We start from the raw sequence: 57198 nt of genomic DNA, 5'->3' as shown, positions 1-57198 counted from the left end.
GTGTGTCCGAGGCGCCGGTGCTGCCGCCCCTGCCCCCCCCCGCCTCGTCCGCCGCGCCCGTGCAGCCCGCGGCCGCACCTGCGCCGCTGGCGCCGCTCGCACCCCAGCCGCCCGCGCGCACCACCACGCCGCCCAGCATGGGCCAGTCGCCCTACAGCCCGCAGTAAGGGGCCCGCCGCATGCGCCACCCCCTGCCCTACGCATTTGCGCGCAGCAGCCAGCTGCTGCTGGAAGACGACGGCCAGCAGCTCGTGCTGTGGCACGGCCCGCAGCCGGACGCCGGCGCGCTGTCCGAAGTGCTGCGCAAGCATGCCGTACACCAGTTCATGCCGCTGGACGCCCCCACGCTGGCGCAGCGCATCAGCGCGGCGTATTCGCAAAGCGAGTCCAGCGCGGCCACGGTGGTGAGCGAGGTGGAAGAAGGCGCCGACCTCTCGCGCATGATGCAGGAGCTGCCCGCGGTGGAAGACCTGCTGGAGTCCGCGGGCGACGCGCCCATCATCCGCATGCTCAACGCCCTGCTCACGCAGGCCGTGCGCGACGGCGCGAGCGACATCCACATCGAGCCCTACGAGCGCCACTCCAGCGTGCGCTTTCGCGTGGACGGCACGCTGCGCGAGGTGGTGCAGCCCAACCGCGCGCTGCACGCCGCGCTGATCAGCCGCCTGAAGATCATGGCGGACCTGGACATCTCCGAAAAGCGCCTGCCGCAGGACGGACGCATCAGCCTGCGCCTGGGCACCCGCGCCGTCGACGTGCGCGTATCCACGCTGCCCAACGCCCATGGCGAGCGCGCCGTGCTGCGCCTCTTGGACAAGAGCGAGAGCAAGCTGAACCTGGAGGCCGTGGGCATGCAGGGCGAGGTGCTGGCGCGGCTCGCGCACCTGATCCAGCAGCCGCACGGCATCATCCTCGTGACCGGCCCCACGGGCTCGGGCAAGACCACCACGCTGTACGCTGCGCTGGCGCGGCTGGACGCCGCGCGCAGCAACATCATGACGGTGGAAGACCCCATCGAGTACGAGCTGCCCGGGGTGGGCCAGACGCAGGTCAACGCCAAGATCGACCTGACGTTTGCCAAGGCCCTGCGCGCCATCCTGCGCCAGGACCCCGATGTGATCATGATCGGCGAGATCCGCGACTTCGAGACCGCGCAGATCGCCATCCAGGCCTCGCTCACCGGCCACCTGGTGCTGGCCACGCTGCACACCAATGACGCGGCCAGCGCCATCACGCGCCTGACCGACATGGGAGTGGAGCCGTTCCTGCTGTCCTCGTCGCTGCTGGGGGTGCTGGCGCAGCGCCTGGTGCGCAAATATTGCGGCGAGTGCCACGGCGCAGGCTGCGACCACTGCGGCCATACCGGCTACGCGGGGCGCACCGGCGTGTTCGAGCTGCTGGTAGTGGACGACGCCATCCGCGCGCAGATCCACAACCAGGCCCCGGAGGCCGAGGTGCGCACCCAGGCCCTGGCCGGCGGCATGACGCTGATGCGCGACGATGGCGAGCGGCTGATCCACGCCGGCATCACCAGCCGCGAAGAAGTGCTGCGTGTGACGCGCGACTGAGCGGACAGGCCGCAGCGGTGCCTTTCAAAAACAGGAGCGCGACACGCTTACCAAGACTGGGTTTTCAATACAAATTGCATTGAAAACCATTACAGACAAGCGCCAATAGCTCCTATATCAATAGCGTATTTCAGCGTTCACCTGCGGCCATCGGCTGGGGAGGACGCTTCCCGTGGTCCAGCCCGCGCTGCAGCTCCTTGAGCAGCAGCACCACCTGGCGCGACGCATGCTGGCAGCTCTTGAACGCCTGCTCGGCCCGCAATTGATCGCCCTGCGCCAGATGCGTCAGCAGCACAGCCGCCTGGTGGTGAAAGTACTGGTGGCGGCGCATCAGCATGTCGAAAGCAGGAAAGTGCCCCAGCGCCACGCGCCCGCTGCCGTGCAGCCAGCGGCCCAGCTCGGAACAGGTGTCGTCCACCACCGTTTCGGGGCGCAGCTGTTCGTCGCGCGCGCCCGCCAGCGCTTGGGCCAGCCAGGGCAACCAGCGCTCGTGCATGACGATGGCAGCCTCGATGTCGAACGCCGCCAGGAGCCGCGAAGCCTCTTCGTCGTACAGCACCAGCGCGCTGGCCTCGCTCGCAGGCAGCGAAGTCCAGTCCTCAGGCGCGGCCAGGCCGTCGGCACGCGGCTGAAACAAACGGCTGAAGAACCCCATAGACACCCCCCGCACGCCCCGTGCATCACTTCCTGGCAGCGTCGCACAGGACGCCAAAAGTGACAATATGTTTCGTGTGTTGATTTAAAACAAATTCAGTATATCAATAGCAAAACGCTATGCACCATGCGGGAACCTCTGCACCGCCATACCCACGGCGCAGCACGGATTTCACCCGCTGCCCACAATCGGTGCCATGACCGCACATTCCCTGCCTTTACTTTCCATGCTTGATCTCGTGGCCGTGCGCGAGGGCGGCACCGTGGCCCAGGCACTGCAAGTCGCCGTCCAGACGGCACAGCATGTGGAGGCGCTGGGCTTCAAGCGCTACTGGCTGGCCGAGCACCACAACATGCCGGGCATCGCCAGCTCCGCCACGGCCGTGCTGGTCGGCCACGTGGCCGGGGCCACGCGGTCCATCCGCGTGGGCTCGGGCGGCATCATGCTGCCCAACCATGCGCCGCTGGTGGTGGCCGAGGCCTTCGGCACGCTGGCCGAGCTCTACCCCGGCCGCATCGACCTGGGGCTGGGCCGCGCACCCGGCACCGACGGCGCCACCATGCGCGCCCTGCGCCGCGACCGCGTGGAGACCGAGGCCGACTTCCCCCGCGACGTGGCCGAGCTGCAGCAGCTCTTGGCGCCCGCGCAGCCGGGCCAGCGCATCACCGCCGTGCCGGGCGCCGGCACGCAGGTGCCCCTCTGGCTGCTGGGCTCCAGCCTGTTCTCGGCGCAACTGGCGGCGCAGATGGGCCTGCCCTACGCCTTCGCCTCGCACTTTGCGCCGCGCATGCTGCACGCGGCCATCGACATCTACCGCCGGCTGTTCCGCCCCTCGCCGGCCTGCGCCAAGCCCTACGTGGTGATCGGCGTACCCGTCATCGCCGCACCCACCGATGACGAGGCGCAGTACCTGGCCAGCAGCACCTACCAGCGCGTGCTGGGCATCCTCACCGGCCAGCGCGGACTGCTGCAGCCGCCCGTAGAGGGTTATCTGCAGAGCCTCGCGCCCCAGGAGCGCGCCGCCGTGGCCGACTTCCTCGCGGTCGGCGTGGTCGGTGGCCCGCAGACCGTGCGCGAGGGCCTGCAGGCGCTGCTGGCCGCCACGCAGGCCGACGAATTCATGCTGGTGAGCGACGTGTACGACCCGGCGCTGCGCCTGCGCTCGCTGGAGATCACCGCCCAGGCGCACGCGGCACTGTCACCCGCAGCAGCTACCATGGCGGGCTGAACGGGTCGACTGCGGCCCGCCCAGTTTGCCCCTGCTCGCCCACCGCCGCTGACTTTCCCGCATGCCCGCCTATTCCTTCGAAGCCCTGGACGCCCAAGGCCATGTGCGCCGCGGCACCCTGGAGGCCGACAGCCCCAAGGCCGCCCGCAGCCTGCTGCGCGCCCAGGCCCTGGTGCCCTTGGATGTGGAGGCGCTGGCCGCTGGCGTCGCCCCCGGAACACCTCCCACGCTGGCGCAGCGGCTGTTCACGCGGCCGGTGTTCAACGCCACGGGGCTGGGCGTGTGGACGCGGCAGCTCGCCGGGCTGGTGGGCTCGGGCCTGCCGCTGGAGCGTGCGCTGACCGCGCTCGCCGAAGAGGCGGACGATGAGCGCCAGCGCCACCTGCTGGCCACGCTGCGCGCCGAGGTCAACGCCGGCTCCACCTTCGCGCGCGCGCTGGCGCAGCACCCGCGCGAGTTCTCCGACATCTACTGCGCCGTGATCGGCGCGGGCGAGTCCAGCGGCGGTCTGGCCGAGGTGCTGGACAGCCTGGCGGACGATCTGGAGCAGCGCCAGGCCTTGCGCGCCAAGCTCATCGGCGCTGCGCTGTACCCGGCCATCGTCACCGTGATCGCGATCGTCATCGTGCTGTTCCTGGTGGGTTATGTGGTGCCGCAGGTGGCCAGCGTATTCGCGGGCACCAAGCGCGCCCTGCCCTTCCTCACGGTGGCCATGCTGGCCTTGAGCGACGTGGTGCGCAACTACGGCTGGGCGTTGCTGGGCGGGCTGGTCCTGCTGGCTTTCGGCGCCCGCGCCGCGCTGGCCCAGCCGCGGCTGCGCGAGAAATTCGACGCCGCCTGGTTGCGCCTGCCGCTCGTCGGCAAGCTGGCGCGCGGCTACAACGCGGCGCGTTTCGCCGGCACATTGGCCATGCTGGCAGGCGCGGGCGTGCCCATCCTCAAGGCGCTGCAGGCCGCGGCCGAGACGCTGAACAACCGCGCCCTGCGCGCGGACGCACTCGACGCGCTGGTGCTGGTGCGTGAGGGCGCGCCGCTGGCCTCGGCCCTGGCGCAGAAAAAGCGGTTCCCCGGCCTGGTGGCCATGTTCGCGCGGCTGGGCGAACAGACGGGCCAGTTGCCCACCATGCTGCAGCGCGCCGCCACGCAATTGGGCACCGAGGTGCAGCGCCGCGCCATGCAACTGGCCACGGTGCTGGAGCCGCTGCTCATCGTGGCCATGGGCGGCATCGTGATGCTGATCGTGCTGGCGGTGCTCATGCCAATCATCCAGCTCAACCAGTTCGTCAAATGAGTGCCACCCTGCAGGACAAGCTCGTCGTCGCGATCTCCTCGCGCGCGCTGTTCGACTTCGAGGAAGAAAATCGCCTGTTCGAGGCCGGCGACGAGCAAGCCTACATGCGCCGCCAGCTGGAGCTGGTGCATGAGCCCGCGCGCCCCGGCATTGCCTTCCCTCTGGTGAGAAAGCTCCTGGCGTTCAACACGCCCGATGCCGCGCGCGTCGAGGTGGTCATGTTGTCGCGCAACGACCCTGCCAGCGGCATGCGCGTGTTCGCCTCGGCCAAGGCAGCGGGCATGCGTATCGAGCGCGGCGTGTTCACGCGCGGGCGCAACCCGTTTTCCTATCTGCGGCCGTTGGGCGCGCACCTCTTCCTTTCAGCCAACGAGACGGATGTGCGTGAGGCGCTGTCCATCGGCTTTCCCGCCGCACGGGTGATGATCGACTCCACGCCCGCGGGCGACCGCTATCCGCGCGAAGTGCGCATCGCCTTCGACGGCGACGCGGTGCTGTTCTCCGACGAGGCCGAGCGTGTGTACCAGCAGGGCGGCCTGCCGGCCTTTCTGCAGCACGAGGTGTCCCATGCCGCCACGCCGCTGGCCGAAGGGCCGTTCAAGCCACTGCTGGCCGCGCTGCACCGGCTGCAGCAGCAGGCGGACGCCTCGCAGATGCGCATCCGCACCGCGCTGGTCACCGCGCGCAGCGCGCCGGCGCACGAGCGCGCGATCCGCACGCTGCTCGACTGGGGCATCACCGTGGACGAGGCCATGTTCCTCGGCGGGCTGGAAAAAGGCCCCTTCCTGCGCGAGTTCGAGCCCGACTTCTTCTTCGATGACCAGACGGGCCACGTGGCGTCCGCCGCACGCCATGTTCCGGCGGGGCATGTCAGCAGCGGCATCGCCAACACAGCGGCTGCGCTACAGGGTGATACAGCCCGCCCCCCGCGGCGTTGAACCTGTGGCGGCGCGCCGGCTCTACTCCTGAATGTTGCCTTCACGCTCCTTCCGCCCCTTTACACGCCTGCTGACGGCCCCGGCAGCCTGCGCGTGGCTCATGGCCTGCGCGCTGGCGGCTCCGCTGGCCGCTCAGGCGCAGGGCGTGGCCCATGCCACCGCGCCCCGGCACAGCGCCAGTGCGCCCCTGACCAAGGGCGAGATCAAGGCGATCCGCCAGTTCGAGATGCTGGATTTCAACGGCGACGGCAAGCTCAGCCGTGCTGAAGTGGCCATCGTGCCCAAGGTGGCTACGGCGTTCGATGATGCGGACACCAACCGCGACAACTACGTGACGCTGGACGAGGTGCGCGCCTTCGCCATCAAGTACCGCGCCGAGCGGGACCGCGCCCGCGCGGCGGCGCGCTGAGAGCGCCAGCGGACCCAAAAATACCAGTCCAATTGGCCTCCAGCGCTTTACCAATAAGCGCTAACAGCTACTTAACTGATAGCAAACGCCGGAGCAAAACTCACAAACCACCCGTGCGCTTGACCTTGGGATCGGAGTACGTGAGCGACTGACGGTCCTGCACCTGCTGGGCCAGTCGCTCCTGGAGGGTGTTCTTGTTGATGTCTTGCGCCAGCTCCACCGCACTGCCGCTGGCACGCCACATCGACTGGATGAATTCCAGCAGTTGCTTGTAGATGGGCTCCTTGGGCGGCTCGTCAGGCTCCTTCGGGGCTTCCTTCTTGGCCTCGGCCAGGGTCCAGTCGCGGTTGTTTTCGTCGGACGCCGAGGGCTTGGTGGGCTCGCGCAGGCTGGCCCCCTCGCCCAGGCGGTCCGTGGACTCGACAGGATTGGCAGCGTTCACGGGCCGCACCGCCACGGCCCCCGAGGCGCCCGTGGAATACAAGTCAGCGCCCGTGGTACGCCACTGGGCGGGCGATCGGTCTACAGGTGGCAGTTGCATGGCATGGGTCCCCTCGTGAATGCGGCCGGCGGCAGTCGCAACTACCACCTCGTCGTACATTCATTACGGCAAACAAAAGGGGAAATTGAGGCCTTATTAGCCTTTTGTCACAAATTCATGCGACCAACATGTCTGATTGACGTGGGCTATGACAGGGACAAACGGGCACAGGCCGCGCCAGGCAAGCGCCAGGCGCTATAAAAAACGCTCCAGCAGCTTGCGCGATGCACGGTCCAGCGCCGTGACATCCGGCACATGGAACTGCAGCCCGTCGCTGGCGGCGATGAGCAGCTTGGTGCGCCCCTCCAGCCGGCGGATGTCTTCCTCGCCCTTGAGCACCAACTGCGTAGCGCCCCGGTCGGTGTCCACCTCCCAGGTACTGGGGGTGGAAAAGCTCGACACGGAGCGGATGCGCGTGATGGTGGGCACAAACTCACGCGCAGCCAGTTCCTCCTCGACCAGCGCACGCATGGCAGGCGCCAGTTGTTCCAGGCGGGGCACCCAGGCCAGTTCATGGCCGTCCGGCCCGACCAGCGACAGGCCTTCGCCGGGAGCGGCAATGGGAAAGGCGCGCACGGGCGTCACGCCCACATGCGCGGTGCCGTCGGCCGCGCGCAGCACCAGCCGGCCATGGGGATTACGGTGCAGGTCCCAGCCTGCCGCGAGTGCCGAAGCGGTGAAGAGGGATGTGTGAAGGGTCATCGCGTGTCTTTCTCGCTCAGGGGTTGCCCGCGGGGTGAGCGGAGTGCTCGCGCACTTCGATGCGCACGCCCGCGGCCTGGGCGTCTTCCTCGGCACGGCGCGCCTGCGCCTCGTATAGGCGCCAGTAGGCACCCTGCTTCTCCATCAGTTCGTCGTGCGGCCCCACTTCGACGACCTCGCCCCGGTCCATGACCACCAGGCGGTCGGCCTTGCGCAGCGTGGACAGGCGGTGGGCGATGGCGATGGTCGTGCGGCCCTGCACCAGGTTGTCCAGCGCCTTCTGGATTTCCTTTTCGGTTTCGGTGTCCACGGCGGAGGTCGCCTCGTCCAGGATCAAGATGCGCGGGTCGATGAGCAGCGCGCGCGCAATGGAGATGCGCTGGCGCTCGCCGCCCGACAGGCCCTGGCCGCGCTCGCCCACCAGGCTGTCGTAGCCATGCGGCAGGCGCAGGATGAACTCGTGCGCATGCGCGGCGCGCGCGGCGGCGACGATTTCCTCGCGCGTGGCGTCGGGCTTGCCGTAGGCGATGTTCTCGGCAATGGTGCCGAAGAACAGGAAAGGCTCCTGCAGCACCAGGCCGATGTGGCGGCGAAAGTCCGCCACCGCCATGCGGCGGATGTCCACATCGTCCACGAGGATGGCGCCGTCGCTCACGTCGTAGAAGCGGCTGATGAGGTTGACCAGGGTGCTCTTGCCAGAGCCGCTGTGGCCCACCAGGCCGATCATCTCGCCGGGGCGGATGGTGAGCGACAGGTTCTTGATGACCGTGCGGCTGCCGTAGCGAAAGCCCACGTCGCGCATCTCGATGGCGCCCTGCACGCGGTCCACCTTCACCGGGTTGACGGGGTCGGGCACGTTGCTCACATGGTCCAGGATGTCGAAGATGCGCTTGGCGCCGGCTGCCGCCTTTTGCGTGACGGAAACGATGCGGCTCATCGAATCCAGCCGTATGTAGAAGCGCCCGATGTAGGCGATGAAGGCCGCCAGCACGCCCACGGTGATCTGGTTGCGCGCCACCAGCCAGATGCCGAAGCCCCAGACCACCAGCAGCCCCACCTCCGTCATCAGCGAGACGGTGGGCGAGAACAGGCTCCAGGTCTTGTTGAGCTTGTCGTTCACCTCCAGGTTGTGCTGGTTGGCGGCACGGAAGCGGTCCGCCTCGCGCTTTTCCTGGGCGAAGGCCTTCACCACGCGGATGCCGGGGATGGTGTCGGCCAGCACGTTGGTCACCTCAGACCACACGCGGTCGATCTTCTCGAAGCCGGTGCGCAGCTTGTCGCGCACGGTGTGGATCAGCCAGGCGATGAAGGGCAGCGGCACCAGCGTGACCAGCGCCAGCCACGGGTTGATGGAGAACAGGATCGCCGCCGTCATCACGATCATCAGCACGTCGGTGGCGAAATCCAGCGCGTTGAGCGACAGAAAGACGTTGATGCGGTCGGTCTCGGAGCCGATGCGCGCCATGAGGTCGCCGGTCCGCTTGCTGCCGAAGTAGTCGAGCGACAGGCGCATCAGGTGTTCGTAGGTGGTGGTGCGCAGGTCGGCGCCGATACGCTCGGACACCAGCGCCAGGATGTAAGTGCGCGCCCACCCCAGCGCCCAGGCCAGCAGCGCCGCCAACAGCAACCCCCCCAGGTAGAGCAGCACCATGCCGGTGGGGATCTGCTGGCCGCTCTGGTAGGGAATGAGGATATCGTCCATGAGCGGGATGGTCATGTACGGCGGCACCAGCGAGGCGGCGGTGGAGGCCAGCGTGAGCGCGAAGCCCGCGGCCAGCTGCTTTTTGTAAGGCCTGGCGAAACGCCACAGGCGCAACAACACCCAGGTGGAGGTCTGCGGCGCCTGCTGGCGCGCACAGGCCGTGCACTCGTCGCTGTCGGGCGGCAGCGGCGTGCCGCACACGGCGCAGCGCGGCACGTCTTGCGCTTCGGGCGCGATGGCGCCTTGCAGGCTGTCCAGGCGCTGCACCTGGGCGTCCAGCCGCTGCTGCAGGTGCAGCGCCTGGGGATGGCGCCCCAACGTGAAGCGCCACAGCGCCAGGCGCCGGTCGGCATCGTGCAGCTCCACCGTGCCCACGCCGCCATGGTCCAGCAGTCGCAGCGCCATGCCGGGCGCCAGGGGCCATTCCTGCGCTGGCGCGTCACCGGCGCGCGCCAGCAGGCGCCGCTCGGTCAGCACCAGCAGGCCAGGGGCAAAGCGCAGGTCGGGCGTCAGGTCAACCTCGAAGGCGGCCTGCACGTTTTCGTCAGGAGCGAGCACTGCCCGCATCTCGGCCCCCCAGGGGCCAGACAAGACACCCGAGGCGTCCACAGAATGGTGATGTTGCATTTGGTTTTGTATGTCCACCCCCGCACGGACGGGGCGTTGGCGGGCCAGTCCGGGCCCATGGGGGGCATTGTCGGCCACCGGGCCCCAGGCCCTTGCGCCGCCGCGGTATCCCCTCGTAACGCACATCATCAGCCCGCGGCTGACACCCGCCAGTGCTGAGCTGCGCCAGTATCGGCGCACAATCTCAGCCCATGGGCATCGCCACATCCGCCGCAACCCGGCAGATATCCGAATCTTCCACGCTGCACTTCATGGCCAAATTCAACGATATCCAACTCCTGCGCACCACCTATCTGCGCGGCCCCAGTGTCTGGACCTACCGCCCGGTCCTCGAAGTCTGGCTGGACCTGGGGGAGCTGGAAGACTACCCCTCCAACAAGATTCCCGGCCTCAACGAGCGCCTGACCACCTGGCTGCCGGATCTGGTAGAGCACCACTGCGGCGTGGGTGAGCGCGGCGGCTTCCTGCTGCGCCTGAAGGAAGGCACCTGGATGGGGCACGTGCTGGAGCACGTGGTCATCGAGCTGCTCAACCTCTCGGGCATGCCGGCCGAGTTCGGCCAGACGCGCGAAATCTCCCGGCGCGGCGTGTACCGCATGGTGTTCCGCTGCCCCGAAGAGGCCGTGGCCCGCGTGGCGCTGGAGCATGGCCACCGCCTGCTGATGGCCGCCATCAATGACGAGGCATTCGACCTCAAGGCCGCCATCCACGCCATCAAGACCGCCATCAACGACCGCTACCTGGGCCCCAGCACCGGCTGCATCGTGGACGCCGCCAGCGCCCGGCGCATTCCGCACATCCGCCTGAACGACGGCAACCTGGTGCAGCTGGGCTACGGCGCCGCGCAGCGCCGCATCTGGACCGCCGAGAGCGACCAGACCAGCGCCATCGCCGAGGGCATTGCCCAGGACAAGGATTTCACCAAGCGGCTGCTCGCCTCCTGCGGCGTGCCCGTGCCGGAGGGCCAGATCGTCCGTAACGCCGATGAGGCCTGGGAAGTGGCGCAGGAGATCGGCTTCCCCGTTACGGTGAAGCCCTCGGACGGCAACCACGCGCGCGGCGTGACGCTGGAGCTCTCGCGCGAGGCCGATATCAAGGCCGCCTTCGCGCTGGCCGAGCCCGAGGGCTCGGATGTCATCGTCGAGAAGTTCATCGACGGCGTGGAGCACCGCCTGCTGGTGGTCGGCGGCAAGGTGGTCGCCGCCACCAAGGGCGAGACGGTCAGCGTGCACGGCAATGGCCAGTCCACGCTGCGCGAGCTGGTGGCCGCGCTCAACGAAGACCCGCGCCGCGGCCCCGAGCAGGAGTACCCGCTGGACTGGATCGACGTGGAAAAAGGCGCCGTGCAGCTGGAACTCAAGCGCCAAGGCGTGACGCCCGACACCGTGGTGCCGTCGGGCCAGGCCATCTTGCTGCAGCGCAACGGCAACATGGCCATCGACTGCACCGACGACGTGCACCCCGACGTGGCCTACTACGCCCAGTTGGCCGCGAAAATCGTGGGCCTGGACATCGCCGGCATGGACATGATCCTGCAGGATGTCTCCAAGCCCATGAAGGAACAGGGCGGCGCCATCCTCGAGGTGAACGCCGGCCCCGGCCTGCTGATGCACCTCAAGCCCACCAGCGGTGCGCCCCGCCCCGTGGGCCAGGCCATCGTGGAACACCTGTTCCCGGTCACCGACGAAGGCACGGGCGCGGGCCGCATTCCCATCGTGGGCATTGCGGGCACGCGCCACAACGCGTTCACCGCGCGCTTCGTGGGCTGGCTGCTGCAGCTGTCGGGCAAGCTCACGGGCGTGGCCAGCAGCGAAGGCATGTTCCTCAACAACCGCCGCACACAAAAGAGCGCCACCGCCCACTGGGCCGGCGCGCACCGCCTGCTGACCAACCGACTGGCACAGGCCGCCGTGATCCAGACCACTGCCCGCTCCATCCTGGAGGAAGGCCTGGCCTACGACCGCTGCCTGGTCGGCGTGGTGACCGACATGGACGGTTTCGAGACCCTGGCCGACCATGACGTGCTGGAGCAGGCCCAGATGACGCGCGTGCTGCGCACCCAGATCGACGTGGTGCTGGACGAGGGCGCAGGCGTGCTCAATGCCGACATCGAGCAGGTGGCCGACCTGGCGCGCCTGTGTGATGGCGAGGTCCTTCTGTATTCCCTGTCGCCAGACAACCCCTTCGTCGCCGCGCATCGGGCCGAGGGCGAAGGCCGCGCCGTGTTCGTGCGCGGCGAGCAGGTGGTGCTGGCCACGGGCGCCAGCGAACGCGTGCTGGGCACGCTGGACGCCCTGAGCCTGCCCGGCGGCCACCGCCCCGACACGGCCGCGATGCTGGCCGCAATTGCCGCAGCCTGGTCCATGGACATCGGGCCGGACCTGATCGCCGCGGGCATCAAGACCTTCGACTATGCCGCGTGACGCCGCAACTGCTTTCAAAAGCATAGCTGCCACCGCTCACCCCACAAGCGCTACAGGCCAATTTGACTGAAAAAATCGGGCTGAAAGAAAACACCATGCAGATCACCCGCATCCGCGCCCTGCGCGGCCCCAACCTCTGGAGCCGCAACACCGCCATCGAAGCCGTTGTGCACTGCGAGCCCCAAGAGTGTGGCTACGCAGACATCGCGGGTTTTGAAGACCGCCTGCGCGCGCGCTTTCCCAAGATCGGCGCCCTGCAGCCCCACGGCGCCGAGCAGCGCCTGTCGCTGGCCCACGTGCTCGAAGTGGCCGCCCTGTCGCTGCAGGCGCAGGCCGGGTGCCCCGTGACCTTCAGCCGCACCCACGCCACGCTGGAAGAAGGCACCTACCAGGTGGTGGTGGAGTACACCGAGGAGGCCGTGGGCCGCCTGGCCATGGAGCACGCCGGCGCCCTGCTGCAGTCCGCGCTGGCCGATACCCCCTTCGACGCCGATGCCGTGGTCGCCGAGCTGCGCGAGCTGGACGAGGACGAGCGCATCGGCCCGTCCACCGGCTCCATCGTCGACGCCGCCGTGGCGCGCGGTATCCCGTTCCGGCGCCTGACCAGCGGTTCGCTGGTACAGCTGGGCTGGGGCTCCAAGGCGCGCCGCATCCAGGCCGCCGAGCTGGACACCACCAGCGCCGTGGCCGAATCCATCGCCCAGGACAAGGACCTGACCAAGCGCCTGCTGCACGCCGCCGGCGTGCCCGTGCCGCTGGGGCGCCCGGTGGCCGACGTGGAGGACGCCTGGGTGGTGGCCCAGGAAGTGGGCCTGCCCGTGGTCGTGAAGCCCCAGGACGGCAACCAGGGCAAGGGCGTGGTGGTCAACATCACCACCCGCGAGGGGCTGGAGGCCGCCTACAAGACCGCCCGCGAATTCGGCGACGAGATCATGGTCGAACGCTTCCTGCCCGGCCACGACTTCCGCCTGCTGGTGGTGGGCCACCAGCTCGTGGCCGCCGCGCGCCGGGAGCCGCCCCAGGTGCTGGGCGACGGCCAGCACACCATTCGCGAGCTGGTGGACATCGTCAACCAGGACCCGCGCCGCGGCTCGGGCCACGGCACGGCGCTGACCAAGGTGCGCCTGGACGACATCGCCATCGCGCGCATCGCCTCCGAGGGCCTCACGCCCGACTCCGTGCCCGTGCAGGGCCAGCGCGTGGTGCTGCGCAACAACGCCAACCTGTCCACCGGCGGCAGTGCCACCGATGTGACCGACGACGTGCACCCCGAGATCGCCGCGCGCGCCATCGAGGCCGCGCAGACCATCGGCCTGCACATCTGCGGCGTGGACGTGGTCTGCGAAACCATGCTCAAGCCCCTGGAAGAGCAGAACGGCGGCATCGTCGAGGTGAACGCCGCGCCGGGCCTGCGCATGCACCTGGCCCCGTCGTTCGGCAAGCCGCGCAACGTGGGCGTGCCGATGGTGGACGAGCTGTTCGCGCCCGGCCAGGACGGGCGCATCCCACTGGTGGCCGTCACTGGCACCAATGGCAAGACCACCACCACGCGCCTGATCGGCCAGCTGTTCGCCGCGCACGGGCTGCGCGTGGGCATGACCAACACCGACGGCGTGTACGTGAACGGCCGCCAGATCGACAGCGGCGACTGCTCGGGCCCCAAGAGCGCGCGCAACGTGCTGTTCCACCCCGAGGTGGACGCGGCCGTGCTCGAATGCGCGCGCGGCGGCATCCTGCGCGAAGGCCTGGGCTTTGACCGCTGCCAGGTGGCCGTGGTCACCAACGTCGGCGCGGGCGACCACCTGGGGCTGAACTTCATCACCACCGTGGAAGACGTGGCGGTGCTCAAGCGCGTGATCGTGCAGAACGTGGCCGCCGACGGCTACGGCGTGCTCAACGCCGCCGACCCGCACGTGGCCGCCATGGCCAGCGTATGCCCGGGCAAGGTGATCTTCTTCGCAGTCGACCGCCACCACCCCGTCATGGCCACGCACCGCGCCCAAGGCAACCGAGTGGTCTACGTGGATGCGGACTCCATCGTGGCGGCCGAGGGCTCGTGGCGCGAGACCATCCCCCTGCGCGAAATCCCGATCACCCGCGGAGGCACCATCGGCTTCCAGGTCGAAAACGTCATGGCCGCGATCGGCGCGGCCTGGGGCGTGGGCCTGCCCTGGCAGACCATCCGCCGCGGCCTGGCCGGCTTCATGAACGACAGCGACAACGCGCCCGGCCGCTTCAACGTGATGGACTACCGCGGCGCCACCGTGATTGCCGACTATGGCCACAACCCCGACGCCATGCGCGCGCTGGTGCAGGCCGTGCAGGCCATGCCGGCCCAGCAACGCAGCGTGGTGATCAGCGGCGCGGGCGACCGGCGCGACCAGGACATCGTCGAGCAGACCCAGATCCTGGGCCAGGCCTTTGACGACGTGGTGCTGTACCAGGACGCCTGCCAGCGCGGCCGTGCCGACGGCGAGGTGCTGGCGCTGCTGCGCCAGGGCCTGCAGGGCGCGCCGCGCACGCGCTACGTGACCGAGATCCACGGCGAGTTCCTCGCCATCGACCATGCGCTGGAGCGCCTGCAACCGGGCGACCTGTGCCTGGTGCTGGTGGACCAGGTGGAGGAAGCCCTGGCCCACTTGGCGCAGCGCTGCAGCGAAGCCTCGGCGGTTGCGCCATGAATGCGCGCGGCGGCCTGCGCGCAGGCATGGCAAGCCTGGCGCTGCTGGCCTGCACCCTGGGCTTGGCTGCCGGGCCGGCCGCGGCCCAGGCCGAGAAGATCGGCACCGTGGACACCGCCTTCCAGTGGATCGGCCGCGACCACGACATCATCGTGGAGGCCTATGACGACCCCGCCGTGCAGGGAGTGACCTGCTATGTGTCGCGTGCGCGCACCGGCGGCATCAAAGGCACGCTGGGCCTGGCCGAGGACCGCGCCGAAGCCTCCATCGCCTGCCGCCAGGTCGGGCCCATCACCTTCGTGCAGCCGCTCAAGGCGCAGCAGGAAGTGTTCAGCGAACGCATGTCCATCCTGTTCAAGCGCCTGCGCGTGGTGCGCATGGTGGACGCCAAGCGCAACACGCTGGTGTACCTGACCTACTCCGAAAAGCTCATCGACGGCTCGCCACAAAACAGCGTGACGGCCGTGCCCGTGGACCGGGCCACGCCGATCCCGCTGCGCTGACAGGTTTCAAGCAAAAACAGGCTGTAGCGCTTGATGGGCAAGCGCCACCAGCTATCAATAAAAGAGCATCAAGCCTGCTGCGCGATCTGCCGCAGCGCCTGCTCGAACACCTCGACCGGCTGGCCGCCCTGGATCAGGTGGCGGTCGTTGATGATCACCGCCGGCACCGAATGGATGCCGTGGCCCTGGTAGAAGGCCTCGCGCTCGCGCACCGCCTCGGCATATTCCTGGGACGCCAGCACGGCGCGGGCGCGCGCCTCGTCCAGCCCCAGTTGCGCCACCAGACGCAGCAGCACGCCGTGGTCGCCAGGGTTCTCGCCCTGCGTGAAATACGCGGTGAACAGCGCGTGCTTGAGCGCGCCCTGCTGCTCCGGCGTGCCCTCTTCCTCCAGCCAGTGCAGCAGGCGGTGCGCATCGAAAGTGTTGTAGATGCGGCCGCGCTGGTCCATGTTGAAGGTAAAGCCCAGCTGCGCGCCGCGCGCGGCGATGGCCTCGCGGTTTTGCTGTGATTGCTCCGGCGTGGCGCCGTACTTTTGCTGCAGGTGTTCGCCGATGTCCTGGCCCTCGGGGCCCATCTGCGGGTTCAGCTCGAAGGGCTGAAAGTGCAGATCCAGCGCCACCTCGCCGTCCAGCCGCTTCGCGGCCTGCTCCAGCGCGTGCAGGCCGATGGCGCACCAGGGGCAGGACACGTCGGAGACGAAGTCGATCTTGAGGGAGACGGGTTGGTTCATGGCAGGGGCTCCAGCCGGGGCAAAGCGCCCATGGTAGGGGCGGCGCAATGTCCGCGCCGCTCCCGGGTTTGTTACGCCCCGCTCCCCGCCCCTTCGGCCTGCAGCCATGCGCGCAGCTCGGTCTTGAGCACCTTGCCATAGCTGTTCTTGGGCAGTGCGGGCACCCAGCGGTAGGCCTTGGGGCGCTTGAAGCGCGCGATGTGGTCCAGGCACAAAGCGTCAAGTTCCGCGTCGAGTTCCGCATGCAGCGCGGCATCGTCCACGGCGCCGCCCTCGCCCGCCACCAGGAAGGCCACCACCACCTCGCCCCAGTCGGCATCGTGCTGGCCCACCACGGCCACCTCGCTCACGCGCGGGTGCAGCAGCAGCACCTCCTCCACCTCGCGCGGGTAGATGTTGGAGCCGCCCGAGATGATCACGTCCTTGCTGCGGTCGCGCAGGGTCAGGAACCCGTGCGCGTCCAGGCTGCCGACATCGCCCGTGTGCAGCCAGCCGCCGCGCAGCGTCTGCGCCGTCGCCTCGGGATTGCGCCAGTAGCCGGCCATCACGGTGTCGCCACGCACCACCACTTCGCCCAGTTCGCCCGTGGGCACGGGTCGGTCCTCGTCATCCACCACCCGCACCTGCACGCACGCATGCGCCACACCTACCGAGGCGATGCGCTCGGCCCAGCGCGGGTGCGCCGTGTCGGCCAGATGCTCGCGCGCCAGCGCGGTGATGGTCATGGGGCTTTCGCCCTGGCCATAGATCTGCACGAACTTCTGGCCCATGGTGTCGATGGCGCGGCGCAGGTCGTCCACATACATGGGACCGCCGCCATAGACGATGGTCTTGAAGCCGTCCACATTGGCGCCCGTGCGGCGCACATGCTCCACCAGCCGGTGCACCATGGTGGGCGCCGCAAACAGCGACAGGCGGCCCACGTCCGCGGCCAATTGCACCAGCTCGGCCGGATCGAACCCGCCGGACGCGGGCACCACATGGCGCGCGCCGCGCAGCATGTAGGCGTAGTTGTACAAGCCCGCACCATGCGACATGGGCGCGGCATAGACCATGGCGTCGCCGGGCTGCACATCGTCCACGTCGGTGAAGTAGGCCATGGTCATGGCCAGCAGGTTGCGGTGCGTCTGCATCACGCCCTTGGGCCGCCCGGTGGTGCCCGAGGTGTAGAACAGCGATGCCACGTCGTCGGGGGCGCGCTCCTGCAGCGCCAGCGGCGCGCCCTGCGCCGCCTGCTCCCAGGCGGATGCCCCCAACACCTGCACCGCCGCGGCGTCGGCGCCCGCAGCCAGCGCCGCATCGTGCAGCGCCGCAGACACGCACACCACGCGCGCGCCGCTGTCGGCCAGCACATAGGCCAGCTCGCGCGCGTGCAGCTTGTAGTTGACGGGCACCGAGATGGCGCCGCACCAGTGGATGGCGTGCAACGCCTCCAGGTACTGTGGACCATTGGCCGAGAAGATGGCCACGCATTCGCCCGGCTGCACGCCGCAATGCGCGCGCAGGTGTGCGGCCAGCGCGGCCACGCGCGCGGCAAGGGTACGGTAGTCGTGCAGCAGGCATGTGCCAGCCAGCAGCGCGGGCCGCTCGCCATGCACCAGCGCGCTGCGCTGCAACAGGTGGGCAATGTTCATGGGGTTGTCGCGTTGTCTCCTGGTGCGACTATAGGCAAGCGCCGGCAGCGCGCACAGTCGCAGAAATACACAAGGGAAATCCCTGGCGGGGATGAGCGCCGACCAACCGATTGCTCCTCTATCAGTAGCACGTTGCGCTGGATGGTTAAGCGCTGGAGTCCTTTTTGGCTCACACTACGGGCATGCCATCTGCGCCCTCCGACGACCTGTTTGCCGACGATCCCGCGGAGCCATCCACGCTGGCGCTGGGCATGCAGGCCGTGCTGCTGCGCGGCTTCGCACGGGCACAGGCACCCCAGTTGCTGGAAGAAGTGCGACAGGTGGTGCGCCAAGCGCCGTGGCGCCACATGCAGACCCCTGGAGGCAAGGCGATGTCGGTAGCCACCACAGGCTGTGGGCCGTTGTCGTGGGTGAGCGACCGGCGCGGTTACCGCTACGCTGCGCTGGACCCGCTGACCGGCAAGCCCTGGCCCGCCCTGCCCGCGGACTTCGCGCAGCTGGCACATGCCGCGGCGCAGGAGGCCGGCTTTGCCGCTTTCGTGCCCGACGCCTGCCTGATCAACCGCTACGCCCCCGGCACGCGCCTGTCGCTGCACCAGGACCGCGACGAGCAGGACCTGGCAGCGCCCATCGTGTCCATCTCGCTGGGTCTGCCCGCCACCTTCTTGTGGGGTGGCGCCACACGTGGCGAGCGCGCCTTGCGCGTGCCGCTGCGCCATGGCGACGCGGTGGTATGGGGCGGGGTGGACCGGCTGCGCTTTCACGGCGTGCTGCCGGTGGCGCCGGGCCAGCACCCGGCAACGGGCGAATGCCGCATCAACCTCACGCTGCGCAAGGCCACCTGACGCTACATGTTTGATAGCTGCTTGCGATTACTGGATGGCTCTTGTAGCCATTTTTAACGATAATTTCGCAGAACGGCACATTGTCTTACACCGGCGTAAGACGTTCCCCGCACAATGCCCTTTTGCCCTGCGGCAGAGCCCGCTTCCCAAGGACCTTACTTGCGCATCCTCTACGTCGAAGACAACTGCGAACTGCGAGACACCATCGGCCTGCTGATGGAGGGAGAAGGCCGCACTGTCGTCACCTGCGCCACGGCCGAGGAGGCCTTGCAGCGCGATGCGGCCCAGCCGCACGACGTGGTGGTTTCCGACGTGAGCCTGCCCGGCATGAGCGGGCTGGATCTGTGCCGCCACCTGCTGGCAAGCAACCCCCAGCGCTGGGTGGTGCTGTGCTCGGGCTATCCGCTGCAGCACGGGGTGGGCACGCTGGGCCCGCATGTGCGGTCCCTGCTCAAGCCGTTCGAGCTGGAAGAGCTGGAGGAGTTGCTGGACGTGATCGCCAGCCACCTGCAAAGCGCCAGCCCCGCCTGAGGCGGCACGTGCCCGGCTGCTGAAGGCCCGGCATCCCCCCGCCCCCGTCCTGTCAAGCCGCCACCGCGCGCCGCGGCAGCGTCACCGTGAAACAGGTGCGCCCCGCCTGCGAGGCGGCGTCGATCGTCCCGCCATGGGCCTGCACGATCTGGTGCACGATGAACAACCCCAGCCCCAATCCCTGGTGTTGACCGGCCCGGTTGCGCCGGCCCATAAATGGCGCGAACAGCCGGGGCAGCAGTTCGGCGTCAATCCCGCCGCCATTGCTCACGCGCAGCACCACGATATCGGCGGCGGCGCCGTCCAGTGACAACTCCACCGGCTGGTCGGGCGTGCCGTGGTGCATGGCGTTGCCCAGCAGGTTCGCCAGCATCTGGCCCAGGCGCTCTTCGTCCCACTCGCCGCGCAGATCCCCTTGCTGCTCAAGCCGCAGGTGGCGCTCGGGGTGGCCGGCACGGACTTCCTGCACCACGCGCTGCGCCTGCGGCCCCAGGTCCATGGGTGCAGGCTCGATGGCCAGCCCGCCATGCTGGCGGGCGCGCGTCACATCCAACAGGTCCTCGATCATGCGGCCCATGCGTCGCCCGGCCTGCTGCACGTTGCACGCCAGAGCCTGCACCTTGGCGGGCTCGGGAGCGCGCTGCAGCACACTGGCCACGGCCATGATGGCGCTGAGCGGGCTGCGCAGATCGTGGCTGAGCACGGCCATGAACATCTCGTTGATGTACAACGCCTCGGTGCGCTCCTGCAGCTCGCGTGCCAGCGCATGCCGCTGGCGCTGCAGGTCGAAGAACACCCGGGCCTTGTTGACCAGCATGTGGGGGTCGACGGGTTTGTAGAGGAAGTCCACCGCACCTTTTTCGTAGCCGCGGAACTGCCAGCCCTGGTCCCGCGAGCCGGCGGTGATGAAGATCAGCGGGATGTGCCGCGTGCGCTCGCTGCCGCGGATCAACTCCGCCAGTTCGAAACCGTTCATCTCGGGCATTTGCACGTCCAGCAGCGCCAGCGCCACGTCGTTGTGGGCCAGCAGCAGTTCCAGCGCCTGGGCGCCGGAGCCGGCCATGAGAATCTCTACGTCCTCATCCTTCAACAGCGCCTGCAATGCGACAAGGTTTTCAGGAACGTCATCCACGATCAGGCATTTCACGCACGCGCCGGTTCGATGACTCGCGGCCTGTGCAGCCGGTGGGGCAAAAATCACGAAAGTCCCTCCTTATGCAAGGTGGTCAACAGCGCGGCGATGCGTGCCGGGGGCAGCACCTGATCGGGTTGGATCAGGGCCAGCGCCGCCTGCGGCATAGCCATGGACGAAGCGCTGTCGGGCGACTGCACCACCGTGGCGCCGCCAGCGGCCTGCACTGCGCGCAAGCCCCGCGCTCCGTCACTGTTCGCGCCCGACAGGAGCACGGCCATGAGCCGCGGCCCATATTCATCGGCGGCGGATTCGAACAACACGTCGATCGACGGGCGCGAAAAATTCAGCGGCGCATCCACGGACAGGCACAGCCTCGGCCCCGAATCCACCAGCAAATGATAGTCAGGCGGCGCGAAATACACCGTGCCCGGCTCCACGGGCTCCTTGTCCTGGGCCTCGCGTACCGGCAGGGCGCAGCGCTGGCGGAAGATGTTGCACAGCAGGCTGGGCCGCTCGCGCGGCAGGTGCAGCACGACCAGCAGGGCCGCATGGAAACCCGCAGGCAGCGCGGGCAGCACCGCGCCCAGCGCTTCGATGCTGCCGGCCGACCCGCCAATGGCAATGGCGTCCAGGCGCACGCGTGGCGAAGCCACCTGCCTCATGCGTCACCTCTCTTCTGAAAGATACGCTCGGGCGCCACGAAGTCCTCGAATGCCGGCGCGTGCGAGGAAAAGCGCAGAGATTCCTTGGCCCCCAGGCCCAGGAATCCACGCCGGCACAGGGCCTCGCGGAACAGGCCCAGGGCGCGGTCCTGCAGCGTACGGTCGAAGTAGATCAGCACGTTGCGGCAGGAGATGAGGTGCACCTCGGCAAATACACTGTCGGTCGCGAGACTGTGGTCGGAGAAAACGATATGCCGGCGCAGGCTCTTATCGAACACCACGCGGCCATAGGCGGCGCTGTAGTGGTCGGACAGCGAGGAACGCCCGCCCGAGCGCGCATGGTTTTCGGTGAAGCCGGGCACGCGCTCAATGTCGTATACGCCCGCCTCGGCACGCTGCAGTGCCGTGCTGTTGATGTCGGTGGCGTAAATCAACGAGCGTTCCAGCAACCCCTCTTCACGCAGCAGGATGGCGAGCGAATACGCCTCCTCTCCCGTGCTGCAGCCCGCGACCCAGATCTTGAGCGACGGGTAGGTACGCAACAGCGGCACCACCTTTTCGCGCAGCGCGCGAAAGTACTCCGGGTCGCGGAACACATCGCTGACCTGCACGGTGAGGTAGTCCAGCAGCGCGGGAAACACCCCGCGCTCGTGCAGCAGCCGATGCTGCAGTTGGGACAGCGTCTCGCAGTCGAAGCGCGTGAGCGCGGCCTGGAGCCGGCGCTTGAGCGACGACTGCGCATACCCGCGGAAGTCGTAGTGGTAGCGCAGGTAAATGGCCTCGATCAGCAGCTGCTGCTCGATCTCTGCGGTCTTGCGTTGGTGCGGCAAGTGTTGGCTCCGATATCGTGGGTCCTCGCGCTGGCGCACGCTCACTTGGGCATCCACACCCTCATCAGCGACAGGAGTTTCTCCACGTCCAGCGGCTTGGCGATGTAATCGTTGGCGCCGGCGGCCAGGCATTTCTCCTGATCGTCCTTCATGGCCTTGGCGGTCAGGGCGATGATGGGCAGACGGCGCCACTCGGGGCGCCGGCGGATTTCCGCCATGGCGGTAAAGCCGTCCATCTCGGGCATCATGATGTCCATCAGCACCAGGTCCACAGTGCTCTCGCCGGCGGCGTTGGCACGTTCCAGCGCCTCCAGGGCCTCGCGTCCGTTGCGCGCGATCTCCACGCGCGCCCCCGTGGGCTCCAGCACGCTGGACAGCGCGAACACGTTGCGCACGTCGTCCTCCACCACCAGGATGGTGCGCCCTTCAAAAGTGGACTCACGGTCGCGCGCCAGCTGCAGCATGCGGCGCCGGTCGTCCGGCAAGGTGGACTCCACCTGGTGCAGGAACAGCGTGACCTCGTCCAGCAGGCGCTCGGGCGAGCGTGCGTCCTTGATGATGATGGACTTGGAGAAGCGGCGCAGCTGCTGTTCTTCGTCGCGCGACAAGTTGCGCCCGGTATAGACGATGACGGGCGGAAAGGACACCTCTTCCTGCTCGGCCATCTGCTGCAGCAGCTCGTACCCGTTCAGGTCGGGCAGGTGCAGGTCCATCACCATGCAATCGAACGTGCTGCCCTTGAGCAGGTCCAATGCCTGCCGCGCGGTGGCGGCGCCCACGATCTCCACGCCGTCGGTTGCCAGCAGGTGGCGCACGCTCTCGCGCTGGCGCGCGTCGTCCTCCACCACCAGCACGCGGCGCATGCTCTGGGTGAATTTGGCCTGCATGTGGAGCAGCGCCTGCTCCAGCTCCTCACGCTTGACGGGCTTGAGCGCATAGCCGATGGCGCCGCGCTCCATGGCCTCCTGCATGTAGTCGGCCACCGAGACCACGTGCACGGGAATATGGCGCGTGGCGGGGTTGCGCTTGAGCTGGTCCAACACGCCCAGGCCGGAGAAATCCGGCAGGTTCATGTCCAGCACCACCGCGCTGGGGCCGTATTCCAGCGCAGCCGCCAGGCCGTCGCTGCCCGTCGAGGCGATGACGCACTGAAAACCCATCTCATGCGCGAGGTCGCAAAGGATGCGCGCAAACCGCGGGTCGTCCTCGATGACCAGGATGGTGTAACGCCCCTGTTCCAACTGCTCCCGGTCATCCGGAACGACGTGCACGGGGGCGCATGGTTTTGCCGCCGGGGCCTCTGGCTGGCTCGCATGCGGTGGTTCGGCAGCGCGTCCGGCAGGCGTCGGCGCCACTGGCATCTTTGCCTGGCGCTCGCCTGCATCGCTGACAAGGGGCGCCGTGACGGGCAGGGTCAGCGTGAAGACGCTACCTTCGCCCGGCGCACTCTGCACCGCGATGCTGCCGCCGAGCAACTGCGCCAGATCCCGGGAGATCGACAGGCCCAAGCCCGTGCCGCCGTATTTGCGATGGGTACTGCCATCGGCCTGGTGGAAGGCATCGAAGATGCGCTCTTGCTGGTCGGGCGCGATGCCGATGCCCGTATCCCGCACAGCAAAGCACAGCGTGTCGTTGTCTCCTGCGAAGACGCGCATGGTCACTTCGCCGCGCGCGGTGAACTTGAGCGCATTGGAAAGCAGGTTTTTGAGAATCTGCGCCAGGCGCTGCGCGTCGGAGGTTATGAATGCCGGCACGCCCGGCTCCACCACCGCGTTGAATTGCAGGCCTTTGTCCTGCGCCTGGGCCCGCAGCGGCTCCATCACGCCCGCCACCACTTTGGCCACCGTCACCGGGCCAATCTCAACCGAGGTCTGCCCCGCCTCGATCTTTGCCAGATCGAGGATGTCGTTGATGAGGTTCAGCAGATCGGTGCCAGCGTTGTGGATGGTCTGCGCGTAGCGGACCTGTTCCGCCGTCAGGTTCTGCTGCTTGTTGTCGGCCAGCAGCTTGGCCAGGATCAGGCTGGAATTCAGCGGTGTGCGCAATTCATGGCTCATGTTGGCCAGAAACTCACTCTTGTACTGACTGGCCTGCGCCAAATCGCGCGCCTTGGCCTCCAGGGCGTCCTGTGCAGTCAGCAGGCGCTGCTTTTGGTACTGCAGCTGCTCGGTCTGCGCTTCCAGCTGGGCGTTGCTGTGCTCCAACTCCGCCTGCTGCGCCTGCATCAGGTTTTGGGACTCCTGCAGCATGCGGCTTTGCTGCTCCAGTTCCTCGTTGTTGACGCGCAGCTCTTCCTGCTGCGCCTGCAACTCCTCCGCCTGGCGCTGCGTCTCGTCCAGCAGACTCTCCAGGCGCGAGCGATCCAATGCGCCCCGAACAGCCTGGGCCAGCTGCTCCCCGGCGCGCACAAGGAAGTCAACCTCGTGCGGAGCGACCGTGCGGAACCACCCCATCTCGACCACCGCGAGCGCTACGCCATTGAGCACGATGGGCATCATCACCAATTCGGCGGGCGTGGCCTGGCCCGTGCCGGAGGTCACGGGCAGATAGCCGCTGGGCACGTGGCGCACATGCTGAAGAGTGCGGCTCTGCAGCGCCTGGCCCAGCAGGCCCTCTCCCGCCCGCACGGCCGCCGGGCCGGTGTCGGGCGCCAGTGCATAGCCGCCCATGCGCTCGAAGACGCCGTGGCCTTGCGTCACGTAGATGGCCCCCACCCTGGCATCCAACTCCGTCGCCAGATAGCCGATGACAGCACCCGCCATGTCATGGATGCGCTGCTCACCTTGCAGCCGCGTGCCCAGCCTTACGAGGTTGCCTTTGATCCAGTTCTCGACCTCGCGGCTGCGGTACTCCGCCATGGTCATCACCGCGGACGCACAGGTCAGCAGCAATAGCACGGCGGCACTGCCCCACGTCAGGTAGGCCGAGATGCCAAACGCTCCTTCCCACACCTCCCGCTGGGCCTGCAGTTGCTGCTGTTCGGTGTTGAGCATCTCGCGCACCAGCGTGCGGGTGGTTTCCATGGTGGCTTGACCGTCGCCGCGCATGGCCTCCAGGGCCTCTTCGCGCCGGCCCTCGCGCTGTAGCGCAACGATGTGCGCAAGTTCGGTCATGCGCTTGGTGGCCAACCCCTGCAATTGGTCGAAGCGCTGCTGCTCCAAGAGACTCCCGCGCGTCATCCCGCGCAGCTTTTCCAGGGCCACCGGCACGGCGGCCTGGGCTACGGTGAACAAGCCCAGCGTCTGCTCCTGCCCCGACAGCAGGTAGCCCCGCTTGGCGGATTCAGCGTCCTTCAGATGCGACCAGACCATCTGGATCTGCGTGATCCGTTCGACCGTCGCGTTGAGATTGTCCACGGCTTTCGCGCGCTCGTCGTTGGACCGGTAGGTGAGCACGGCGATCAACAGGGCGGCAAATGCCGCCAAAGCAAATCCCACCATCAGGCGGACGGGCATGCCCCCTCGGATGGCCGCACGGGGCCGAGCATCGGAACTGGAGACAGTCATGTGTGACGTGGAGTAAACATTGCCGCGCGATGATAGGAGCAACGGGTCCCTTGCTCCTGTAGGGCAACGTCTTCACCGCAGCGTATCCCTCTAGCGATCTTATGTCGCACCTGCCAGCAGGGCCAATCTACCACTGGTCAGCAAGGGTTAGGTAATCGTCCTAAACTCCCATCCTTTCCCGCGTTACGCGCGCCCGGGGAAGCAGATCCCCGCAGCGGCAAGCGCCGGCTTCCTACCCCTTCCCTCGGTGATCCGCCGCACTGTGCGTTCTGCAGCGCGCATACGGCCCTTCATTTCACTGCCGCAGGTGGCAACGCGCCAGCGCAGCAAAAGACGGGCAATACCTCGTCTATCGCGCCGGACGGCCGGCGCGTTCCGCAGCCTGTGCTCTCACAGGCCCCCAGGCAAGGGCATGCCCATGCTGGCTCTTGCCGTCGATCTCAAAGGAGTTCCGTGTCCAATAAAGAGCAGTTGATTGAAATGCAAGGCAAGGTAGACGAAGTGCTGCCGGATTCCCGTTTTCGCGTAGTTCTCGAGAACGGACACACCCTCATCGCCTATTCGGGCGGAAAGATGCGCAAGCACCGCATTCGAGTGCTTGCGGGCGACACCGTGTCGCTGGAGATGTCCCCCTACGACCTCACCAAGGGCCGTATCACCTTCCGTCACCTGGAGCCGCGTGCCGGCGGCGCGCCGCGCCGCCCCTCGCCCCATCGCCGCTAGGCCCCGGCCGATTCGGCCAGCGTGGCGATGTCGATGACGAAGCGGTATTGCACGTCGCCCTTCAACATGCGTTCATAGGCGGTATTGATCTCATCGGCGCGGATCAACTCGATATCCGCCACGATGCCATGCTCCGCGCAGAAATCGAGCATCTCCTGGGTCTCGGGAATGCCGCCGATCAAGGAGCCAGCCAGCGTGCGCCGCTTCATGATGAGGTTGAACACATTGGGCGACGGATGGGGCGACGCCGGCGCACCCACCAGCGTCATCGCACCGTCGCGCCGCAGCAGGCGAAGGAAGGCATCCAGGTCGTGCGGCGCCGCCACCGTGTTGAGTATGAAGTCGAGACTGTTGGCATGCGCGGCCATCTCCTGCGGATGACGGGAAACCACCACTTCGTGCGCACCTAACGAGAGCGCCGCAGCGCGCTTGGATTCAGAGGTGGTGAATGCCACCACATGCGCCCCCATTGCGTGCGCCAGCTTGATGCCCAGGTGGCCCAGCCCGCCGATGCCGACCACACCCACGCGATGCCCCGGACCCACCTTCCAATGGCGCAATGGCGAGTAGGTGGTAATGCCCGCGCACAGCAGCGGAGCAACCGCGGCCAACTGCCCTTGCGGATGGCGCACCCGCAGCACATAGCGCTCATGTACGACGATCTGTTGCGAGTATCCGCCCAGCGTGTGGCCGGGCGCGTCCTCGGTCGGGCCGTTGTAGGTGCCGACCATGTGGCCGCAATAGTTCTCCAGCCCTTCGTCGCAATCCTGGCAATGCCGGCAGCTGTCGACAATGCAGCCCACGCCGACCAGGTCGCCCGCCTGGAACGCCGACACCTGCGCGCCCACGGCCACTACGCGCCCGACGATTTCATGCCCCGGCACGCACGGATACAGCGTGCCCGCCCATTCCGAACGCACCTGGTGCAGGTCGGAATGGCACACACCGCAATAGGCAATGCCAATCTGCACGTCGTGCGCGCCCGGCGCGCGCCGTGCGATCTCCAGGGGCTGCAATGGACGGTCGCTCGCGTGGGCGCCGTAGGCTTTGACGGTCATGGGGTTCTCCTGTGAATGGCTCACGCCCCTGTTGTACAGGTTCGGTCCGATGCGTTTCGGAACAGAATCCTATCGGCACTTCCGGCCTGAGGCAGGGCCTGCCTTCCTCCGGGCGTCGCTGTAAGGCAGAGCGTTGCTGGAGTAGAACCGCGTCAACGGCCCCTCAGCCTGGCCATGCCCCCGACCAAGGAGTTGACATGAAGGACACGATGACACCCCCACACCGTGCGGAAAACGGCTGCTTGCCCACCTCTGCACCGGCCCGGTGGCGTGAAACCGTGACGTCTATGCCAGCCTACTCGGGTTTGGCACCCCACAGCGCTCGCGCTCAAAAAGGTCGCTGCTGGACATGCCATGCGTCGTCGTTTGGGCCCGCTGACGATGCAACAAGCCACCACCCAGGCGCTGAAGGCGCCGTTGCCAGGAGCAGACATGAAAACAGCACAACGTGATGTCCTTGTCCAGACGCTGAAAAAGCGGTTCGAGAGCCACATGCACCGGCACCCCACCGTCGTCTGGGCCGATGTCCATGAACGCTTGACTGCCAACAAACTGAAGGCGCTGCAGGACATGGAGGCAACGAGCGGCGAGCCCGACGTCGTCGGCAGTGCCGCCGCGGACGGAACCTACCTTTTCTGCGATTGCGCGGCGGAGAGCCCGAGCGGGCGCAGGAGCCTGTGCTACGACGCACAGGCCCTGCATGCCCGCAAGCTGCACAAGCCGCAGAACAGCGCCATCGAAGCGGCCGCGGCCATGGGCGTCACCCTGCTGACAGAGGCGCAGTACCGCGCACTACAGGAGGTAGAGGATTTCGACCAGAAGACTTCGAGTTGGATTTGGACCCCGCCAGACGTGCGCGAGCGCGGTGGCGCGCTTTTTTGCGACAGGCGCTACGGCCGGGTTTTCGTGTACCACAACGGCGCCGAGTCGTACTACGCAGCGCGAGGATTCAGAACGTCGCTGAGCGTCTAGGCCGCACCACCACCCGCCGTGCTTCCTCGCCTGTGGCCGAACCCCAGGCGATCCACGCATTACTGACCACGCTGCCGGGCGTTGCCGCAGTGCCCCCACTTCTTGCCTGCGGCCTGCATCAAGCCCTCCGGAGCATTTCGCCCTTCAGAAGCTCGACGAAGGCGCGCGCCGCAGGTGCGATGGCTGTGCCGGGCGGATACACGGCATAGACGCCTCCTTTGGGCAATGCCCATTCCGGGAGCAGCCGAACCAGCGCTCCACTGCGGATGTCACTCTCCAAGTGAAGCAAACTGCCAACCGAAACGCCTGCGCCATTGAGCAGCAAGGCGCGCAAGGCAACAGCGGAATCGGTGCGCAGCTTGGGCGCCATGCGCACCGTGATGTCCTTTGTCCCGTTGGTGAATGGCCATGTGAGGGGCGCCGGCAGCAAGGTCAGCGCGATCCACCGGTGATGCGCCAGGTCCTCGGGAGCCTCCGGACGCGGACAGCGGGCCAGATACTCGGGTGACGCCAGGACCGCCTGCCCAAATTCCCCCAGTTTCGCAACCCGCGCGCTTGAATTGCGTAACCACCCCACACGGATGCTCACGTCGATGCCCTCGCCAACGAGGTCTTGCACCTTGTCACTGACCACAAGTTCCAAACTGACCTCGGGATGGCGGACAGCGAACTCCGCCACCACCGGCGACATGACCTGAACGGCATATTCAACAGGCGCACTGACACGCAAGCGGCCACGCAGACCCGATCCACGCGATCCGGCGTGTTGCAGCACTTGCTCAAGCCCCTGCATGAGAGGCGCGCTTTCTTCGAACAACCGTTGCCCCGCATCGGTGAGCGTAACCGTGCGCGTCGTACGGTGGAACAGGGCCGCGCCCAGCACGTTCTCCAGACGGCGAATCTGAAGACTCACCTGCGGACGCGCAATGTGCAGACGTTCGGCGGCGGCCGTGAAGCTGCGCGCATCGGCGACGGCCAGGAAAGCGCGCAACAGGTTGAGATCGCCCACGGGGGATGGCATGATTGGTTCGAATTAGATACCAGTATTGTTCTTTTTGTCCTCTTTTTCTGACGATGCGGCAAGAGGATCATTGACCCCGCACCCCGAATCCGCGGGTCAAAGAAAGGATCATTCCATGCGTATCGCACTGATCGGTGCCACTGGCTTTATCGGCTCCGCCATCCGCCAAGAGGCGCTCTCGCGCGGTCATCACGTGACCGCCATCGTGTCCAACCCCACAAGACTCCCCGCTGCGCAGGGCCTTGAGGTTCAGGGCGCAGATGCCCTGGACTCTCAGCAATTGCGAGCGGTTCTCCGTGGGCACGACGTGGTGATCAGCGCATTCAGTGGCCATGCCAACTCCGACGTATATGGCTATTACCTCAAAGGAATGCACTCCATCATCGATGCAGCGCGTGCCACGGGCGTCCGCCTGCTGGTCGTCGGCGGGGCGGGCAGTCTGGAGGTCGAGCCCGGCGTGCAATTGCTCGACACACCGTCGTTCCCTGAACAATGGAAAGCGACGGCCGAGGGTGCCCGAGCAGCCCTGAAACTGCTGCGCGAAACACCCGATGTGGATTGGACGGTGCTGAGCCCCCCGCCCATGATCCACCCGGGAACCCGCACCGGACAGTACCGGACCGCGAACGATGCCGTGATCATGGGCGATAGCGGGCCCAGCGACATCTCGCTGGAGGACTATGCGGTCGCCATGGTGGATGAAGCTGAGTCCGCGAAACACCGCGGCCGGCGCTTCACCGTGGCGCACTGAGAACGAACCGAAAGCCCCGTGCCGGTTCGCGCCCGACCCGGGGCGATCCTCTGCCCCGGCTTTCGCTGTACCAATGAATCACCGATGCCGGCGATAGGCATCGTTGGAATACCGCAACCGGGCGGCGGCAACCACCACTATTCGCACAAATTAAAGTCGTAAACAGCGGACTAGCATCTATGCGGCTTTGCGTGCTGACCCGCCAGAGCCCACGCAATCTAAAGTCGTAAACTCACCAGCACAGCCTTCTTATCCCCAACATCAGCAACACGACATGCCGAGGTCTTTCGCGAAATGGCCTCAGCGTCAAAACTGGATTGCAGACCAAAGGGCCTTCCGCCCCCCATGAACAAGCCCGCAGCAGGCAACAGCCATACGGTTCAATCAACCCGCAGCACCTCAAACTGCTGCTGGACCGGTGTGCCTACCTGTATCGCCACCTCATCCCCCTCGCACTTGCCCAGCATGGCTTTTCCCAAAGGCGCTTCGCTGCTAATGACCTGGACGCCGCTGTCCAACTTCATGCTGCCACCATCTGGGCCAAGGAAGATCTCGTGATGCTTGTCGTCAGAATCGACCAGGCAGACCAACGCACCAAGTTGTATGCCTTTGCTGGCGTCGTAAGGGCGTGGACGGAATTGACGCCAATGGGTCATCGCTTGGCGGATGGCTGCAGCACGCCGAGCTTGGCCGGTAGCAAGGTAAGCAGCTTCGAGCCCCAGTGTGTCGTATTTGTTTCGGCAATGTTCTCTTCGTGAGTCGCCGTTTCGTGGGCCACCCGCACCGCCTGCTCGGCTTGCAGCAGATCCTCGGCGAGCCGATTCAGTACTTGTTGCTGCAGCAAAAATTTATCCATGATGCAAGGTAGGCGTCTCAAACAATCGGGGCAGGTCTTCATCATGAAATGCACCCATCGCTTTCAACGCTTCAGCAAGGGCAAGGGATGCCTCGGTGATCGAGACGGCCCCTCTTCAGCGTGGCAAGTGTGCTGAAGGGCAGCGGCTACAAGGACAAGCCCGTGGCGAAAGACAAGAGATGCCAGGCGAACACTTCACGGAGCAGATCGCCAATCAGACCGCTGCTGCGGTGACCTGACTGAACTCAAACAGCTTTCTCGGCACCCGAGGCGATTCACGGGATCATGCATACGTCCAGACAGCTGTCTGCACCGAAAGTATGAGCTATCGTAGATTTCGTGCATGAGCGATACCAGGAGGAGCTTTGGCACTGAAGGGCTGAGGTGCCCACAGAGCTTCATGATCTCCTTCGTATTTTCTAATATAGCGATATCGGTCTCTACCACCATTAGTTGGCCGAGAGCTAAGCGATCACCTGCTTTGGGCGGCGGACTTGATAGCGTGGAAGTCTGCGCGGCCACTTCAGATCGTGCGACGCGCAAACAGGTTCATTAACTTCGGGCGACTGCTTCAATCAGGCAAGCTCGAGGCTTCGAATAGAGTACAGCGCCATCAATGCTGCGCCCTGCGCCAGCGATGTCTCATCGATGTTGGACCTGGGATGATGACGCGAGTACTGGGAACCGGCTCTTTTTTGCGGAGATCCTACTGTTACCCGAGTGAGCCACTCGCGGTGCCAGCCGGGCGCACAACGGCCACATCACAAGTTAGGCGCAGAACTTGCATGGTTTAGCAAATGCCGACCTATCACGCCCACCTGAGACTCACCCAGTGCCCGGACGACGTGGCGTCCCGATACCCATGAGCTGGCGCGCCTGCTTGGAGCTGCACTACAGCTTGGAATCGGCGCGCACCGTTGCCCGCTATCGCCATGACGGGCCGCTGCGCCTGCTGCGGAGCCTCTACCCCGAGGGCGATACCGTTTGCCACAACGTACTAGTCCATCCGCCGGGCGGTCTGGTGGGGGGCGACACGGTGGAGACCCAGGTTTCGGTGGCGCCCGGCGCGCACGGTCTCGTCACCACACCCGGCGCCACCCGTTTCTACCGCTCGTTGGGCGAGCCGGCCCGTCAGCGCGTGCACGCCCGGCTGGAGGCTGGCGCGCGGCTGGAATGGCTGCCGCTGGAGGCCCTGGCCTATAACCAATGCAAGGCTGAAAACCGCGCCGTATTTGATCTCGCCCCCGGCGCCGAACTGTTGGGTTGGGATGTTACGGCTCTGGGCCTGCCCACGGCCGGCCAGCCCTTTGTGGAGGGCTGCTTCACGCAGCATCTGGAGGTGCCCGGCGTCTGGCTGGAGCATGGCCGCATCGCGGCCGACGATCTTCGGCTGCTTGATGGCCCGCTGGGCCTGGCAGGCCACCGCTGCCTGGCCACACTGTTCTTCATAGCCGGCACGCCGATCGAACGCCAGCGGCGCGACGCCGCGCTCGACGCCGTGCGCCAGTTGATCGAAGCGCATCCCCTGCGGCTCAGCGCTGGCGTCACTAACCCGCATCCACAGGTGCTGGTGCTGCGGGTGCTGGCACCGCTGGTTGAACCGGTACTGGAACTGTTGCGGCCGGCCCGTGCTGCGTGGCGTCAGGCGCTGTGGCACATGGACGCCGTGGTACCTCGAGTCTGGGCGACCTGAATTTTTTGGGGGCGCGACGCGACCGCTGGCGCTGTAGCCTGCCAAGCTCAGGCGTCCTGCAGCAGACTACTGGCGATCGCCGCTGCCGCCGTGCGTGTTTCCACTCCGAGCTTCTCGAAGATGTGCTCCAAGTGTTTGTTCACCGTACGCGGGCTCATGCCGAGGATGTCAGCAATGTCGCGGTTGGTCTTACCCTTGGCGAGCCAGGACAGCACTTCGGTCTCACGCGGTGTGAGGACTGCACCACTCAGGCGTTTGTGTGCGCCATTCACCGCCGGCACAGCCTGACGCAGCAGGATCATGGTCTCGCCCGGGCCGGTCTGCCCCAAGTACTGTGCCTGTAGCTGACTACCATTGGGCAGCGGGGTCAGTGTCTCGCCCTGCGTGATGGCAGCCTGAAGCCACCCCTTCAACGGTGCCGCTTCGCCCTGCGGTCCAAGCGCTTCTTCCAGCCAGTGCACGGCCTGCGGCGAACGCCAGGCGATGCGACCCTGGCTGTCGAGCAGCACTACACCAAGTCCGGCCACATCCACTGCCTCGCGCGCCAGCCTGCTGACATGCGCATTGCGCAGGTGCGTGGCCAGGCGTGCCAGCACCTCGGGAATCTTCAGCGGCTTGACCACATAGTCCACTCCGCCGCTAGCAAACCCTTCAACGATTTGTTCAGTCTCGGCCAAGCCAGTCATGAAGATCACCGGCACGTGGGCCCAGGAGGGTTCGGACTTGAGGCGGCGGCACAGAGCAAAACCGTTCTCGCCCGGCATGATGGCATCAAGCAGCACGGCGTCGGGCACGGCCATCTCGAAACGTTCCAGCGCCTCGATGGCATCGCGTGCCACCAGCACGGTGTAGCCTTCGATTGCCAGCGCATCGCACAGCATGCGCAGGGTGTCGGGCGCGTCGTCCACCACCAGCACCACGCTGGAGACTGCAGGCTGCATGACGGGTTCAGCTTTCATCTTCGGTTTCTTTCAGGCGTTCGATCAGGGCAGAAAAGTCGAAGCGGTCAACGTGCACTGTCAGGCTTTGCAGCACGTCCGCAATCGCCGGCTCCTGCTCGGCACTGCTGCGCAGCAGGCCGCGCAAGCCACTGGCATTGCCCATGCGAGCCAGACCAATCAGACTGTGGCGCAGTTCATCCGGCAGTGGCAGCCTGCCGGCCGACTCCCGATCCACCGGTGGGACTTCAGGGGTGTGCGGCAGGGTGCTCTCGTGCACCCACTCCAGCTGCAGTACACGCGCCAGCAGGTCCAGCAGCTCGGACTCGATCACCGGCTTGCTCACAAACCCCTGGCAGCCAACAGCTTCCAGCAGCTCGGGCCGGTTCTCGAACGGGTCGGCCGAGACGAAGACGACCGGCAAGTCGGGCCCGACATTGCTGCGGATGAGCTGCGCGGTCTGCCAGCCGTTGAGGTCGTCCATGTTGATGTCGAGAAGCACCGCATCGGGTCTGTGCTGCTGCAAGATCTCCAGGCATTCGCGGCCGCTGGCTGCCTCGCGCACGATGAAGCCCAGCGGCAGCAGCAGGCTGGCCAGCAGCTGGCGCTGGATGGGTTGGTCGTCCACCACGAGCAGGGTGCGGCGAGGGTCGAGGTAGCCGACGATGGGACGCAGATGACGCAGGGTGCGCGCGGCCGGGGCCTTGATCTCGCGCAGATACAGGCGCACGCTGAAGGTGCTGCCCTGGCCCACGGCGCTGCGCAGTGTGAGTTCACCGCCCATGAGGCTGGTGAGCAGACTGGTGATCGTCAGGCCCAGGCCGGTGCCCGATTCGCTGGCGCGCCGTCCGGCACTGCCGCGCTCGAAGGGCTGGAAGATGCGCTCCTGGTCTTGCGGGGCGATGCCGATGCCAGTGTCTTCCACCTCGAAACGCACCACCTCGTGTCGGCAGTCCACGCGCAGCACGACAGCGCCCCGATTGGTGAAGCGCACGGCGTTGCCCAGCAGGTTGATGAGTATCTGGCGCAGGCGCTTGGCGTCGGCTTGCACCCAAGCGGGCACACGGCCCTGGGTTTCGAAGCGGAATGCGAGGCCCTTGCCCTCGGCCTGGGGCTGCACCATGCGTGCGAGTTCGGAGAGGAATTCCTGAAAAGGCAGCGGCGCTGGGTCCAGCCGCAGGCGGCCAGCCTCGATGCGGGCCAGGTCCAGCAGACCGTCGATCAGTGCATGCATGTGCTGGCCGCTTTGCTGGATGGTCGTGACGGCTTCACGCGCGCTGCCCCGAAACTCGCTGTTTCGCAGCAGGATCTGCGAATAGCCCAGGATGCTGTTGAGGGGGGTGCGCAGCTCGTGCGTCATGCCGGCCACGTAGCGCGTCTTGGCCTGGCTGGCGTTCTCGGCCAACTCCTTGGCGCTTTGCAGCGCGGCGTCGGTGCGCTGGTGAGCGTCGATTTCCTTTTGCAGCAACTGGGTCTGCCGCTCAGATTCGTCGTGGGCCATGCGCCGGCTCTCGTTGGCCAGCACCAGCCACCAGGCCCACACCGCGGCCAGCAGAGCAAGCAGCGAAAACACCTTGATGAAGGGGCCGCGCAACGCGTCGGGCGGCGCGGCCAGGCTCTCCTGCATGTAGACCACCCCCAGCACGAAAGCCATGACGGCGCACAGCGAGAGAAAAACCGTGAAGTACTGGCCGACGCGGAAATTGAAGCGGTTGTTCAGGCTGGGCGGCAGGATAGCTGCGAGGGCGGCGCGCACCTGGTCGGTTGCGCGCGCCTGGGTCTTGCAGCGATCATGGCAGCGCGATTCGAGCGAACAGCACAGCGAGCAGATCGGCGCGCCATAGGCCGGGCAGGCGGCCATGTCAGTGCTCTCGAACGGGTTTTCGCAGACACTGCAGCGCACAAGTTCACCAACTTTCCAGGGTGAAGGGTCGCGGCGCGCAAGGTAGTAGCGCCCCCCTGTGGCCCAGGCCAGCAGCGGCGCCGTGACCATGGCGGTGAAGAGCGCGATGAAGGGCGCGAAAGCGGCTGCGTATTCGCCCAGCCAGCCAAAGTGGGCCACAACCGAGAGCACCACGGCCAGGCCCATCGCGCCCAGGCCTACGGGGTTGATGTCGTAGAGGTAGGCTCGGCGGAACTCCACGCCCTTGGGGCTCAGGCCCAGCGGCTTGCTGATGACCAGGTCCGCCACCAGAGCCCCCACCCAGGCGATGGCCACATTGGCGTACAAGCCCAGTACGCGCTCGAGCGCGCCGAAGACGCCCAGTGTCATGAGCAGCATGGCAATGATGACGTTAAACACCAGCCAGACCACGCGACCCGGGTGGCTGCGCGTGAGCCGCGCGAAGAAATTGCTCCATGCCAGCGAACCGGCATAGGCGTTGGTGACGTTGATCTTGACCTGCGAGATCACCACGAACAGCACCGTGAGCAGCAGCGCAGCTGTGGGGTCGCTCAGTGAGCGCAGGTAGCCCACCAGGTACATCTGCGTGGGCTCAGCAGCGTGCAGCGGCGATGTGCCGTACTGCAGCGCGACGAAGGCCAGAAAGGCGCCGCCCAGCATCTTGAGCATGCCCGGCAAGATCCAGCCCGGGCCCGCCACGAGCACGGCGCCCCACCAGCGCCAGCGGTTGGCCGGGGTACGCGCAGGCATGAAGCGCAGGTAGTCCACCTGCTCGCCGATCTGCAGCACGAGCGCGAAGGTCACCGCGGCGGCGGCGCCGAACATCAGCGGCTCGAAGTCGCTGCTGCCCGAGGTCAGGCCGGACAGGCCGGTGAACTGCACGTAGAAATCGGGCTGGGCCAGCGCGAACCATGCGAAGGGCCACAGCAACAGCACCACCCACAGCGGCTGGGTCCAGGTCTGCAGGCGCGAGATAAAGGTAATGCCGTGTAGCACCATGGGGATGATGACCAGCGAGGACAGTACATAGCACCACACCAGTGGCCAGTCCAGTACCAGCTGCAGCGCCAGCGCCATGATGGCCGCCTCCAGGGCGAAAAAGATGAAGGTGAAGCTGGCGTAGATGAGCGAGGTGACGGTGGAGCCCAGGTAGCCGAAGCCAGCGCCGCGCGTGAGCAGATCCATGTCCAGCCCGTAGCGTGCCGCATAGACGGCGATGGGTAGGCCCGTGAAGAAGGTGACCAGGCCCATCACCAGGATGGCCCAGAGCGCGTTGGAAAAGCCGTAGTTCAGCGCGATGGCGCCGCCGATGGCCTCCAGCGCGAGAAAGGACACGCCGCCAAAGGCCGTGTTGGCCACGCGCAGCTCGCTCCATTTGCGTGCACTGTGGGGCGTGTAGCGCAGCGCGTAGTCCTCCAGCGTCTCGTTGGCTACCCAGGAGTTGTAGTCGCGGCGGATGCGAAAGATCTTTTGTGGTGCGTGGTTCATGCCTGCGCTTTTTTGGTGCATGCACTGTCAATACGAGTGCGCACGCAAGAACCGTACTCAGCGGTGCGCGCATCCCGCGTACGTCAATTGACGTATGGGCCGTGGAGAGGGTTGTCCCTAATCTCAAGGCCGTGGTGACGCCGTGTCGCCCAGCACCTCCCGCAGGTGTTCTTGGTTCCCAACTCTTCTCTTCAGGAGTGCCCCATGAAAGACCAGACCGATCCGTCCCTGCTTCACCCGTCTGCTGCCGCCGACCTGCAGCGCCGCCGCCTTCTGCAGGCCATGGGCGCCATGTCCGTGGTCGGTCTGCCCGGCATAGCCATGGCCCAGCAGTTTCCCACCGCCAAGGTCAACACAACCAAGCTTGCCGTGACCGACACCGAGGTGGTGGTGGGCCAGTTGCACTCGTCTTCCGGCACCATGGCCATCTCTGAAACCGGCTCGATCCAGGCCGAGCAACTGGCCATTGACCAGATTAACGCCATGGGCGGCATCCTGGGCCGTAAGATCCGCGTCATCAAGGAAGACGGCGCTTCCGACTGGCCAACCTTCGCCGAGAAATCTAAGAAGCTGCTGGTCAACGACCACGTGGCCGCGGTCTTCGGCTGCTGGACCAGTGCCTCGCGCAAGGCCGTGCTGCCGATCTTCGAGAAGGAAAACGGCCTGCTCTACTACCCCACCTTCTACGAAGGCCTGGAGCAGAGCAAGAACGTGATCTACACCGGCCAGGAAGCCACGCAGCAGATCATCTACGGTCTGGACTGGGGCGCGAAGGAGAAGAAGGCCAAGACCTTCTTCCTTGTAGGCTCGGACTACATCTGGCCGCGTACCTCGATGAAGATCGCGCGCAAGCACATCGAGAGCGTGGCCAAACTGGGCAAGGTGGTCGGCGAGGAGTACTACCCGCTGGGCAACACCAATTTCAACTCACTGATCAACAAGATCAAGGTCGCCAAGCCGGACTGCATCTTCGCGGCCGTGGTAGGCGGCTCCAACGTGGCGTTCTACAAGCAGCTGAAGGCCGCCGGCATCACCGGCGACAAGCAGTTCCTGCTGACGCTGTCGGTCACCGAAGATGAGATGACGGGCGTGGGCGGCGAAAACTTCGCCGGCTTCTACAGCTCGATGAAGTACTTCCAGACCCTGGACAACGAGAACAACAAGAAGTTCGTCGAAGCCTTCAAGGCCAAGTACGGCAAGGACGCCGTCATCGGCGACGTCACGCAGGCCGGCTACCTGGGTCCCTGGCTGTGGAAAGCCGCCGTCGAGAAGGCGGGCAGTTTCGACATCGACAAGGTGGTGGCCGCCTCGCCAGGCATCGAGCTCAAAACCGCACCCGAAGGCTATGTCAAGGTGCACCAGAACCACCACCTGTGGAGCAAGTCACGCATCGCCATGGGCAACAAGGACGGCACCTTCAAGGTGGTGGCCGAGTCGCCCAACCTGATCGAGCCCGATCCGTTCCCGAAGGGCTATCAGTAAGCAGGAATCCCCGCGAGGGGGTGCCGGTGGCGGCCATGGTTGCAGCAACGGATGGCCGCCACCCTTCTTCTCAGACAGACAGGTGACGCCATGGATTTTTCGGAAATGCTCAACATCGCCCTCATGCAGGGCTTCGCAGGACTCAGTCTGTTCTCGGTGCTTCTGCTCATGGGCCTGGGCCTGGCCATCATCTTCGGCCAGATGGGCGTTATCAACATGGCCCATGGCGAGTTCATGACCATCGGCGCCTACACGGTCTTTCTCTTCTCCACGCTGACAGAGAAATTCGCACCCGGCTTCATGCCCTACTACTTCCCGCTGTCCATCGGTATCGCCTTCATCCTGGCCTTCATCGCCGGTTGGCTGGTGGAATGGGGACTGATCCGTTTTCTCTACAAGCGCCCGCTAGACACGCTGCTGGCCACCTGGGGCCTGAGCCTGGCCATCCAGCAAGTGTTCCGTTCAGCCATCGGTCCTAAGGAAGTCAGCCCCACGCTGCCCGACTGGCTGATGGGCTCCTGGGCTCCGGCCACGGGTCTGGACATCCCGATCAACGGCCTGTTCGTGCTGGGCCTCACGCTGCTGGTCACGTGCGGCGTGCTGCTTGCCCTCTACAAGAGCCGCTGGGGCCTGCGGGTGCGCGCCACGGTGAGCAACCGCACCATGGCCAACGCCATAGGCATCAACACGAGCAAGACCGACCGCCTGACCTTCGCCATTGGTTGCGGCATCGCCGGTGTGGCGGGTGCAGCCTTCACCACGATCGGCTCCACGGGGCCGACCAGCGGCTCGCTCTACATCGTCGACTCCTTCCTGGTCGTGACCTTCGGCGGGGCTGCCAGTCTGCTAGGCACGGTGGCATCCGCCTTCGGCATCGCGCAAACGCAGTCAATCAGCGAGTTTTTCATCAGCGGCTCCATGGCCAAGGTGCTCACGCTGTCGCTGATCGTAGTCATCCTGATGATCCGCCCACAGGGCCTGTTCGCCAGCAAGGTGCGCCGCTGATCCAGTCCCCAACTTCGGAGTCCCATCATGAACAAGTTCACCGCATGGATCAACAGCAAGGGGCTGGGCAGTGTGCTCATCCTGGCCGTCGTGCTGCTGGTCATCTTCCCGCTCACCTTCGACATCTTTCGCCTCAACTTGGTGGGCAAGTACCTGACCTACGCCTTCGTGGCTCTGGGCCTGGTCATGCTCTGGGGCTACGGCGGCGTGCTGAGCCTGGGCCAGGGCGTCTTCTTTGGCCTGGGCGGCTATGCCATGGCCATGTTCCTCAAGCTCGAGGCCTCCGACCCCGAGACCACCAAGATCCAGTCCACGCCTGGCATCCCGGACTTCATGGACTGGAACCAGCTCACAGAGTTGCCGCTGTGGTGGCAGCCCTTCGAGCACCTGCCCTTCGCGTTGATCGCCGTAGTCGCCATTCCCACGCTGCTGGCGTTCATCATTGGCTATGCCATGTTCAAGCGGCGCGTGGGCGGTGTGTACTTCGCCATCATCACCCAGGCGGTGGCGCTGATCCTCACGGTTCTCATCATCGGCCAGCAGGGCTACACGGGCGGCGTCAACGGTATGACCGATCTCAAGACTCTGCTGGGCTGGGACATCCGTACCGACAGCGCCAAGTACATCCTGTACTACCTCTGCAGCGCCGTGCTGCTGGGCAGCATCGCGCTGTGCCTGTGGGTGCAGAAGAGCAAACTGGGAACCCTGCTGCTGGCCATGCGCGACAAGGAAGACCGGGTGCGCTTCTCGGGCTACGACGTGGCCATGTTTAAGGTCTTCGTGTTCTGTCTGGCGGCGGCGCTGTCCGGCATCGGTGGGGCGCTGTTCACGCTGCAGGTGGGCTTCATGTCGCCGTCTTTCGTAGGCATCGTTCCCTCGATCGAGATGGTGATCTACGCCGCAGTGGGCGGGCGCATGAGCCTGGTGGGCGCGGTCTACGGCGCACTGCTGGTGAACTTCGGCAAGACCTACTTCTCCGAGAGCTTCCCCGACCTCTGGCTGTTCCTGATGGCCGGTCTGTTCATCGGCGTGACCATGGCCTTCCCCGACGGGCTGGCTGGCGTGTGGGAGAAGAAAGTCAAACCCTGGTGGGCGCGCAAGCAGGCCGAACGCCTGGCCATCCGCGCGGCCGTAGCGCGCGACGCCGCCACGCCGGCTACTCCCACTGACGACGTCACCGTGCCGAGCACTGTGCGTCCGCTGCATGCCGCCCCCACGGGCCAGAACGCCTGAAATTCCAGGAGTCCATCATGAGCAACACCGACTTTGCCGTGGCCATCGAAGACCTGACCGTCTCCTTCGACGGCTTCAAGGCCATCGACAACCTCACCCTCTACATCGATAAGAACGAGCTGCGCGTGATCATCGGCCCCAACGGCGCGGGCAAGACCACGCTGCTGGACCTGATCTGCGGCAAGACCAAGGCCAGCAGCGGCAGCATCAAATTCAGGAACGAGGAACTCACCGGGCTGGACGAGCACATCCGCGTGCGCCGCGGCATCGGCCGCAAGTTCCAGACGCCCTCAATCTACGAGAACCTCTCCGTCTTCCAGAACCTCGAGGTTTCATACCCCGCAGGTCGCTCGGTCTTCGGCGCCCTCGGCTTTAAACGCACCGACGAGGTGAAGGCGCGCGTGCAGGTAGTGGCCGAGGAGATCGGCTTGGCCGATGCCCTGGAGATGGAGGCCGGCCTGCTCTCGCATGGTCAGAAGCAGTGGCTGGAGATCGGAATGCTGCTGATGCAAGAGCCCGAGCTGCTGATGCTCGACGAGCCCATTGCCGGGATGAGCGCCCGCGAGCGCGAGCTGACAGCCGAGCTGCTCAAGCGCATCTGCAAAGGCCGCTCGGTGATCGTGATCGAGCACGACATGGAGTTCGTCAAGCAGATCGCGCACAAGGTCACTGTAATGCACCAGGGAAAGATCCTCGCCGAGGGCTCCATGGAGGCCGTGCAGGCTGACCCCAAAGTGATCGATGTCTACCTGGGCCACTGATTTCACCGGAGAACACACCATGCTCAAAGTCACCGACATGTACACGGCCTATGGCCAGAGCGAAGCGCTGCACGGCATCTCCTTCGAAGGCCACAAGAACGAGACGGTTGCCATCATGGGCCGCAATGGCATGGGCAAGACCACGCTGTTCAAGAGCCTCATGGGTGTGCTGCCGCTGAAGTCCGGTCGCATCGAGGTCGCGGGCCAGGACGTCTCCAAAGACGAAAGCTACAAGCGCGTCGCCAAGGGCATTGCCTACGTGCCTCAGGGTCGCATGATCTTCCCCACGCTCACGGTGGAGGAGAACATCCAGACCGGGCTGGAGAACTCCAGAACCAAGCAGATCCCGGACGAGATCTACGCGCTATTCCCGGTGCTGTGGGACATGCGCCGGCGCAAGGGCGGCAACCTCTCGGGCGGGCAACAGCAGCAGCTGGCAATTGCCCGCGCCTTGGTGACCGACCCCAAGGTGCTGCTGCTCGACGAGCCCACCGAGGGCATCCAGCCTTCCATCATCAAGGACATCGCCAAGGCGCTTAACGAGATCCGCAAGCTGCGCGAGATCACCATCGTTGTGTCCGAACAGGTGCTGTCCTTTGCCATGGACGTGGCCGACCGCCTGTTCGTTATCGAAGGCGGCCGCCTGGTGCACGAGACGCTGCGCGAGCAGACCGACGTCAACCGCATCAAGTCCTACCTCTCTGTCTGATCCATCCGTTTTCTTTCGTCCTCAAGGAGCATCACCATGGCCGACACCCTCATCAAAGTTGATCTGACCCAACCCGCCCCAAGCAACCCGCTGGTGCACAACCGCTGGCACCCGGACATCCCGATTGCCGTGTGGGTCAAGCCAGGCGACGACTTCATCCTCGAGACGTACGACTGGACCGGCGGCTACATCAAGAACAACGACAGTGCGGACGACGTGCGCGACATCGACCTCACCACCGTGCACTACCTATCGGGCCCGGTGGGCGTGCAGGGCGCAGAACCTGGCGATCTGCTGGTGGTAGACCTTCTGGACATCGGCGCCAAGGACGACAGCCAGTGGGGCTTCAACGGCTTTTTCAGCAAACAGAACGGCGGCGGCTTTCTGACCGACCACTTCCCGCTGGCGCAGAAGTCGATCTGGGACTTCAATGGCATGTTCACCAAGAGCCGCCATGTGCCGGGCGTGGAATACGCCGGTCTGATCCACCCTGGCCTGATCGGCTGCCTGCCCGACAAGAAGATGCTCGACGAGTGGAACAAGCGCGAGGCCGAACTGATCGCCACCGACCCCGATCGCGTGCCAGGTCTGGCCAACCCACCCTTTGCTGGCACCGCGCACTGCGGCAAGGCCCAGGGGGACGTTGCCAACAGAGTGGCTGCCGAGGGCGCACGCACCGTTCCGCCCCGCGAGCACGGTGGCAACTGCGACATCAAGGACCTGTCGCGCGGCTCGCGTATCTTTTTCCCGGTCTACGTGGATGGCGGCGGCCTGAGCGTGGGCGACCTGCACTTCAGCCAGGGCGACGGTGAGATCACCTTCTGCGGTGCTATCGAGATGGCCGGCTGGGTCCACATGCGCGTCAACCTCATCAAGGGCGGCGTGGCCAAGTACGGCATCAAGAACCCGATCTTCAAGCCCAGCCCGATCACGCCCAACTACAAGGACTACCTGATCTTCGAAGGTGTCTCGGTCGACGAGCAAGGCAAGCAGCACTACCTGGATGTGACCGTGGCCTACCGCCAGGCCTGCCTGAATGCCATCGAATACCTGAAGAAGTTCGGTTACAGCGGCGCCCAGGCCTACTCCATCCTCGGCACGGCGCCGGTGCAGGGCCACATCAGCGGTGTGGTCGACGTGCCCAACGCCTGCGCCACGCTGTGGCTGCCGACCGAGATCTTCGACTTCGACATCAACCCCACGGCGGCCGGCCCGGTGAAGTTCATCGACGGCAGCGTGCAGATGCCAATCTCGCCCGACAAGAAGTAAGCCCCAGGAGCCCTGCATGCCCACCTATGACTACGCCTGTCCGGCCTGCGGCGGCTTTGAGGCGCTGCGCAGCCTGTCGCAGCGCGATGAGCCCTGCAGTTGCCCGGACTGTGGCACCGCCTCGACCCGCGTCTTCGTGGCCGCACCGCGTCTGGCCTGCCTGAGCAGTGAGACGCGCGCTGCACACGAGACCAACGAGCGTGCCCGTCACGCGCCGCGGTCTTCGCGCGATAGCGACTATGGCCGCTTGCGACATCCGGCGGGCTGCGGGTGCTGCTCGGGCTCATCCTCCAAACGGAGCGCGACAGTGCGGGCGGCGGACGGCAGCAAGGCCTTCGCAGGCAAGCGGCCCTGGATGATCAGTCACTAGAGCTCCCCCCAGGCTGCGCGCACTTCGTGCGCTCCGCCCCCCCCTCAAGGGGCAACACCAGCGGCCCGGCCGAGCCGGTTCCGCGGTGTTCCTGAACCAGTCACGGCCACGGCCAAGAATGCAATGAACAGACAGGAGTGAACCGCCATGATCCACGGCGATATTTCCAGCAGCAACGACACCGTCGGCGTGGCGGTCGTCAATTACAAGATGCCGCGCCTGCACACCAAGGCCGAGGTGCTGGCCAATGCGCGCAAGATCGCCGACATGGTGGTCGGCATGAAGCAGGGCCTGCCCGGCATGGACCTGGTGATCTTCCCCGAGTACAGCACCCACGGCATCATGTACGACGCCAAGGAGATGTACGACACCGCCGCTGCGGTGCCGGGCGAAGAGACCGCCATCTTTGCCGAAGCCTGCCGCAAGGCCAAGGTCTGGGGCGTGTTCTCGCTCACCGGCGAGCGGCATGAAGAGCACCCGAACAAGGCACCGTACAACACGCTCATTCTGATGAACGACCAGGGCGAGATCGTGCAGAAGTACCGCAAGATCATGCCCTGGGTGCCGATCGAAGGCTGGTACCCGGGCAACTGCACCTACGTGAGTGAAGGCCCCAAGGGCCTGAAGGTCAGCCTCATCATCTGCGACGACGGCAACTACCCCGAGATCTGGCGCGACTGTGCCATGAAGGGCGCCGAACTGATCGTGCGCTGCCAGGGTTACATGTACCCAGCCAAGGACCAGCAGGTGCTGATGGCCAAGGCCATGGCCTGGGCCAACAACAGTTACGTGGCCGTGGCCAACGCCACCGGCTGGGATGGCGTCTACAGCTACTTCGGCCACAGCGCGCTCATCGGCTTCGACGGCCGCACGCTGGGCGAGTGCGGCGAGGAAGAAATGGGCGTGCAGTACGCCGCGCTGTCCAAGAGCCTGATCCGCGACTTCCGCAAGAACGGCCAGAGCGAGAACCACCTGTACAAGCTGCTGCACCGTGGCTACACCGGCAAGATCAATTCCGGCGAAGGCGGGGACGATGCAAAGGGCGTGGCGGCCTGCCCCTACGAGTTCTACGGCAAGTGGATCAGCGACCCCGAGGGCACGCGCAAGCAGGTCGAGTCGTTCACACGTTCCACCGTCGGCACCCCCGAGTGCCCCATCGACGGCATCCCGAACGAAGCGCCCAGCCACCGCTGAGCCGCTACCGCCGGCCCGGAGCACGGGCCGGCATGTCCCTTCTTGTCCCGAGGCTGCGCCGTGTCTGCTCCTGCCCCTGTCTCCGATCCGCTCGCGGCCTACCGCATCACCGAAGCGCCTTACTACCGCCCGTGCGGTGGCGAGGTCGCGCTGTACCAGCACGCCTACGCGCACCGGCTGCCACTCATCCTCAAGGGGCCGACCGGTTGCGGCAAGACGCGCTTTGTCGAGTACATGGCCTGGAAGCTGGGCCGCCCGCTGGTGACGCTGGCCTGCAACGAGGACATGACAGCGGCCGACCTCGTGGGCCGCTGGCTGCTTGACGCCGATGGCACGCGCTGGCACGACGGACCGCTCACGCTGGCGGCGCGCCATGGCGCGATCTGCTACCTCGACGAGGTGGTGGAGGCGCGCCAGGACACCACGGTGGTCATCCACCCGCTGACCGACGCGCGCCGCATGTTGCCGCTGGACCGCAAGGGCGAGCTGGTGCACGCCCACCCGGACTTCCAGCTCGTGGTCTCCTACAACCCGGGTTACCAGAGCCGCAGCAAAGATATGAAACCCTCCACGCGTCAACGCTTCGCGGCGCTGGAGTTCGACTACCCCGAGGCCGCGGTGGAGGTCGAGATCGTGGCGCACGAGGCCGGCATCGACGCCGCCCTGGCGGCGCAACTCGTCGGTGTGGCGCAGGGCTCGCGCACGCTGCGGCAGCAGGGTCTGGACGAAGGCATCTCCACCCGCATGCTCATCTATGCCGGCATCCTGATCCGCGACGGCGTGGCCCCGCGCGACAGCTGCGAGATGACGCTGACGCGCGCGCTGACCGACGACCCGGACCTGCTGGCCGCGCTGCGCCACCTCGTCGATGCCCATTTCCCCTGAGCCGCGATGGGCCGCGCCGACGCCGACACGCCCACACTCGCCACGCTGGGTCTGCTGCTTGGCGGCCTGAGCGGGCGGGCGCTCACACTGCAAACGCTTGGCGCGGGAGACAGCCCGCCCCATGCGCCGGCTGCGGCTCCGCGTGCGGTGCTCAGCACCACCCACCTGCTGCTGCCGGCGGCCGTGGTGCAGCAGGCCACACTGGCGCGCGCCGCCGTCGCCCACGTCGCGGCGCACCTGCTGTATTCACCACCCGCGCAGGCCGCGGGCACGCTCAAGCCGCTGGGCCTGGCCATGGCCTCGATGATCGAGGATGCGCGCGTCGAAGCGCTGCTGATGCAACGCCTGCCCGGCGTGCGCCGCTGGTTCCTGCAGGCCCAGCCGGCACACGACCCGCACGGGCTGGACGCCCCCAGCCTGCTCGCCCGCCTGGGCCGCGCCCTGCTCGACGGCAGTTATGCCGACGGCAACCACTGGGTGCACAAGGGCCGCACGCTGTTTGCCGCCACCCACCATGACCACGGTCTGGAGGACCACACCGCGTTCCGGCGCCTGGCTTCCATCCTCGCCAACGACCTGGGCCAGATGCGCGTGCGGCTGGACCCGCAGCAATGTGTGGTGCCGGCCGCCTACCGCGACGACAACAGCTACCTCTGGCAACACAACGCCACGGCCGACCACGCCACCGAGGCGCTGCAGGTGCAGACACCCGTTGCACCGCCGCCGCCCGCTGATGCCTCACCGGCCGACGCACCGCCGACCGATGCCGAAGAACAGCCCGACGACGGCGTCAGTCATCTCTACCCGGAATGGGACTATCGCCTGCAGCGCGAACGCGCCGACTGGTGCACCGTGCGCGAGGTAGTGCCTGCGGCCGCCGCGCCCGGCGGTTCGCATCCCTCTACCGAGCCGGCTGCCCCCTGGCGCAGCCGACGTCGCCTGAGCCGCAACCAGCGCTTGCGTCGGCAGTGGGATGGCGAAGAGCTCGACCTCGATGCAGCCATCGAAGTCATGGTGGAGCGCCGCCTGGCGCTGGCACCGGAAGGCCGGCTGTTCATGCGCCCCGGAACCGAAGCACCGCGCTGCAGCGTGCTGGTGCTGCTGGACCTGTCCGCCTCCACCGGCGAACATGCGCCCGGCAGTCTGCAGTCACTGCTGGACGTCGAGCAGCAGGCCGCCCTGCTGCTGGCGCGTGCAGCGCAAGCCGGGCAGGACCGCATCGCCATCCACGGCTTTGCCTCCAACACCCGCGCCGCCGTGCATTACCTGCGCTTGCTCGACTTCGGTACCCCGCTCGATGCCGGCGGCAGCGAACGCATCCTCGGCACCCGTGCCGCCTGGTCCACCCGCATCGGCGCCGCCCTGCGCCATGCCACGCATTGCCTGGCGAATGAGTCCAGCGAGCAGCGCGCCATTGTGCTCATCACCGATGGTGCACCGTCGGACATTGACGTCTTCGACAGCCGTTACCTGACCGAAGACGCCCGTGCCGCCGTGCTGGCCGCACAACGCCAGGGCGTGCATTGCTACGGCCTGGCCGTCGACCCCGAGGCCGACGCCTACGTGCGCCGCATCTTCGGCTGGCGCAACTACCGCGTGGTCAAAACCGCTGCGCAGTTGCCGCGCCAGTTGGGTGAACTCTACGACCGACTGGCATCGCTCTGAGCCCCAGCATGCACGGGCCCCACCTCATGCTCCAACATGGTGCGAACTCCACCATGACGCACACCAACGTGCGCACCAAGTGCGGGCGTAGCCGCTACCCCGCCATCCAATCGGCGGGGTGCCGCAACGCGAAGGCGGTACGGCAATTGCATGAGCAGGTGAACACTCGATGCGCACGCCATGGAACTGACACCTCGTGAAAAAGACAAGCTGCTGCTCTTCACTGCCGCTCTGCTGGCCGAACGCCGCCGAGCGCGCGGCCTGAAGCTCAACTACCCGGAAGCGGTGGCCTACCTCAGTGCCGCCGTGATGGAAGGTGCGCGCGACGGCAAGACCGTGGCCCAACTCATGAGCGAAGGGCGCACCCTGCTCACGCGCGACGACGTGATGGACGGTATTGCCGAAATGATTCCCGACATCCAGGTCGAAGCCACCTTCCCCGACGGCACCAAGCTGGTCACCGTGCACCAGCCGATTGTCTGAACCCCCTTCTACTTTCTATTCCCCCTCTTCTCTCTGTGGAGCCCCCATGCGCATCGCCCTCTCACACCGCCACACAGCCGCTCTTCTTTTCATAGCTGCCAGCGCAATCGGTACTAGCGCCAGCGCCCATACCGGCGCTGAATCGCACATCCACAACAGTTTTCTGAGCGGCTTTGCCCACCCCCTGTTCGGTCTGGACCACCTGGCCGCCATGGTGGCCGTGGGCCTGTGGAGCGCCCTGGCCGCCCGCAGTGCCGGGCGCGACCTGCTGTGGGGCCCCGTGGGCTTTGCGGCCATGTTGCTGGTGGGTGCGGTGCTGGGCCTGCAGGGCGTGGCACTGCCAGCGGTGGAGCCGATGATTGCTGCGTCGCTGCTGGTCACCGGCCTGCTGGTCGTGTCGCGCCTGCGCGTGCCCGGGCTGGTGGCGGCGCTGGGCGTGGGCGTGTTTGCCGTCTTCCATGGCGTGGCCCACGGCTATGAGCTGGCAGGCAGCGACAGTACCTGGTTGACCCTGGCAGGCATGCTCACGGCTACCGTGCTGCTGCACAGCGCAGGCCTGACTGCGGGCTGGGCGCTGCGCCACCACCATGTGTGGCTGGCTCGCGCTGCAGGTGCCGGCGTGGCTGCGTTCGGTGGCGCGCTGCTGGCGCAGATGGCCTGAGCCTTCCCACCAAGGAGCTTTCATGATCCCCGGCGAACTTTTCACCGAACCCGGTGAACACCTGCTCAACACCGGCCGCCGCACCCTCACGCTGGTGGTGCGCAACACCGGCGACCGGCCCATCCAGGTCGGCTCGCACTACCACTTTGCCGAGACCAACAACGCCCTGGGCTTTGACCGCACCGCCGCACGAGGCATGCGGCTGAACATTGCGTCGGGCACCGCCGTGCGCTTTGAGCCCGGCCAGGAGCGGACTGTGGAGCTGGTGGACTACGCGGGCGAGCGCAAGGTGTACGGCTTTCAGGGCCTGATGCAGGGCGCGCTCTGAACATTGAAACAAATCAGCCTCTAGCGCTTATTGAATAAGCGCAAGCAGCTATCAAAACAATAGTAAACCGTTCTAGCGGAGCACCCCCATGGCAACCATTGGACGACGCGCCTACGCCGAGATGTTCGGCCCCACCGTGGGCGACCGCGTGCGTCTGGCCGACACCGAACTCCTCCTCGAAGTCGAGGCCGACTACACCCTGCGCGCGGGCAGTTACGGCGAAGAGGTGAAGTTTGGCGGCGGTAAGACTATCCGCGACGGCATGGCGCAAAGCCAGCGCACCAATGCGGGTGGCGCTGTCGATACCGTGCTGACCAACGCCCTGGTCATCGACCACACCGGCATCTTCAAGGCCGACATTGGCCTCAAGGCAGGCCGCATTGCCGCCATCGGCAAGGCGGGCAACCCCGACACGCAGCCGGGCGTGGACATCGTCATCGGCCCCGGCACCGAGATCATCAGCTGCGAAGGCAACATCGTCACCGCGGGCGGTATCGACAGCCACATCCACTACATCTGCCCGCAGCAGATTGAGGAAGCCCTTGCCAGCGGCGTGACCACCATGCTGGGCGGCGGCACCGGCCCCGCCACGGGCACGCTGGCCACCACCTGCACGTCGGGGCCCTTCAACATGGAGCGCATGCTGCAGGCGGCCGATGCCTTCCCCATGAACCTGGGCTTTCTGGGCAAAGGCAACGCCAGCCTGCCCGATGCGCTGCACGAGCAGATCAACGCAGGCGCCATTGGCCTCAAACTGCACGAAGACTGGGGCACCACGCCCTCGGCCATCAGCAACTGCCTGGATGTGGCCGAAGCCACCGATACGCAGGTCGCCATCCACTCTGACACACTCAACGAATCGGGCTTTGTGGAGAACACCATTGCCGCCGTGGGCGGGCGCGGCATCTGCGCCTTCCACACCGAAGGCGCGGGCGGCGGCCACGCGCCGGACATCCTGCGCGTGGTGGGCGAGGACAACTTCTTGCCATCGTCCACCAACCCCACCATGCCTTACACGCACAACACGCTGGACGAGCACGTGGACATGCTGATGGTGTGCCACCACCTGGACGCAAGCATTGCCGAAGATCTGGCCTTTGCCGAAAGCCGCATCCGCAAAGAGACCATCGCGGCCGAAGACATCCTGCATGACCTGGGCGCCATCAGCATGATGAGCAGCGACAGCCAGGCCATGGGCCGGGTGGGCGAGGTCATCCTGCGCACCTGGCAAACCGCGCACAAGATGAAGGTGCAGCGCGGCAGCCTGGCTGGCGACACCGCCCGCAATGACAACACGCGCATCAAGCGCTACGTGGCCAAATACACGATCAACCCCGCCATCGCCCACGGCATCGCCCATGAGATCGGCTCGCTGGAGGTGGGCAAGTGGGCGGACATCGTCATCTGGAAGCCTGCCTTCTTCGGCGTGAAGCCTGCGCTCATCTTGAAAGGCGGGCTGATCGCCATGGCCGCCATGGGCGACCCCAATGCCTCCATCCCCACGCCCCAGCCCGTGCACTACCGGCCCATGTTCGGCGCGTTCGGCGGGGCCATTGCCAAGACCTCGCTCACCTTTGTGTCGCAAGCGGGCCTGAACGCGGGCATTGGCGAGCGCTTTGGCTTGCGCAAGCAGCTCAGCGCCGTACGCAACATCCGTGGCGTGCGCAAGCAGCACATGGTGCACAACAGCTACACCCCCAAGATGGAGGTGGACGCGCAGACCTACACCGTTCGCGCCGACGGCCAGTTGCTCACTTGCGAGCCCGCCACCGTACTGCCCATGGCGCAGCGCTACTTTTTGTTCTGAGCAACGCATGGCCGCCCACTCATCCCAGCTGCACATCCGCCTGGACGACCTGAGCGACCCGCGCATCGAGGCGTTCATGGAGGAGCACCTGCGGGACATGCGCGCCACATCGCCGCCTGAGAGCGTGCACGCGCTGGACATGGCCCGGCTGCGCCAGCCTGAGATCCGCTTCTGGACCGCCTGGCTGCCAGATGAAGCTGCGCCCGCCCCAGGGCGGCTGGTGGGCACAGGCGCCCTTAAGCACCTGGACGACGGGCATGCCGAACTCAAATCCATGCGCACAGCAGCCTCGGTGCGCGGCCAGGGCGTGGGCCGGGCCGTGCTGAAACACATCCTGGGCCAGGCGGTAGACCTGGGCTAGCAGCGCATCAGCCTGGAGACGGGCAGCCAACCGTTTTTTGAACCTGCCCACCAGCTGTATCTGCGCTACGGCTTTGCCGACTGCGCGCCGTTTGGCAGCTATGGGCCAGACCCGCACAGCCGCTTCATGACCAGAGAGTTGTAGCGCCACAATGCAGCTTTGCCCCACCGTGCGGGCTGGCTTCTTCTTACTCCGTCACCATGATCCAGGTTTCCAAACTCCTCCCCCAAGGCCAGGGCCTCGCGCCCGTCCTGCTCAAGCGCGCCACCACCGTCAAGCTGGACTGGGACGTACGGCAGAAAAGCCGCTTCGCCGCCACCGACTCCGCCGGGCGCGAGCTGGGTATCTTCCTGCCACGCGGCACGCTGGTGCGCGGCGGCGATGTGCTGGTGGCCGAAGACGGCTCCATGGTCCGCGTGATCGCCGCACCGCAGCCCGTGCTGGTCATCACCCACTGCAAAAACCACGGCACACCGTTTGACCTGACCCGCGCCGCCTACCACCTGGGCAACCGCCATGTGCCCATCGAGTTGCAGCCTGACCACCTCAAGATCGAACCCGACCATGTGCTGGCCGACATGCTGCGCGCCATGCACCTGATCGTGACCGAGCAAAACCTGGCGTTTGAACCCGAAGGCGGTGCTTATGCTGCAGGACATGGCGGGGGGCACAACCATGGGGGGCACGACCATCACCATGGTCACGGCCACGGCCATTCACACGACCATGGGCACAGCCACGATCACAGCCATGCAGCCGCCCCTGCTACAGCTACCGCAGCCCCTGCCCGTGGGCGCACCGTGTCCATCCCCGTGATCTCACACGGGCATGTGCACGGCCCCGACTGCAACCACGACCACTGACTCCCCGCTCCATGCGCCTGGACCGCCCCACGCCCCTGCCCGCCGCCAGCTTCTTGCAGCTGATGTGGCTGGCCTCTCCCGCGCTGCCCGTGGGCGGGTTCTCATACTCAGAAGGGCTGGAAAGCGCCATTGAAAACGCAGGCCTGGCCAGCGAAGCCGCCGTGGGCGACTGGCTGCTGGACCAGCTCCACATCACCCAGGCGCGCGGCGACATGGCGCTCATCGCCAAGGCCGTGGGTGCCTGGCGCCGGGGCGACATGGAGCATGTCAAAGAACTCAACGACTGGGTACTGCAAACCCGCGAGACGAGCGAGCTGCGCCTGCAGACGGAGCAAATGGGCCGGTCCATGGCCGACTGGCTGCGCAACCAATACCAAACCGACGAGGCCCTGATGCCCGCCGTGCGCCACCTGGCCGCTCTGCCGCCCACCTACCCCGTGGCGTTTGCGCTGGCCGCATCGCCCACCCAGGCCAGCGTGCGCGAGGTGCTGCTGGCCTACGCTTTTGGCTGGGCCGAGAACATGGTGCAGGCCGCCCTCAAATCCATGCAACTGGGCCAAAGCGCGGGCCAGCGCATCCTGGCCCGGCTGGCCGCCGCCATCCCGCTGGCCGCAGACCACGCCGCCAGCCTGATGGACAGCGAGCGCCAGGCGTTCTCGCCCATGCTCGCCATCCTCAGCGCGCAGCACGAAGTGCAATATTCAAGACTTTTCCGCTCCTAGCGCAAGCAATACAAGCGCAAGCAGCTATTCATTTAGTAGCAAACCACGCCATGACCACCGCACTGCACCACATCCCCAACCGCACCAAAAACCTGCCCCCTCTGCGCGTGGGCATCGGCGGCCCCGTAGGCTCCGGCAAAACCACGCTGCTGGAAATGCTGTGCAAGGCCATGCGCGATGACTACGACCTCATCGCCATCACCAACGACATCTACACCAAGGAAGACCAGCGCCTGCTCACCGTCAGCGGCGCCCTGCCCGCCGATCGCATCCTGGGCGTGGAAACCGGCGGCTGCCCCCACACCGCCATCCGCGAGGACTGCTCCATCAACCTCGAAGCCATCGACCGCATGCTGGGCGAGTTCCCCAACGCCGATATCGTTTTTGTGGAAAGTGGCGGCGATAACCTGGCCGCCACCTTCAGCCCCGAGCTGAGCGACCTCACCATCTACGTCATCGACGTGGCCGCCGGTGAAAAAATCCCCCGCAAGGGCGGCCCCGGCATCACCAAGAGCGATCTGTTCGTCATCAACAAAACAGACCTGGCCCCCCACGTGGGCGCCAACCTGGAGGTGATGCGAGCCGACACCGAGCGCATGCGCAAGACCGCGCAAGGCCTCAAGCCCTTCGTGATGACCAACCTCAAGACACAGTCTGGCTTGGACGAGGTAGTGAAATTTATCGAGAAGTGCGGCCTGCTCAAGGCCTGAGTGCCTCGCTCATGGCAGACACCAGCACGTGGGCTGCCGAACACCATGTATTCGCGCCAAATAAAGTCGTAAACAGCGAGCTAGTATCCACGCGCCCTTGCGCCTTGCTCTACCGGGGAGCGCACTCTAAAGTCGTAAACACACCGACGACGCATTCCTCAATCTAATATTGACAGCACTGCACACAGCGCCCTCTTGCGGAATGCATCCAACATCAATTTTGGCTTGCAGACTTTAGGGCCCACCTTCACCGTAAAGGTAAGCGGATAGCACTCGGCACCACTGAAAGCAAATGGCGTAGCTTGCGAGCACCCTTCCAACGTCTGTCTACCAGTGGGATCCCCTCAGGCGACACGTGCGTAACACTGCTGGTGCGTATTTCCAAGGTACGCAAACTGAGCATGCGCATAGTCATGGACTTGCTACGCTAGAAGTTTTTTGCCTGGGACGTCGGTGGGTCGACGCCCAGCCTCACTTGCACTAGCGGCGACGGAACGGCTCTCCTGGCGATGAGTTGTAGCGCTCATCGGCGATCTCAAACAAGCACTGCAAATAAGGCTGCACTTCCGCCCAGCGCGCTCTCTCATCGTAGAACTGGGCCACCTTGCTTGAGCGCTCCTGGCGAGCGCTCCTGCGGTCGTCCGGCGCCAACTCGGCAACGAAGCGCTCGACCTTGTAGAGTTCGCCGAAGAACTTCAGCGCCTGCTCGCCGATCGGGCTGCCGTGGTTGACCCACAGCTCATGGAACTTGCGCCTGGCATGCGCGAGGCAGCCAGCCTCGGTAACGCCCAGCTCGAAGCACGCCTTGTAGCCCGAGAAGTCATCGCACACCAGGGTGCCGCGCCAGCCGTTCTCGCCGCCAAGCCCGAGGAAGGCCCGGGCGTGCTGCCCGCCGCGGCTGTCGGCGAAGTCGAACACTACTGCGCGTAGCGTGTCGAAGGCCGTCGTGCAGTAGCTCCAGAGGTACGCTCGATGCGTCTTGCCGTGCCCAGGCTTGAGCATGGCCACGGGCGTCTCGTCCGCATGCAGCACTCGGCTGCGAAGCATCTCGCTCCTGAGCGCGTCCACCAGTGGCTGCAGGTGGACGCCGCACTGGCCCACCCAGGCCGTCAGCGTCGAGCGAGGGATCGCAAGGCCCGCCCGGCCGAAGATGGCTTCCTGCCTGTACAGCGGCAGGTGATCCAGGTACTTGGCCACCAGCACCTGCGCCAGCAGCCCAGCGGTCGGTATGCCCTTATCGATGATGTGGGGCGCCACCGGGGCCTGGATCAGCGTCTCGCATCGGGCGCACACCCACTTGCCGCGCACGTGGCGCTCCACCGTGAACACACCGGGCTGGTAGTCCAGCTTCTCGGCGATGTCCTCCCCGATGCGCTTGAGCGCGCAGCCGCACGCGCAGGTGATGCTGTTCGGTTCGTGGTGGATCTCCCGACGCGGCAGATCGGCAGGAAGCGCCTGGCGCTTTGGCTGCTGCTTGCCCTGGGGTGCTGCCTTGGCCGGTGTGAGCTGCTCCAACTCCAGTTCCATCGCCGCCAGGTCTGCGTCTAGGGTGTCCTCCAGCAGATTCCTCTGTTCGGCGGTGAAGGCTTCGGACTTCGAAGCGAACTTCAGCCGCTTGAGCACGGCCATCTCGTGCGTGAGCTTGTCGATGGTGGCTTGCTTGAACGCGAGCTCGCGGTCGCGCCGATCGATCTCCAGGTCACCGGCTTCCACCCTGCCCATCAGCGAGCGCACCATCTCGCGCAGTTGCTGCGCGTCCAGGTGGTCGAGGTTGGTGGCCGTGTCGCTCACGGAAGGTGATGATGCCCCAGGACCCCCAGGCGAGCATCAGCAACTTCGGCAATTGCGCTAGATCACGCGGATCACACCGGCTTCGCCAACGCGCTGCCACGGCAGGCCCAGCACCAGGGCATCGAACTGGGCGCGGCTCAGGCTGAGCGTGGGCGCGGCGTCGTGGGGCCAGAGGAACTTGCCCTGGTGCAGCCGTCTAGCGGCCAGCCAGATCCCGATGCCGTCGTGCACCAGAACCTTCATCCGGTTGGCACGGCGGTTGGCGAACAGATAGGCGTGGTGGGGTCTGGCAGCGCCGAAGACGTGCACGACTCGCGCCAGCGCGGCTTCCGTGCCCGATCGCATGTCCAGGGGTTCGACGGCCAGCCAGACGGCTTCGACCTTGATCACCGCAGCAGATCTCGCAGCCAGCCGCCGCACTGGCTTGCCAGCGTCGCAGGCCAGGTCACCACAACGTGCACGGCGCCTCGGCGAACCTCCATGCGGATGTCGCTGGGAGGCGCAGGCGGCTCAGCCGGTGCGGGCAACTGCACTGGCACGAATCCACTGACTACAGAGCTTGGGGCGGCTTCAGGCAGTGTCTTCGGTGCATTGCTCGGTTCGTGCCTGCGTGGCTGAATCTCCGAGTCACGTACCCAGCGACGCAGCAAGTTCGCGTTGATACCGAGAGACATCGCCACAGCCGCCATAGACATCCCGGGCTGCGCAGCCAACGCAACGGCGTTGGCCTTGAACTCGTCGCTGTGCAGGCGGCGCCGACGCCGATCGCCTGGGTGCTGAGCAGAGATAGTGTCCACGTGTCCACCTAGTCTTAGTGGACACGAGCATCCTTTGCTCCTAACGCCGATTCAAGATGGGTTCACGGGACGCTTACGGAGCGGCGCGTTCCCGAGCCACCGGTGGCAACGATGCTCACGCTCAACACGCCGCCACTGGCCAACCTGCACCGCTACGACGCACTGCGCAACGCCCAGCCTCACGAGGCCTCACCGGAGTCCGACCATGCATGACCTCATGGATGCCTTCAAGGCGCTGGGCTTGTACGGCATGGCCAGTGCCTGGCCGGAGGTGCTGGGCACTGCACGCATGAAGTCGCTGGATCACGAGGCCGTGCTGCACCAGCTCATCAAGGCCGAGACCGCGCAGCGCGAGGTGCGCTCCATGGCTTACCAGATGCGCGTGGCGCGGTTCCCGTCGCATCGCGATCTCGCCGGCTTCGACTTCGCCCACACGCCCATTGATGAGGCCTTGGTGCGCCAACTGCACACCCTTGGCTTCGTGGACTCGGCCCATAACGTGGTGCTGGTGGGTGGCCCCGGCACAGGCAAGACCCACCTGGCCACCAGCCTGGGGATCGAGGCCATCCGCCTGCATGGCAAGCGGGTGCGCTTCTTCTCCACGGTGGAGCTGGTCAACGCCCTGGAACTGGAGAAGGCGCAGAACAAGTCCGGGCAGTTGGCACACCGGTTGATGTACGTCGATCTGGTGATCCTGGATGAACTGGGCTGAAGTCCCCTCGAATTCCTGTGCCAGTCAGAAGTAGAGGTTGGGGAACAGTTTGACACGGTACTCGACCGGGGGGATTCGGCCGAGGGCTTCGTGAGGTCGATGGTGGTTGTATCGGTGCAGCCAGTCGGCCGTCATGTCACGCACCTGCTGCAGTGAATCGAAGACGTAGCAGTCGAGCACCTCGGTGCGGTAGGTCTTGTTGAATCGTTCGACATAAGCGTTCTGCGTCGGCTTTCCCGGCTGGATGTGATTGAGAGCAATGCCCTTGGATTTCGCCCATTCGGACAAGGCATGGGCGATGAACTCGGGGCCATTGTCCAGGCGAATCGACAGTGGCGCACCACGTACCTCCACCAGTTCGTTCAGGGCCTGGATAACCCGTGCAGCCGGCAGGCTGGTGTCGACCTCGATGCGCAGCCCTTCGCGGTTGAATTCGTCGATGACGTTGAAGGTCCTGAACCGCCTGCCGGACCACAGCGTGTCAGACATGAAGTCGCAGCTCCAGCCCTGGTTGGGCTGGTCTGCGGCCTGCAGAGGCTGCTTGATGCGCGCTGGCAGCCGTTTCTTGCCGCGCCGCGGCAGGTTCAGCCGCATCTCGCAGTACACGCGCCAGAGCACCGTCTTGCCCCAGGGCTTGCCTTGGTGACGGGCGCTGTCGTACAGCAGGCCAAAGCCGTGACGCGGGTTCAGCGCCATGTGCGTCTGGATGAAGGTGATGACCCCGGAGTCGTCGCGTGCAACAGGCCGGTATCGCAGTGTGGAGCGGGCGATGCCGCTGGCTTGGCAGGCCCGTCGCTCGCTCATGCCGTGCTCGCTCATGAGGGCTTGAACGACCATCTCGCGAC

General features: G+C 66.1%; 48 protein-coding genes and 5 pseudogenes (2 of these 53 only partly in view). 34 read left to right on the top strand and 19 right to left on the bottom strand.

Annotated elements, in window-relative coordinates:
- A protein-coding gene (gspD, locus tag AC1PPL_RS07960; protein ID WP_479973021.1) for a type II secretion system secretin GspD crosses the window boundary here: on the top strand, positions 1 to 167 show its end. 2179 nt of this gene lie to the left of the window's left edge; the window shows 167 of its 2346 coding nt (coding positions 2180–2346); the start codon falls outside the window, past its left edge; the stop codon is at positions 165 to 167.
- A gap of 12 nt (positions 168 to 179) precedes the next feature.
- Entirely contained in the window at positions 180 to 1568 is a 1389-nt protein-coding gene (locus AC1PPL_RS07955) for a GspE/PulE family protein (protein WP_047349121.1), read from the top strand.
- Between the two features lie 130 nt (positions 1569 to 1698).
- Here AC1PPL_RS07955 and AC1PPL_RS07950 read toward each other — a convergent pair whose 3' ends face one another.
- Positions 1699 to 2223 (bottom strand): CZB domain-containing protein, encoded by a 525-nt coding sequence (locus tag AC1PPL_RS07950; protein WP_088887596.1) that lies wholly within the window; start codon positions 2221 to 2223, stop codon positions 1699 to 1701.
- 196 nt (positions 2224 to 2419) lie between these two features.
- Here AC1PPL_RS07950 and AC1PPL_RS07945 point away from each other — a divergent pair, with 196 nt between their 5' ends.
- From AC1PPL_RS07945 to AC1PPL_RS07930, 4 genes are all read left to right on the top strand, one after another.
- The gene (locus tag AC1PPL_RS07945; RefSeq protein ID WP_088887597.1) at positions 2420 to 3451 is read left to right on the top strand and encodes an LLM class flavin-dependent oxidoreductase; all 1032 of its coding nucleotides are present in this window, start codon (positions 2420 to 2422) and stop codon (positions 3449 to 3451) included.
- 61 nt (positions 3452 to 3512) lie between these two features.
- A complete protein-coding gene (gene gspF / locus AC1PPL_RS07940; RefSeq protein ID WP_424295197.1) occupies positions 3513 to 4742 on the top strand; it encodes a type II secretion system inner membrane protein GspF in 1230 nt (409 codons plus the stop codon).
- Entirely contained in the window at positions 4739 to 5680 is a 942-nt protein-coding gene (locus AC1PPL_RS07935) for a 5'-nucleotidase (protein WP_011804114.1), read from the top strand. The genes gspF and AC1PPL_RS07935 overlap by 4 nt, the downstream gene beginning before the upstream one ends.
- A gap of 31 nt (positions 5681 to 5711) precedes the next feature.
- Entirely contained in the window at positions 5712 to 6089 is a 378-nt protein-coding gene (locus AC1PPL_RS07930; RefSeq protein WP_479973020.1) for an EF-hand domain-containing protein, read from the top strand.
- Between the two features lie 100 nt (positions 6090 to 6189).
- On the opposite strand, the gene AC1PPL_RS07925 is transcribed toward AC1PPL_RS07930, so the two are convergent.
- From AC1PPL_RS07925 to AC1PPL_RS07915, 3 genes are all read right to left on the bottom strand, one after another.
- A complete protein-coding gene (locus AC1PPL_RS07925; protein ID WP_287741108.1) occupies positions 6190 to 6630 on the bottom strand; it encodes a hypothetical protein in 441 nt (146 codons plus the stop codon).
- Positions 6631 to 6825: 195 nt separating this feature from the next.
- Positions 6826 to 7332, bottom strand: a complete 507-nt coding sequence (locus AC1PPL_RS07920) for a cyanophycin metabolism-associated DUF1854 family protein (RefSeq protein WP_479973019.1) — start codon at positions 7330 to 7332, stop codon at positions 6826 to 6828.
- A gap of 16 nt (positions 7333 to 7348) precedes the next feature.
- A complete protein-coding gene (locus AC1PPL_RS07915; protein WP_479973018.1) occupies positions 7349 to 9661 on the bottom strand; it encodes a cyanophycin metabolism-associated ABC transporter in 2313 nt (770 codons plus the stop codon).
- Between the two features lie 251 nt (positions 9662 to 9912).
- Here AC1PPL_RS07915 and AC1PPL_RS07910 point away from each other — a divergent pair, with 251 nt between their 5' ends.
- The 3 genes from AC1PPL_RS07910 to AC1PPL_RS07900 all read left to right on the top strand — a co-directional run bounded on the left by AC1PPL_RS07910 (position 9913) and on the right by AC1PPL_RS07900 (position 15268).
- The gene (locus AC1PPL_RS07910; protein WP_479973083.1) at positions 9913 to 12084 is read left to right on the top strand and encodes a cyanophycin synthetase; all 2172 of its coding nucleotides are present in this window, start codon (positions 9913 to 9915) and stop codon (positions 12082 to 12084) included.
- Between the two features lie 95 nt (positions 12085 to 12179).
- Positions 12180 to 14765 carry a cyanophycin synthetase gene (gene cphA / locus AC1PPL_RS07905; protein ID WP_479973017.1) on the top strand — a complete coding sequence of 862 codons (2586 nt, stop codon included), beginning with the start codon at positions 12180 to 12182 and terminating at the stop codon, positions 14763 to 14765.
- Entirely contained in the window at positions 14762 to 15268 is a 507-nt protein-coding gene (locus AC1PPL_RS07900; protein ID WP_123674983.1) for a CreA family protein, read from the top strand. Before cphA ends, AC1PPL_RS07900 begins: the two co-directional genes overlap by 4 nt.
- A gap of 68 nt (positions 15269 to 15336) precedes the next feature.
- Here the strand turns inward: AC1PPL_RS07900 and AC1PPL_RS07895 are convergent, their stop codons facing one another.
- Positions 15337 to 15999 (bottom strand): DsbA family oxidoreductase, encoded by a 663-nt coding sequence (locus AC1PPL_RS07895; protein WP_479973016.1) that lies wholly within the window; start codon positions 15997 to 15999, stop codon positions 15337 to 15339.
- A 71-nt stretch (positions 16000 to 16070) separates the two neighbouring features.
- Positions 16071 to 17633 carry an AMP-binding protein gene (locus AC1PPL_RS07890; protein WP_479973015.1) on the bottom strand — a complete coding sequence of 521 codons (1563 nt, stop codon included), beginning with the start codon at positions 17631 to 17633 and terminating at the stop codon, positions 16071 to 16073.
- Positions 17634 to 17815: 182 nt separating this feature from the next.
- Here AC1PPL_RS07890 and alkB point away from each other — a divergent pair, with 182 nt between their 5' ends.
- Positions 17816 to 18478, top strand: a complete 663-nt coding sequence (gene alkB, locus AC1PPL_RS07885; protein ID WP_479973014.1) for a DNA oxidative demethylase AlkB — start codon at positions 17816 to 17818, stop codon at positions 18476 to 18478.
- A gap of 159 nt (positions 18479 to 18637) precedes the next feature.
- Positions 18638 to 19009, top strand: a complete 372-nt coding sequence (locus tag AC1PPL_RS07880; protein ID WP_479973013.1) for a response regulator — start codon at positions 18638 to 18640, stop codon at positions 19007 to 19009.
- Positions 19010 to 19061: 52 nt separating this feature from the next.
- Here the strand turns inward: AC1PPL_RS07880 and AC1PPL_RS07875 are convergent, their stop codons facing one another.
- Genes AC1PPL_RS07875 through AC1PPL_RS07860 form a run of 4 tightly spaced genes read right to left on the bottom strand, consistent with a single transcriptional unit; the run spans position 19062 to position 25091 of the window.
- Positions 19062 to 20210, bottom strand: coding sequence for a hybrid sensor histidine kinase/response regulator (locus AC1PPL_RS07875; protein WP_479973012.1), 1149 nt, complete (start codon positions 20208 to 20210; stop codon positions 19062 to 19064).
- Positions 20207 to 20806, bottom strand: a complete 600-nt coding sequence (locus AC1PPL_RS07870; protein WP_123674979.1) for a chemotaxis protein CheB — start codon at positions 20804 to 20806, stop codon at positions 20207 to 20209. Before AC1PPL_RS07870 ends, AC1PPL_RS07875 begins: the two co-directional genes overlap by 4 nt.
- Positions 20803 to 21636 (bottom strand): CheR family methyltransferase, encoded by an 834-nt coding sequence (locus AC1PPL_RS07865; RefSeq protein WP_012655637.1) that lies wholly within the window; start codon positions 21634 to 21636, stop codon positions 20803 to 20805. Before AC1PPL_RS07865 ends, AC1PPL_RS07870 begins: the two co-directional genes overlap by 4 nt.
- 41 nt (positions 21637 to 21677) lie before the next feature.
- Entirely contained in the window at positions 21678 to 25091 is a 3414-nt protein-coding gene (locus tag AC1PPL_RS07860; RefSeq protein ID WP_479973082.1) for a response regulator, read from the bottom strand.
- 504 nt (positions 25092 to 25595) lie between these two features.
- On the opposite strand from AC1PPL_RS07860, the gene infA reads away from it, so the two are divergent.
- A complete protein-coding gene (infA, locus tag AC1PPL_RS07855; protein WP_011804098.1) occupies positions 25596 to 25865 on the top strand; it encodes a translation initiation factor IF-1 in 270 nt (89 codons plus the stop codon).
- On the opposite strand, the gene AC1PPL_RS07850 is transcribed toward infA, so the two are convergent.
- Positions 25862 to 26923 carry an NAD(P)-dependent alcohol dehydrogenase gene (locus AC1PPL_RS07850; RefSeq protein WP_196995998.1) on the bottom strand — a complete coding sequence of 354 codons (1062 nt, stop codon included), beginning with the start codon at positions 26921 to 26923 and terminating at the stop codon, positions 25862 to 25864. The two genes, infA and AC1PPL_RS07850, sit on opposite strands and share 4 nt — an antisense overlap.
- A 381-nt stretch (positions 26924 to 27304) precedes the next feature.
- Between AC1PPL_RS07850 and AC1PPL_RS07845 the strand changes: the two genes are divergently transcribed.
- Positions 27305 to 27895, top strand: coding sequence for a DUF4256 domain-containing protein (locus AC1PPL_RS07845; RefSeq protein WP_479973011.1), 591 nt, complete (start codon positions 27305 to 27307; stop codon positions 27893 to 27895).
- 118 nt (positions 27896 to 28013) lie between these two features.
- On the opposite strand, the gene AC1PPL_RS07840 is transcribed toward AC1PPL_RS07845, so the two are convergent.
- Positions 28014 to 28916: a LysR family transcriptional regulator gene (locus AC1PPL_RS07840; protein ID WP_479973010.1), complete on the bottom strand. Its 903-nt coding sequence runs from the start codon at positions 28914 to 28916 to the stop codon at positions 28014 to 28016.
- A 115-nt stretch (positions 28917 to 29031) separates the two neighbouring features.
- On the opposite strand from AC1PPL_RS07840, the gene AC1PPL_RS07835 reads away from it, so the two are divergent.
- Positions 29032 to 29667: an NAD(P)-dependent oxidoreductase gene (locus AC1PPL_RS07835; protein ID WP_312563717.1), complete on the top strand. Its 636-nt coding sequence runs from the start codon at positions 29032 to 29034 to the stop codon at positions 29665 to 29667.
- A gap of 380 nt (positions 29668 to 30047) precedes the next feature.
- Here AC1PPL_RS07835 and AC1PPL_RS07830 read toward each other — a convergent pair.
- Positions 30048 to 30523: pseudogene (locus AC1PPL_RS07830) on the bottom strand (GreA/GreB family elongation factor).
- 862 nt (positions 30524 to 31385) lie between these two features.
- Here AC1PPL_RS07830 and AC1PPL_RS07825 point away from each other — a divergent pair.
- Positions 31386 to 32216 (top strand): urease accessory protein UreD, encoded by an 831-nt coding sequence (locus AC1PPL_RS07825; protein WP_479973009.1) that lies wholly within the window; start codon positions 31386 to 31388, stop codon positions 32214 to 32216.
- A 47-nt stretch (positions 32217 to 32263) separates the two neighbouring features.
- On the opposite strand, the gene AC1PPL_RS07820 is transcribed toward AC1PPL_RS07825, so the two are convergent.
- Positions 32264 to 33175 (bottom strand): response regulator, encoded by a 912-nt coding sequence (locus AC1PPL_RS07820; RefSeq protein ID WP_479973008.1) that lies wholly within the window; start codon positions 33173 to 33175, stop codon positions 32264 to 32266.
- Positions 33165 to 36545, bottom strand: coding sequence for a hybrid sensor histidine kinase/response regulator (locus tag AC1PPL_RS07815; RefSeq protein ID WP_479973007.1), 3381 nt, complete (start codon positions 36543 to 36545; stop codon positions 33165 to 33167). The genes AC1PPL_RS07820 and AC1PPL_RS07815 overlap by 11 nt, the downstream gene beginning before the upstream one ends.
- Before the next feature lie 204 nt (positions 36546 to 36749).
- On the opposite strand from AC1PPL_RS07815, the gene urtA reads away from it, so the two are divergent.
- The 18 genes and pseudogenes from urtA (at position 36750) to ureG (ending at position 53053) form a co-directional block, all read left to right on the top strand.
- Complete coding sequence (gene urtA, locus AC1PPL_RS07810; RefSeq protein ID WP_044397004.1) at positions 36750 to 38027, top strand: urea ABC transporter substrate-binding protein; 1278 nt, start codon at positions 36750 to 36752, stop codon at positions 38025 to 38027.
- Positions 38028 to 38117: 90 nt separating this feature from the next.
- Positions 38118 to 39032: an urea ABC transporter permease subunit UrtB gene (gene urtB, locus AC1PPL_RS07805; protein WP_479973006.1), complete on the top strand. Its 915-nt coding sequence runs from the start codon at positions 38118 to 38120 to the stop codon at positions 39030 to 39032.
- Positions 39033 to 39059: 27 nt separating this feature from the next.
- The gene (urtC, locus tag AC1PPL_RS07800; protein ID WP_479973005.1) at positions 39060 to 40265 is read left to right on the top strand and encodes an urea ABC transporter permease subunit UrtC; all 1206 of its coding nucleotides are present in this window, start codon (positions 39060 to 39062) and stop codon (positions 40263 to 40265) included.
- A 17-nt stretch (positions 40266 to 40282) separates the two neighbouring features.
- Positions 40283 to 41026, top strand: coding sequence for an urea ABC transporter ATP-binding protein UrtD (gene urtD / locus AC1PPL_RS07795; protein ID WP_312563726.1), 744 nt, complete (start codon positions 40283 to 40285; stop codon positions 41024 to 41026).
- 19 nt (positions 41027 to 41045) lie between these two features.
- On the top strand, positions 41046 to 41735 hold the full coding sequence (gene urtE, locus AC1PPL_RS07790; protein ID WP_044397000.1) for an urea ABC transporter ATP-binding subunit UrtE: 690 nt from the start codon (positions 41046 to 41048) through the stop codon (positions 41733 to 41735).
- Between the two features lie 36 nt (positions 41736 to 41771).
- Positions 41772 to 43004, top strand: a complete 1233-nt coding sequence (gene fmdA / locus AC1PPL_RS07785; protein WP_312563727.1) for a formamidase — start codon at positions 41772 to 41774, stop codon at positions 43002 to 43004.
- 16 nt (positions 43005 to 43020) lie between these two features.
- Positions 43021 to 43374 carry an FmdB family zinc ribbon protein gene (locus AC1PPL_RS07780; protein WP_312563728.1) on the top strand — a complete coding sequence of 118 codons (354 nt, stop codon included), beginning with the start codon at positions 43021 to 43023 and terminating at the stop codon, positions 43372 to 43374.
- A 147-nt stretch (positions 43375 to 43521) separates the two neighbouring features.
- Positions 43522 to 44568 (top strand): aliphatic amidase, encoded by a 1047-nt coding sequence (locus tag AC1PPL_RS07775; RefSeq protein ID WP_312563730.1) that lies wholly within the window; start codon positions 43522 to 43524, stop codon positions 44566 to 44568.
- Between the two features lie 60 nt (positions 44569 to 44628).
- Entirely contained in the window at positions 44629 to 45453 is an 825-nt protein-coding gene (locus tag AC1PPL_RS07770) for a CbbQ/NirQ/NorQ/GpvN family protein (protein WP_312563732.1), read from the top strand.
- A gap of 6 nt (positions 45454 to 45459) precedes the next feature.
- Positions 45460 to 47118 (top strand): nitric oxide reductase activation protein NorD, encoded by a 1659-nt coding sequence (locus tag AC1PPL_RS07765; RefSeq protein ID WP_313561343.1) that lies wholly within the window; start codon positions 45460 to 45462, stop codon positions 47116 to 47118.
- Between the two features lie 180 nt (positions 47119 to 47298).
- Entirely contained in the window at positions 47299 to 47601 is a 303-nt protein-coding gene (locus AC1PPL_RS07760; protein WP_312131108.1) for an urease subunit gamma, read from the top strand.
- A gap of 46 nt (positions 47602 to 47647) precedes the next feature.
- Complete coding sequence (locus AC1PPL_RS07755) at positions 47648 to 48262, top strand: HupE/UreJ family protein (protein WP_312131109.1); 615 nt, start codon at positions 47648 to 47650, stop codon at positions 48260 to 48262.
- A 22-nt stretch (positions 48263 to 48284) separates the two neighbouring features.
- The gene (locus AC1PPL_RS07750) at positions 48285 to 48590 is read left to right on the top strand and encodes an urease subunit beta (protein ID WP_312131110.1); all 306 of its coding nucleotides are present in this window, start codon (positions 48285 to 48287) and stop codon (positions 48588 to 48590) included.
- Positions 48591 to 48678: 88 nt separating this feature from the next.
- Positions 48679 to 50397, top strand: a complete 1719-nt coding sequence (gene ureC, locus AC1PPL_RS07745; RefSeq protein WP_312131111.1) for an urease subunit alpha — start codon at positions 48679 to 48681, stop codon at positions 50395 to 50397.
- A gap of 7 nt (positions 50398 to 50404) precedes the next feature.
- A pseudogene (locus AC1PPL_RS07740) lies at positions 50405 to 50902 on the top strand (GNAT family N-acetyltransferase).
- A 56-nt stretch (positions 50903 to 50958) separates the two neighbouring features.
- Positions 50959 to 51621 carry an urease accessory protein UreE gene (gene ureE, locus AC1PPL_RS07735; RefSeq protein WP_312131114.1) on the top strand — a complete coding sequence of 221 codons (663 nt, stop codon included), beginning with the start codon at positions 50959 to 50961 and terminating at the stop codon, positions 51619 to 51621.
- 11 nt (positions 51622 to 51632) lie between these two features.
- Entirely contained in the window at positions 51633 to 52343 is a 711-nt protein-coding gene (locus AC1PPL_RS07730; protein ID WP_312563735.1) for an urease accessory protein UreF, read from the top strand.
- 50 nt (positions 52344 to 52393) lie between these two features.
- Positions 52394 to 53053 (top strand): urease accessory protein UreG, encoded by a 660-nt coding sequence (ureG, locus tag AC1PPL_RS07725; RefSeq protein WP_312131116.1) that lies wholly within the window; start codon positions 52394 to 52396, stop codon positions 53051 to 53053.
- Positions 53054 to 53635: 582 nt separating this feature from the next.
- Here the strand turns inward: ureG and tnpC are convergent.
- The 3 genes and pseudogenes from tnpC to AC1PPL_RS07710 form a co-directional block, all read right to left on the bottom strand.
- A pseudogene (gene tnpC / locus AC1PPL_RS07720) lies at positions 53636 to 54790 on the bottom strand (IS66 family transposase); the annotation flags it as partial.
- 111 nt (positions 54791 to 54901) lie between these two features.
- A complete protein-coding gene (gene tnpB / locus AC1PPL_RS07715) occupies positions 54902 to 55234 on the bottom strand; it encodes an IS66 family insertion sequence element accessory protein TnpB (protein ID WP_312759007.1) in 333 nt (110 codons plus the stop codon).
- The gene (locus tag AC1PPL_RS07710; protein WP_376752787.1) at positions 55231 to 55641 is read right to left on the bottom strand and encodes a transposase; all 411 of its coding nucleotides are present in this window, start codon (positions 55639 to 55641) and stop codon (positions 55231 to 55233) included. The genes tnpB and AC1PPL_RS07710 overlap by 4 nt, the downstream gene beginning before the upstream one ends.
- 205 nt (positions 55642 to 55846) lie before the next feature.
- Between AC1PPL_RS07710 and AC1PPL_RS07705 the strand changes: the two are divergent.
- Positions 55847 to 56350 (top strand): annotated as a pseudogene (locus AC1PPL_RS07705) (ATP-binding protein); the annotation flags it as partial.
- 57 nt (positions 56351 to 56407) lie between these two features.
- Here AC1PPL_RS07705 and AC1PPL_RS07700 read toward each other — a convergent pair.
- Positions 56408 to 57198, bottom strand: a pseudogene (locus AC1PPL_RS07700) (IS3 family transposase) (its annotated part continues 276 nt past the right edge of the window); the annotation flags it as partial.

Source organism: Diaphorobacter sp. B2A2W2, from assembly GCF_056730635.1.
The sequence above is the reverse complement of the archived record's forward strand: the minus strand, read 5'-3'. Positions and strand labels throughout refer to the sequence as shown.

Excerpts from the sequence above, each read along its gene's own strand:
- AC1PPL_RS07955 (WP_047349121.1), top strand. The coding sequence starts at position 180 with ATGCGCCACCCCCTGCCCTACGCATTTGCGCGCAGCAGCCAGCTGCTG.
- AC1PPL_RS07950 (WP_088887596.1), bottom strand. The coding sequence starts at position 2,223 with ATGGGGTTCTTCAGCCGTTTGTTTCAGCCGCGTGCCGACGGCCTGGCC.
- AC1PPL_RS07945 (WP_088887597.1), top strand. The coding sequence starts at position 2,420 with ATGACCGCACATTCCCTGCCTTTACTTTCCATGCTTGATCTCGTGGCC.
- gspF (WP_424295197.1), top strand. The coding sequence starts at position 3,513 with ATGCCCGCCTATTCCTTCGAAGCCCTGGACGCCCAAGGCCATGTGCGC.
- AC1PPL_RS07935 (WP_011804114.1), top strand. The coding sequence starts at position 4,739 with ATGAGTGCCACCCTGCAGGACAAGCTCGTCGTCGCGATCTCCTCGCGC.
- AC1PPL_RS07930 (WP_479973020.1), top strand. The coding sequence starts at position 5,712 with ATGTTGCCTTCACGCTCCTTCCGCCCCTTTACACGCCTGCTGACGGCC.
- AC1PPL_RS07925 (WP_287741108.1), bottom strand. The coding sequence starts at position 6,630 with ATGCAACTGCCACCTGTAGACCGATCGCCCGCCCAGTGGCGTACCACG.
- AC1PPL_RS07920 (WP_479973019.1), bottom strand. The coding sequence starts at position 7,332 with ATGACCCTTCACACATCCCTCTTCACCGCTTCGGCACTCGCGGCAGGC.
- AC1PPL_RS07915 (WP_479973018.1), bottom strand. The coding sequence starts at position 9,661 with ATGCAACATCACCATTCTGTGGACGCCTCGGGTGTCTTGTCTGGCCCC.
- AC1PPL_RS07910 (WP_479973083.1), top strand. The coding sequence starts at position 9,913 with ATGGCCAAATTCAACGATATCCAACTCCTGCGCACCACCTATCTGCGC.
- cphA (WP_479973017.1), top strand. The coding sequence starts at position 12,180 with ATGCAGATCACCCGCATCCGCGCCCTGCGCGGCCCCAACCTCTGGAGC.
- AC1PPL_RS07900 (WP_123674983.1), top strand. The coding sequence starts at position 14,762 with ATGAATGCGCGCGGCGGCCTGCGCGCAGGCATGGCAAGCCTGGCGCTG.
- AC1PPL_RS07895 (WP_479973016.1), bottom strand. The coding sequence starts at position 15,999 with ATGAACCAACCCGTCTCCCTCAAGATCGACTTCGTCTCCGACGTGTCC.
- AC1PPL_RS07890 (WP_479973015.1), bottom strand. The coding sequence starts at position 17,633 with ATGAACATTGCCCACCTGTTGCAGCGCAGCGCGCTGGTGCATGGCGAG.
- alkB (WP_479973014.1), top strand. The coding sequence starts at position 17,816 with ATGCCATCTGCGCCCTCCGACGACCTGTTTGCCGACGATCCCGCGGAG.
- AC1PPL_RS07870 (WP_123674979.1), bottom strand. The coding sequence starts at position 20,806 with ATGAGGCAGGTGGCTTCGCCACGCGTGCGCCTGGACGCCATTGCCATT.
- AC1PPL_RS07860 (WP_479973082.1), bottom strand. The coding sequence starts at position 25,091 with ATGCCCGTCCGCCTGATGGTGGGATTTGCTTTGGCGGCATTTGCCGCC.
- AC1PPL_RS07850 (WP_196995998.1), bottom strand. The coding sequence starts at position 26,923 with ATGACCGTCAAAGCCTACGGCGCCCACGCGAGCGACCGTCCATTGCAG.
- AC1PPL_RS07845 (WP_479973011.1), top strand. The coding sequence starts at position 27,305 with ATGCAACAAGCCACCACCCAGGCGCTGAAGGCGCCGTTGCCAGGAGCA.
- AC1PPL_RS07840 (WP_479973010.1), bottom strand. The coding sequence starts at position 28,916 with ATGCCATCCCCCGTGGGCGATCTCAACCTGTTGCGCGCTTTCCTGGCC.
- AC1PPL_RS07835 (WP_312563717.1), top strand. The coding sequence starts at position 29,032 with ATGCGTATCGCACTGATCGGTGCCACTGGCTTTATCGGCTCCGCCATC.
- AC1PPL_RS07825 (WP_479973009.1), top strand. The coding sequence starts at position 31,386 with ATGAGCTGGCGCGCCTGCTTGGAGCTGCACTACAGCTTGGAATCGGCG.
- AC1PPL_RS07820 (WP_479973008.1), bottom strand. The coding sequence starts at position 33,175 with ATGAAAGCTGAACCCGTCATGCAGCCTGCAGTCTCCAGCGTGGTGCTG.
- AC1PPL_RS07815 (WP_479973007.1), bottom strand. The coding sequence starts at position 36,545 with ATGAACCACGCACCACAAAAGATCTTTCGCATCCGCCGCGACTACAAC.
- urtA (WP_044397004.1), top strand. The coding sequence starts at position 36,750 with ATGAAAGACCAGACCGATCCGTCCCTGCTTCACCCGTCTGCTGCCGCC.
- urtB (WP_479973006.1), top strand. The coding sequence starts at position 38,118 with ATGGATTTTTCGGAAATGCTCAACATCGCCCTCATGCAGGGCTTCGCA.
- urtC (WP_479973005.1), top strand. The coding sequence starts at position 39,060 with ATGAACAAGTTCACCGCATGGATCAACAGCAAGGGGCTGGGCAGTGTG.
- urtD (WP_312563726.1), top strand. The coding sequence starts at position 40,283 with ATGAGCAACACCGACTTTGCCGTGGCCATCGAAGACCTGACCGTCTCC.
- urtE (WP_044397000.1), top strand. The coding sequence starts at position 41,046 with ATGCTCAAAGTCACCGACATGTACACGGCCTATGGCCAGAGCGAAGCG.
- fmdA (WP_312563727.1), top strand. The coding sequence starts at position 41,772 with ATGGCCGACACCCTCATCAAAGTTGATCTGACCCAACCCGCCCCAAGC.
- AC1PPL_RS07780 (WP_312563728.1), top strand. The coding sequence starts at position 43,021 with ATGCCCACCTATGACTACGCCTGTCCGGCCTGCGGCGGCTTTGAGGCG.
- AC1PPL_RS07775 (WP_312563730.1), top strand. The coding sequence starts at position 43,522 with ATGATCCACGGCGATATTTCCAGCAGCAACGACACCGTCGGCGTGGCG.
- AC1PPL_RS07765 (WP_313561343.1), top strand. The coding sequence starts at position 45,460 with ATGGGCCGCGCCGACGCCGACACGCCCACACTCGCCACGCTGGGTCTG.
- AC1PPL_RS07760 (WP_312131108.1), top strand. The coding sequence starts at position 47,299 with ATGGAACTGACACCTCGTGAAAAAGACAAGCTGCTGCTCTTCACTGCC.
- AC1PPL_RS07755 (WP_312131109.1), top strand. The coding sequence starts at position 47,648 with ATGCGCATCGCCCTCTCACACCGCCACACAGCCGCTCTTCTTTTCATA.
- AC1PPL_RS07750 (WP_312131110.1), top strand. The coding sequence starts at position 48,285 with ATGATCCCCGGCGAACTTTTCACCGAACCCGGTGAACACCTGCTCAAC.
- ureC (WP_312131111.1), top strand. The coding sequence starts at position 48,679 with ATGGCAACCATTGGACGACGCGCCTACGCCGAGATGTTCGGCCCCACC.
- ureE (WP_312131114.1), top strand. The coding sequence starts at position 50,959 with ATGATCCAGGTTTCCAAACTCCTCCCCCAAGGCCAGGGCCTCGCGCCC.
- AC1PPL_RS07730 (WP_312563735.1), top strand. The coding sequence starts at position 51,633 with ATGCGCCTGGACCGCCCCACGCCCCTGCCCGCCGCCAGCTTCTTGCAG.
- ureG (WP_312131116.1), top strand. The coding sequence starts at position 52,394 with ATGACCACCGCACTGCACCACATCCCCAACCGCACCAAAAACCTGCCC.